Genomic DNA, 52,599 nt, shown 5'->3' with positions numbered 1-52,599 from the left:
GTGGCATTTGCGTCGTCAGCCGCTTGGGCCCGAGGACCCGGGCCTGGAGGCCTGGTTCGACCCCGCGCGCGGCCATGGCCCGGTGCGTTTGCGCCAGGGCGACCCCGAGCGCCGGGGCTTCGAAATATGGCTTGAAAGCCCGTGAACTCCTCCCTAATTCCTGACTCGACTATCGTGCGAACAGCGGGGTGTTCTGCCACTATCTTTCCGACCGAAGTCTTGAATATCGCGGCCCAGAACCGCAGTTGGAGGCCATCATGCAAATGCTCTACAACTCCGATAGCTACATCGTCGTGCAGTTCGACGAACGGAATGCGGACGCCTGGGCTGGCACCAACCTGCAGCGCGGTGGTTTCGAGATCGTCGACAAGTTCGCCCGCAAGGAAATCTTCATCGAGGGGGCGCTTGCTGCATCCTTTGAGCTGGGTGTACAGGCACTTTTTGACGAGGGCCGCTCCAGCGAGGACGAACTCGACGATTTCATCGAAGGTTACGCAGCCATGGGCCAGACCTCGGTACAAATGCATTGACAGCGTCTTGAGCTGAGCCAAGATGGGCCGTCGATAGAGCGCAGGAGTCCCCATGGTTCGACGAGTCCAGGAGTTGAGTGCCGCCGCCCGCGTGAGTGGGCGGGTGCTGGCCTCGCCCGGGCTCGAAAAAGCACCGGTGCTGGACCGCATGTGCTCGCAGTTCGTGCTGACGCTCACCGTCAAGCACGCCGGGCGCTTCAACCTGCGGCGGGACTTCAACGGCCTGCTCTCCTTCACCGGCCGCCACCTCGTGTGGCCCGTGCGCGTGCTGCAGCGCCTGCGGCTTTACCTGCTGCAGCGCTGCGCCAGCAATGAGCTCTGGCGCGGCCAGGAAGTGCTGTCGGACGAGGCCTTCCTCGACCGCTTCGGGCGCTGGAACGGCCCCTTTGCCGAGGGCACGCTGTTCTTCTACCTGGACGAATACGCCAAGGACGCGCCCAAGGACATGATGGCCTTGCTGGCCACCACCTGCGAGCACCTGGACCGCCAGCTCAAGCAGGAGTCCACGCTGATCGAGAAGAACATCGCCCAGCTCGGCACGCTCTTGCAGCTCAACCCCGCCGAGCGCGCCATCCTGCTCTACGGCACCTTGGCCCGCTACCAGCGCGAGCTGCGCGGGGCGCTGGTCGAGTTCAAGGTCAACACCGCCCACGAGGCCTTTGCCGCCATCGCGGCGGTCGCCGGCGTGGACGAGCGCGAAGTGGCCGAGGCCCTGCGCGCCGGCTCGCGGCTGGAACGCATCGGCATGGTCGAGAACCTGATCTCCGAGCACAACATCACCGACCTCGCCGACCTCATGAAGGTCAGCGACCAGATACCGCCCGTGCTGATGCGCGAGTACCAGGGCCCGCACGACCTGATGGCCGTGTTCACACGGCCCGCCACGCGCAGCACCCTGGGCCCGACCGACTTCTCCTTTGTGGCTGACGACCTGGCCTTGCTGCAAGGTTTGCTCAAGACCGCTGTGGCCACGCAGGCCGCCGGCGTGAACGTGCTGCTCTACGGCCCGCCGGGCACCGGCAAGACCGAGCTGGCCAAGGTGGCCGTGGCGGCGGCGGGGCTTGATCTCTACGAAGTCGAAGCCGCCGACCGCGACGGCAACTCCCTTTCCGGCCGTGACCGCTACCGCAGCCTGCAGATCAGCCAGGTCTTCTTGAAGGCCAGCGGCAATGTGGCCCTGCTGTTCGACGAGGTCGAAGACGTCTTCCCGCCACTGTCCAGCGACACCGCCAGCCTCATCGCCCGGCTCGACGCCAGCGGCGAGGGCGCCAGCGGCACCGGCTCCTCGGTCAGCGGCAAGGCCTGGGTCAACCAGATCCTGGAAACCAACCCCGTGCCGGTGATCTGGGTCACCAACCGCATCGAGCAGATCGACCCGGCCTTCCGCCGCCGCTTCCAGTACCACCTGGAGCTGAAGTCACCGCCGCCCGGCGCCCGCCAAGGCCTCGTCGCCCGCGCGCTGGCCGAGGTGCCGGTGAGCGAAGCCTTTGTGGCCAAGCTGGCCGAGCGCCCGGGCCTCACGCCTGCACAGATCCGCACCGCCGCGCGCTTTGCTCAACTGGCCGGCCAGCCCGACCAGGCCGAGCGCCTGATCGAGCGCCAGCTGCAAAACGCCGACAAGGCCCTGGGCCGCAACGACGCCGCCACCACCGCGCGGCCCTGCGTCACCAGCTACGCGCTCGACCTGCTCAATGTCGAGAGCCGCTTCGAGGTGCCCCGCATCGTCGAGGCCCTGCGCCGCAAGGGTGCCGGCCAGATGTGCTTCTACGGCCCCCCGGGCACCGGCAAGACCGCGCTGGCCGAACACATCGCCAGTGAACTCGGCCGCCCCTTGATGGTCCGCCGCGCCAGCGACCTCTCCAGCAAATACGTCGGCGAGACCGAGCAGAACATGGCCCGCATGTTCGAGACCGCCGCCGCTGAAGGCGCCGTGCTGCTGCTCGACGAAGCCGACAGCTTCCTGCGCAGCCGCAAGCACGCCGAGCGCAACTACGAGGTCTCCGAAGTCAACGAGATGCTCGCCGGCATGGAGCGCTACCCCGGCCTCTTCATCTGCACCACCAACCTCTTCGAAGACCTCGACGAAGCCGCGCTGCGCCGCTTCGCGTTCAAGATCCGTTTCAAGCCGCTCAAGCCCGAGCAGCGCGAGCGCATGTTCGAGAACGAAACCGGCACCGCACCCACGCCTGAGCAATGCGAGCGTCTGGCCGTGCTTGACTGCCTCGCCCACGGCGACTTCGCCGCCGTCCGCCAACAGGTCGAGATCCTCGGCGATGCATTTAGCCCCGACGAGTTCTTGGCCCAGCTCGAAGTCGAGCACCGCGCCAAGCCGGGGGTGCGGGAGCGCAAGGGGATGGGGTTTACCTCGCGCTGAGTGCGGGCTTCAGGCCACACTGATCGGAATGCTGCTGCGCCGCTGGCGCGCCGCATCCAAGCCCTCCCGAATCCTCGCCAAAGCCACCGCCTTCTCGTCGCGGTAGAACAGGTTGTAGGCCTCGAAAGGGATCATGCGGCCGTCGGGCTGGGCCATGTGGACGCAGCTCTTCTTGAGCGCGCGGATGTCGAGGGATTGGGCGTCCATGAACTGGACGATGAGCACGCGGAAGACGTCGCGGTAGCTGAGCTGGGGGGCGTCGATGCGGGGCAGGCAGCAGAGCAACTCCGAGAGGCAATTGCTCTGGCTCTCGGGCGAGTGGTTGGTGGAGAAGAGCTTGAAGAGCTGGCTGCGCAAATCCAGGTCACGCTCGAAGCTGATGGTGCTGCGGTCGCCGGCCAGCAGGGTCGCAGGGTCGACAAAACGCGTGAGCGGCACCAAGCCGCCGCCGGGCTTGCGCAGTGCGTAGGCCATCGCGAGCGTGTCGGGGTTGCAGGGCACGGGCAGCACGTCTTGCAGCGTGAAGCTGCCGCTCTGCTCAGCGATGCGGCGGCGCAGTTCGCTGACCGTGAGGCGGTGGCGCGCGGGGTCGTAGCCTTCGACGCGGCCGGCGTCTTGGATGGGCTGCAGGGTCACGCCGCGCACGCAGGCGAAGGACTCGCCGTGGCGAATGATGTCGCCCACCTCGTCGTCGTTGACGCCGCGCTTGACGGTCATCACGAGCGTGGTGGAGATGCCGAGTTCATCGAGGCGCTTGAGCGCCGCCTCGTGCGGGCCGCGCAGGTCGGCGCCGCGCAGGTCCATCAGCGCCTCGCGGCGCAGGGAGTCGAACTGCAGGTAGACCTCGATGCCGGGCGCATAGCTTGCCAGTCGCTCGGCAAAGGCGGCGTCCTGGGCGATGCGCAAGCCGTTGGTGTTGACCATCAGGTGCTTGATGGGCCGCGCGCGTGCGGCGTCGAGGATCTCGAAGAACTGGGGGTGCAGCGTGGGCTCGCCGCCCGAGATCTGCACCACGTCGGCCTCGCCCTCGCTGGCGACGACGGTGTCCAGCATCGCGATCACTTCAGCAAAGCTGCGGTGCGTGGTGCGCTCGGGGCCTGAGCCCGCGTAGCAGGTGGGGCAGCGAAGATTGCAGTGGTCGCTGATCTCGACGATGGACAGGCAGCTGTGCTGCATGTGGTCGGGGCACAGGCCGCAGTCGTAGGGGCAGCCGTACTTCATCGGCGTGGCAAAGCGCGCCGGCATCTCGGGCGGCTTGACGTAGACCTCGCGGCACAGGCGGTAGTAGTCGGCGTCATCGCTGACGAGCACGCGCTCGGTGCCGTGGGCGGGGCACCACTTGTCCATGTAGACCTGGCCGTCCTTGACGAGGATCTTGGCCTCGACGGGGTGCAGGCAGGTGGTGCAGACCGACTGCGTGGTGTCGTAGAAGAGATAGGGGCGGACTTTGCGGGTCATGGGTGCACGAGCGTGGGCCGCGCGTCGCGCCACACGAAGGGGAGGTAGGCCAGCAGGGCGATCAGGCAGGTCCACTGGATGCCCGAGAGGCCGAGCGGGTAGGCGACCGGCACCGGCTTCAGGAACTCGACCAGGAAGCGCCAGCCGAGGTAGCTGGAGAGGAAGAGTTTGAAGGCGAGGCCTGGTGTTGCGGCGAGCTTGGGTCGAAGGTGGTGAAGTGCGGCGCCGAGCAAGCCGAGCACCGCGATCTCATAGAGCTGAGTCGGGTGGCGCGTGAGGCCATCGCCGAAGTCCACGCCCCAGGGCAGCGTGGTGGGCAGGCCGAAGGTGTCGTCATGCAAGCCCGCGATGAAGCAGCCCACGCGGCCGACGCTGATGCCCAGGACCAGCGGCAGCACCATCGCGTCGCCCGTGCTGCGTGTCTGATGGGTGAGCTTCTTAGCAATCTCGACGCCGATCAGCCCACCCAGCAGCCCGCCGACGATGCTCTGCCCCGGCCACAGTGGCTGGCCTTGCAGCAGTGCGTTCAAGACGTCAGGCCGCTCGATCAGGAACACGAGCTTGTTGCCGATGCCGGCGCCCAGCAGCAGGCCCACCAGCACCGCGAAGTTGCCCGGGGCCATCGGCCCCGCTTGGCGCGGCATGCCTCGGCGCCACAGCCACGCGCCCCCCGCCATGCCGGCCCATTCGAAGAGGCTGTGCACCCAGCCGGCGGTGTGCAGGTCCAGGCTCATGGGCGCTGGAAGACCAGGCTGAGCAAGCGCCGCAGCACCTTCCAGGCCGCAATGCCGCAGATGAGCAAGCCCGGCACGGCGATGAGCAAAAACATCCACTCGGCGCTGGGGCGTCGGCTATCGGCCAGCAGGGACAGGCTGACGAAGCCGCCGCAAAAGCTCAGGGCGCCAAAGCCCAGCAACATCACCAGCAGCACGCCGATGAGCAGCAGGCGCGGGGCGCCGTGGAACTTGGGGGCGTCAGGGCGAGGGCTCATCGGGTGTCGTCGTGGCGGCAGAAGCTGGGTTGCGCCACACCTTGAGCAGCAAGCGCACGGCCAACCAGCACAGCCCGCCACCAATCAGGAGACTGGGCACCGCGATGACGAGCGCCGCACCGGCGTAGTTCTCAGCGCCGCCGCGTGTCACGTCGGGCAGGGCCATCAAGGTGAAGGCGGCGCCGCACAGGCTGGCCGCGCCAAAGCCCAGGGAGAGCAGGCACAGCAAGAAAAGCGCTATCCAGCGGCCCATCAGGCGATTCCTTGTTCCAGTTCTTGGGTCACACGCGCCTGCAGCGCTTCAGGCGACACCGACTCAGCGGTCAGGGGTTCGCCCACGCTCAAGCCCACGTGGTTGAACACACCTCGGCGCAGCGGCTGGGACATGGCCTTGCCGCCGGCGTGCGAGAAGAAGCTGCCCCACAAGTTGTGCAGCGCGCAGGGGATGACGGGCAGGCTGGCGCGGTGCTCGTCGGGCAGGTCGGCCAGGATCTTCATGACGCCGCCCTTGAAGGGTTTCATCTGCCCGTCGCGGGTGAGGCCACCTTCGGGGAAGATGAGCAGCAGCTCGCCGTCCAGCAGCACGTCGCGCGCGGCGGCAAAGGCGGCGGCGTAGGCGGCGGGGTCTTCGCCCTTGGGTGCCACAGGGATGGCCTTGACGAGGCGGAAGAACCAGCCGAGCACGGGCGTGGCAAAGATGCGGTGGTCCATGATGAAGCGGATGGGCCGGGGGCTGGCTGCCATCAGCAGCACCGCGTCCACGTAGCTGACGTGGTTGCAGACCAGCAGGGCCGCGCCGCGCGTGGGGATGTGTTCGTCGCCGCGCACCTTGAAGCGATAGACCCAGTGCGTGAGCACGAAGGCGAAGAAGCGCAGCAGGTACTCGGGGACGATGAAGAAGATGTAGCCCGCCACGATGGCGTTGGCGATGCCGAGCACGAGGAAGAGCTCGGGGATGCTGCAACCCGCTGACAGCAGCGCGCCTGCGATGAGCGAGCTGGCGATCATGAACAGCGCGTTGAGGATGTTGTTGGCCGCAATGATGCGGGCGCGGTGGCTGGGCTTGGCGCGCAGCTGGATGAGCGCATACATGGGCACGCTGTAGATGCCGGCGAAGAGGGCGAGCAAGGCCAGGTCTGCCAGCACGCGCCAATGCCGCGCCTCGGCCAGAAAGGCGCTGACGGAGAGCGCGTTGGCCGGCGGCAGCGCGCGCGAGGCGAAGTAGAGGTCAATGGCGAAGACGCTCATGCCGATGGCCCCGAGCGGCACGAGGCCGATCTCGACATGGCGGCGCGACAGGCGCTCGCACAGCAGCGAGCCCACGCCGATGCCGATGGAGAAGGTCATCAAGAGCACCGAGGCCACGTGCTCGTCGCCATGCAGCACCTCTTTGGCAAAGGCCGGGAAGTTGGCGAGGAAGACGGCGCCAAAGAACCACATCCACGAGATGCCGAGTAGCGAGCGGAACACGGCCACCTGCCGGTGCGCGAGCTTCAAGTTGGCCCAGGTCTCGGTGACGGGGTTCCAGTTGATCTTGAGGCCGGGGTCGGTGGAGGGGCTCTCAGGAATCGCCTGCGCCGTGAGCCGGCCCAGCACCGCGAGGCCAAAGGCCGACATCGCCACCGCCTGCGCGCCGACCTGGGGCAGGGCGATCAAGAGGCCACCGGCCAGGTTGCCGAGCAGGATGGCGACGAAGGTGCCCATCTCGACCATGCCATTGCCACCGGTGAGCTCGTGCTCGTCCAGGTGCTGGGGCAGGTAGGCGTATTTGACGGGGCCGAACAGCGTGGAGTGCAGGCCCATCAGGAAGACGCAGGCCAGCAGCGCGGGTACGTGGGATTGCATGAAGCCCCAGGCTGCCAGTGCCATGATGCCGACCTCCAGGCTCTTCACGAGCTGCATCACGCGGGCTTTGTCGTACTTGTCGGCCAGCTGCCCGGCGGTGGCCGAGAACAGCACGAAGGGCAGGATGAAGAGCGCGCCGATCGCCAGCCCCGCGAGGCTGGGCGGCAGCCAGGCCAGCTGCAGGTGGTAGGTCACCAGCACCGTGAAGGCGAACTTGAACAGGTTGTCATTGCCCGCGCCGAGGAATTGCGTCCAGAAGAAGGGCGCAAAGCGGCGCTGGCTGAGCAGGCTGAACTGGTTGGCGGAGTGGCTCATGACGGACGGGCTGTCGGCGTGGCGGGATTCTGCATGGCCGCCGGGCTTCGTGGGGCTGGCGAAACCGCCTGCAATACCACGCGCACCGGCGCACTCGCGCGGCCGCTGCGGGTCAGCCAGTCGAACACGGAGTCCACGGTGACCGTCTCGATGTGGCCGGCAAAGCGGCGGGCCGTGGGGTGGTCGTCAAAGGCGATGTTGGCGCGCGTGAGCCGTGCGCCCAGGCGTTTGGCGGTGTTGATGCGCAGGTCGGTCGGGTGGTAGCCCTGGGCGCGCAGCCAGGCCTGGGCGGCGCGGCGGTCAGGCACAGGCTGCGGCGCGGCGGCGAGGGCCAGGGTCTCCAGCGCCCACTGGTTGCTCTGCTGGTAGGTCTGGCCCCAGGCGTAGGCCACCATGCTGTAGTGCGGCTCGTGCAGGGCCACGGCGGTCGTCGGCTGCGCGAGGGCCGCGAGCAGTTGCTGCTGCAGCGCCGGCTCGGGCACCACGTAGGCGGCCTCGTAGCGGTGTGGCCGGTCGAGGAAGAAATCGCCCAGGCCCTGGCGGTAGATGGCGGCGTCGGCGGTGCCGCAGTCGTTGAGCTTGTGCAGCACGCGCCAGGCGCCGGTGGCTTCGTCGCTCAAGCAAACGAAGGGCCGCTCCCGAGTTGCTTGACCCCCTTGGGGGGCGGGTTGGGCGCAGCCCGGCCCTGGGGGCACACGGTAAGCGATGCCGAAGTGGGACCACTGCAAGCGGTAGGCCGACAGGTCCTGCCCCGCGCGGGCCAGCAGGACGACCTGGGCGCCGCTCGCGTCGAGCTGCTCGGCGGTCTGCTGTGCCAGCGTGAGACCCAATTCCACCTGGCGCGTGGTGAGGGGCTGGTCCTCGCAGGTCTGCCCGGCATGGGCGGCCAGCGAGACCGCCAGCAGCGCCGCCGTCAGCAGGCGTCTCACCGCGACACCTTCTCGTGGTGCAGCAGCGCCTTGCCCACCTCATTCGGCACGAAGGCGATGGCCTGCCCGGCCACCGACAGCACCGTGCCCGCCCCGACCGCAGAGGCGACCACCGCCGTGCCGGCCAGCGTGGTCGACGCGGCCAAGGCGCGGCCGGTGACGCGCAGGCTGATGCGGGCGCCATCGCTGGCGCGCTCCAGCACCCACAGCGTGCCGCCGGCCACCGCCGTCACGCTCACCACCACCAGGGTGCCGCCGGCCACCAAGAGGGCCGAGGGTGCGACCGTGGCGGTGACGGACAGCGCCACGGGCAAAGCCGAGAGGGTGCTGGCGCTGACGGCCGAGGGGTCGCCGTGGGCCTGGCTGGGCGAGCTGGCGAGGCTGAGGCTCAAGGCCGCGCCGAAGGTGAGGGCGAACAAGCGTCGTGAGGCAGGGCGAGGGGACATGGATGGGTCCAGCAGTCGAACACGGGGCCTGATCCTGCGCAGCGGCCGCCGGCTGGCAAGCGCTGGCTGCGCTGGATGCAGGCAGTGCTACCTGCGGTGTCATCCTGCGCTACCGTCCGGGGCATGACGACCACGCACACCCTTGTCGCCCTGCTCAAGTCCGAGCTCAAGTCGCAGGGCCTGAGCTATGCCGATCTGGCGCGGGCCTTGTCGCTGTCGGAGTCGAGCGTGAAGCGCATGTTTGCGCCGGGCGGGGAGATGCCGTTGTCGCGGGTGGACGAGGTCTGCCGCGTGCTGCGTTGCGACTTCGCCGACCTGGCGGCGCGCCTTGTGACCGAGCAGCCGGCGCAGCGCGAACTGACGGTGGCGCAGGAGCGCGCGGTGGTGGCCGACACCAAGCTGCTGCTGGTGGCCATCTGCTGCCTGAGCCAGTGGACGGTGGAGCAGATGCTGGCGGCCTACCGGCTGAGCGAGGCCGAGGTGGTGAAGCTGATGGCGCAGCTGGACCGGCTCGGCATCATCGAGCTGCGGCCGCTCAACCGCTACAAGCTGCGGGTGTCCAAGACCTTCAGGTGGCGGCCGCGCGGGCCGGTGATGCAGTTCTTCCGTGAGCGGGTGGTGCAGGACTTCTTTGACGCGGGCTTTGATGGCGAGGGCGAGCTGCTGATGCTGGTGCACGGCCAGCTCTCGACGGCCGCCGCGCGCGACCTGAACGATCGCCTGCGCCGCGTGGCCGAGGACTTTGCGCGCCAGCACCTGCTGGACCAGAAGCAGCCCGCGGCGGACAAGCGCAGCTACTCGCTGGTGCTGGGCATGCGGTCCTGGCTGTTTGAGGCCTTCAAGGACCTGCAACGACCTCGTTGACAGGCTCTACCAGAACTCCCAGCGCCCCGTCTGAATGACCCAGAGTCCGAGCAGGGCGTTGGTGACCGCATGCGCGACCACGGCGCTGGCCAGGTGGCCGCGCCACCGATACAGCCACGCATAGGCCAGGCCGGCCACGATGGCAGCCAGCCAGAGGGTGTGGGCCAGCATGAAGACGAAGGTGGACAGGACCAGGCCCTTGAACCCGACGCGTGTGGGTTCGACGCGCTCGAACTGCGGGTGCTCGATCCAGCGCATCAGGAAGCTGCGCCAGAACAGCTCCTCCATCAGCGGCACGACGAGCACGGCGCCAAGAAGCCGGATGGCGATCAGCGCTGCGTCGGGGCGGCCCTGGGCGTCCAGCGGCACAAAGGGCGCGGTGGCCGTGCTGAGCTGCATCCAAGGGGCATCGAGATGGATCCAGGCGACGAACACGGCCACACCCACGCCCACGGCCAGCAGCAGCTCGCGCGCATCGGGCCAGTTTTGGCGCGTCAGCTCGCCGTACTCGCGCCGCCACAGCCACAGCAGGGCCAGCGTGGGCAGGGCTTGCAGCGCATAGAGCCAGCGGGTGTCGAGCTGCAGGCTGCTGGCCACGGACTCGGGCAGGTAGCCCCGCAGCGCCAGCATGGCCATGAAGAGCACGAAAGGCAGGCAGCGGGCGACGGCGGCGGGGCTGAAATTGCCGAGGGTAGGTGGAGGCATGCGCGTTGTCAGGCGGCTCGTTGTTCGAGCACGTAGTTAGCGCCGTCGTACTGGCCCAAGGCATCGACCAACACCGGGAGGCAGGCCGCCAGTTCGTCGTGCAAGGTGTAGGGCGGGTTGACGACGAACATGCCGCTGCCCAGCATGCCAAAGCCGCGTTCGTCAGCCTGCGTCACGGTGAGGCGCACGTGCAGCCAGCCCTTCTTGGCGGCGGTGTCGGCGCTGGCCTTGAGGCGCTGCACCAGCTGGCTCGATTCGAGCAACTGCAGCTGCGGGTACCAGATCATGATCACCGTGTCGGCAAAGCGCTGCAGGGCCTCGCGCAGGGCGGCCAGCACGCGGGCGTAGTCGGTCTTGATCTCGTAGGGCGGGTCGATCAGGAGCGCGGCGCGGCGCCCCGGCGGGGGCAGCTCGGCCTTGAGGGATTCGAAGCCATCGCGGTCGCTGACCTGGGTCTGCGGCCGGTCGGCCAGGAAGGACTCGAGGATGCGGTGGTCGGTGGGGTGCAGCTCGTAGGCGCGCAGCCGGTCGGTCGGGCGCAGCAGCAGCGTGGCCAGGCCGGGCGAGCCGGGGTACTGGCGCAGCTGGCCGTCGGGGTTGAAGGCGTGCACCTGGTCCACGTAGTCCTGCAGCGGCGCGGGCAGGTCGGTGGCGTCGTAGAGGCGGCCAATGCCGCTGCCGTACTCGCCATTCTTCTGCGCGTAGCGGCCCTCGATGGAGTAGCCGCCCGCGCCGGCGTGGGTGTCGATCAGGGTGAAGGGCTTGTCCTTCGTGGCCATGTAGCGCAGCACGCGCGTGAGCACGAGGTGCTTGAGCACATCGGCGTGGTTGCCGGCGTGGAAGGCGTGTCGGTAGGCGAGCATGCGCCCGATTGTCTATGCCGATCGTGGCAAGCCTTCGCCCGGCATGGCGCGCAGGCCCAGGCCCAGCAGCATCAGCAGGAAGAACAGGAAGCCGATGCGCGAGGCGTCGATCAGGCTGTCAAAGGCGCCCACCACGGCAAAGCCGATCAGGGCTGCGACAAAAGCTGGCGCCAGCGGGTGGTCGCGCCCACGGCCGACCGAGAGCCGCACCAGCACCAGCACATAGGCCGTGCCCAGCAGTGCCAGGCCCACCAGGCCTTGCTCGAACAGCACATGCAGGGCTGCGTTCTTGAAGTGCCAGGGCAGGTGGTGCTTGTCGCTGGAGAAGAACCAGTGCGCCATCTCGCGGTTGAAGTCGCCATTGACCAGCAGCGGGCGCCCGGTGCCGTCCAGCAGCGCGACGCGGGCGATGTCGATGCGCACGCCCGGCGTGCCCACCGCCATCGAGAAGGTGACGGCGCGGCTAAGCAGGCCGCTGCCGCCGAGGTCGCTGGGGGTTTTCAGCTCAATGTCATAGGGCTGCCACAGGGCCACGGGCTCGCCGCCGTCAGACGGCACGACGGGCTTGACATGCACGCCCCGGTCCGAGCAGTTGCCGATGTAGATCAGGTGGCGCTCGCAGACCTCGAAGCGCAGGTCGCTCTCGACGCCCGAGCGGGCCAGCACGCGCACGCGCATGGTGGGCGTGGTGGGCGCCTCGATGCGCTGGGTGATGCGGAACATCTCGCCATAGCTGAGTGAATGCTTGCCGCCGGTGAGCGCGAGGAAGGACTCGTCGCCTTCGGTGCGCAAGCGGTAGTCGCCGATATGGCTCTGGATGGGGCCTTCGTAGAAGTGCGAGGCCACGAAGCGCCCCGCGCCCTTGCCCAGCAGCCATTGCTCGGGGCCGTGCATCAGCTGCAAGCCCGCCTGCCAGTGGGCGATGCGCAGCCTGCCGTCTTCCTTCCAGGTGGCGGCGCGGTCGCGCAGGTAGGCGCCGCCGCCGAGCAGGGCAACCACGGCCATCACCAGCACCAGGCCAGCCACCAGCAAGGCGCGCTGACGCAGGCCGCGGTAGCCCGTGCTGCGCAGCGGCCAGAAGCGGGCGTCGAGCAACTGCACCGACCACAAGCCCCCCAGCGCCAACAGGGCGGCTACTGAGGTCCAGCGGGCTGGTGTGCCACCCCAGTAGTCGGCCACGATCACCATGCTGGCCAGCAACCAGAACCAGGCCGCGCAGACGGCGGTGACGTAGAAGGGCTGGGCCAGACCCGGCTTGTCGCGCCAGCGCAGCAGGCCACACACCACCAGCGCCACCGCGTAATTGACGTAGGCCGCCTTGGGCACCGCCATCGACAGCGCCCAACTGGCCCCGCCCGCCAGCGCGCCCAGCAGGGCGCCCAGCATCAACGCAGTGACGCGCAGGCCCACCCCTGGCAACCACAGGCTGGCCGGCATGCTCAGCAGCACCAGCATCACGCCGAGCAGGGCGATCAGGCCCCGGTACCCGCCGCCCGTGAAGACCAGCACCGACGCCAGCGCGAACGCGGCCGCCATGGCCAGCGCACCGAGCTTGGCCAGGCGCGGCAGCGGCAAGGCCACCGTGCCCACCCCGGCCTGGGTGCTCTCGGGGTCCACCGCATGGCTGCGGCGGCGCTGAGCGTCGGCCAGCAGCAGCATGGGCACCAAGGCCAGCGGCAGCGCCAGGTAGACGCCGCGCGAGAAGGTCGTCAGGCAGGCATAGGCCGCCAGCAGCACCACCCCCAGCATGCTCACGAAGTAGGCCGGCGAGCGCGTGCGCAGCAGGGTCAGCACGGCAAAGGGCAAGGTCATCACGAGGAAGCCGTCCAGCGCGGCGCCGCCCACGTGCATCTCCCAGAACGAACCCGTGGTGCGGTAGTCGCTGGAGAAGTCCAGCAAGGCGGTGTAGGCCGCACGCTCCCAAAGTGCGGCCAGCGCCGCGGCCACCAGGGCTAGCACCAGGCCGCCTCGCAGCGCACGGGTGAAGCGGCGTGGCTGCATGCGCGCGGCTTCCACCCACAGCGGCAAGAGCGCCAAGGCCAGGAAGATGGCCTTGCTGTTGCGCACCGCGTTCATGGGCTCGTGGTAGCCCTGGAACCAGCCGAACTGCCAGCCCCCAGCGTCCTGCACGCCGCGCCACAACCCGTGCAGCGCGCTGGCGGCCAGGGCCAGCACCAGGGCGGAGGTGGCCGCCGGGTAGGCCAGGCCCTGGCGCCAGGCGGGCGCCCGCTCGCGGGGCCCAAGCCCAAAGGCAAAACCGAGGTTGCCGCCGCTGACCACGGCCGTCACCAGCAGGTCCATCTCCTCGAAGGTGATCCAGCCCGTCAGCGGCGCCAGGCCGCACACCGCCAGCGGTGCCAGCACGAAGAGCGGTGTCTGCACCCAGGCCACGGCCGACATCAGGGCCACGGCCAGCCACAGCGCCACGGCCACCAGCCCCGACAGCGGGTGGTGCCAGGCCAGCTCCAGGCCGACCGTGCCGCACAGCAGGGAGGCCATCAAAGCAATCGCCCCCGAGGGCCATTGCGGCAGTCGGGGGCGAAGCTCGTGCAGCCGAGGCAACAGCCCGGCTGTGGAATCAAAGGTGTTCAGCTGGTTCGACGACGACGCCATGCAACGGTGGCCAGCCCAAGGCCGAGCAGGACTGCGGACGCAGGCTCGGGCACGGCAGAAGTGAAGGCCACATTGTCAACGCCATTGATCTCGGACACGCCGTTGTGCGACTCGATCTTGATCTGGAAGGACGTCACGTTGGACAGCACGGTCGCCAGGTCAGCGCCCCAGGTGAGGGTGTCAAAGCTGGCCGAGTAGGTGTGCCATTTGCCATCGGCGGGCGGATTGTTGCCCGGCACGATGTCGGCGGTCACGGTCTTGCCGCCGCCCGTGATCCAGACACGACCGAAATCACCCCAGTCGGGTGCATCGCCATTGATGTTCTTGACGTCGAAAGACAGGGTGCCGCCCAGCAGGGAGGTCCAGTTGCCCAGGGCCGAGACGGGGGCGTTGAGCAGGAAATCGTCGTCCGAGATGTCGGTCAGTTGCAGGAAGCCGCCGCTGTTGCCGCCGGTGGCGACATGGACCTGGCTGCCGCCGTTGCTGGCGAACCAGCCCTGGTCGTTGGCATCGAACGTGTAGGTCGCGGCCTGGGCGTGGGCGGCGGCGCCGGCCAGGAGGGCGAGCAGCAGAGCGTGGGAGGTGCGCATGGTCTTGGTGCGGTTTCGGATTGCGGTATCCGAATTGTCATAAGGGCACCTCGCCCAGGCACTCCCTAAGACCCCGGCAGATGTAACGAGTTGCCCCCGCAACTGCGGGGTCGGGGCATCAGCCGACGCGTGCGCGCCACCAATCCAGCGCGGCGCTCAAGGCATTGCCCTGGCGGCGGGGGCGCCGGGTGCTGCTGGGTGACGCAGCGGTGACCGGTGCGCGGCGCTGGCCCAGCCAGGCGCGCAGTGCATCGGCCATGGCCTCGGCGCCGACGGGGCGGTTCTCGACGTCATAGGCCGTGGCGGCGCGCAGCAGGGCGTCGAGCCGTATCTGGTGCTCTTCATCCAAGTCCGGCCAGAGGTCGGCCACGCTGCCACGCCGGGGCGACAGGCCCTTGGGGCTGTCCTCCCATCCGCAGACCACGGTGCGCAGCAGGGCCCCGAGGCCGTAGACCTCGCTGGCCAGGCTCGGGGGGGCGCCGGCCCGGCACTCGGGGGCGACGAACTCGGGCGAGGAGCCCAGGCTCTGGCCTCGGTCGAAGGGGTCGGTGGGGTCGGGGATGCGGGTCAGGCCCAGGCCCATCAGCCGCAGCTCGCCGGCCTCGGTGCGCCAGACCATGGCCGGGTCCACCTCGGCCAGCAGCCAGCTGTGCTGGTGGGCCACGCGCAGGGCCTCGCACAGGTCGACCATCAGCTCCAGGCGCTCGCGCAGCAGCAGCTCATGCAACTGCGGCAGCAGCGGCGCGCCGTGGTCGCCTTCAACGATCAGATAGGGGTGGCCGTCGGTGGTGATGCCGCTGTCGGACGGCACGGCGATGAGGGGGTGGTTCAGGCGCGCCAGGTCGCCAGCCTGGTCGGCAAAGCGCAGCATGATGCCGGCCGACTGGTTGCCCCGGTTCAGCACCAGCACGGCGGCGTGCTGCTCGGGGGCCATCGCGTGCTGGGCGTCGTACCACTGGCCGGCGTGGGCTTCTTCACCGTCTGGCAGCGGGGCCCCGAGGCGCCACACGCCGAGCGACTGGCCGCGCGCCAAGGGCATGGCGGGAGCGGGGGGCGGCAGTTGGACGCGGGGCATGCGCATGGGTTCGCATATTAGGCGGCGGGATTCGGGTAATCACCTGTCGGCCCACCCTCAATCTAGGGTTGACGCGCAATCCTTGGCGCTCCGGGATACTGCCGGCATGCAAGCCGTGCTGGCCGTCACCTTCCCCTTCTTCGCCCTGGTGCTGGCGGGCTGGCTGGCGGCGCGCAGCGGGCGCGTGCATGCCAGCACCATCCCGGGCCTGAACAGCTTTGTGCTGTTCTTTGCCCTGCCTTGCATGCTGTTCCGTTTCGGACGTGACACGCCCTTGCAGCAACTGGTCAGCCCCAGCTTGCTCGGCGTCTATGCGCTGGCCGCGCTCGGCCTGGTGGCCCTCGGATGGGGGGCGGCTGTGATGTTGGGCGTGGGGCGCAAGGACGCCGCCTTTGGCGCGCTGGTGGCGGCTTTTCCCAATTCGGGCTTCATGGGCGTGCCCCTGCTGCTGGCTCTGCTGGGCCAGGGCGCGATGGGGCCGGTGATCTGCACCTTGCTGGTGGACCTCTTTCTCACCAGTTCGCTGTGCCTGGCGCTCTCGCAGGCGGGTGAGCCGGGGGCCAATGGCCTGCGCGCCTTTGGCCAGGCGCTGCGGGCGGTGCTGAGCAACCCCATGCCCTGGGGCATTGCGCTCGGTGCGCTGCTGGGGGCCGGTGGTTGGCATTTGCCGGGCCCCGTGGACAAGGTGATCGACCTGCTCGGGCAGGCGGCGTCGCCGGTGGCGCTGTTCACCATTGGGGCGGTGCTGTTTGTGTCGGGCCGGCAGGCTGGCGGTGGGCGGCCCCAGGTGGACGAGTGGCTGATTGCCCTGGCCAAGCTGGCCCTGCACCCGGCCTTGGTCTACGGCCTGGGCTGGTTTGCCGGGGTGGCGCCTGCGCCGCTGGTGGCCCTGACGCTGACCGCCGCCTTGCCCAGCGCCAGCAATGTCGCGCTGCTGACCGAGCGCCACGCCGCCAACACGGGCCGGGTGGCGCGCATCATCATGATCACGACGGCGCTGTCCTTCCTCAGTTTCAGCGGCCTCGCGGCCTGGTTGATGCCATGACAGAACGGAAGATCGAGGTCTATCAAGGCCCGGCCGGCGGCTGGGGTGCATTGAAGAGTTCAGCCCAGCACCTGGGCGAGCAGGGCATCGCCGTCAAAGGTGCCAAGACCCTGCTGCACGCCAACCAGGTGGACGGCTTCGACTGCCCCGGCTGCGCCTGGCCCGACCGTGATCACCGCTCGACCTTCGAGTTCTGCGAGAACGGCGTCAAGGCCGTGGCGGCCGAGGCCACCGCGCGCCGCGCCACGCCCGAGGTGATTGGTTCGCGCACCGTGAGCGAGTGGCTTGAGGCCTCGGACTTTGAGCTCGAAGCCCTGGGCCGCCTGACCGAACCGCTGCGCTACGACCCGGCCTCGGACCGCTACCAGCGCACGACGTGGGACGAGGCCTTCGCCCTCATCGCCCGCGAGCTGCAAGCCCTGCCCGACCCCAACCAGGCGGCTTTCTACACCTCGGGCCGCACCAGCAACGAGGCGGCCTTCCTATACCAACTCTTCGTCCGGCAGTACGGCACCAACAACTTCCCCGACTGCTCCAACATGTGTCACGAGCCCAGTGGCAGCGCCATGCGCCCGACGATTGGCGTGGGCAAGGGCACGGTGACGCTGGACGACTTTGAACTGGCCGACCTGATCTTCGTCTTTGGCCAGAACCCCGGCACCAACCACCCGCGCATGCTGGGCGAGCTGCGCCGGGCGCGGCAGCGTGGCGCGCGCATCGTCAGCGTCAACCCGCTGCGCGAGCGCGGCCTGGAGCGCTTTGCCGACCCGCAGAACGCCGTCGAGATGGCCACCGGCGGCTCGGCCCCCATCAGCTCGCACTATGTGCAGTTGCCGGTCGGGGGCGACCTCGCCTTCTTGAAGTGCCTGTGCAAGCGCGTGATCGAGTTGGGCGCACTGGACCACGACTTCATCGCGGCGCACACCGTGGGTGTGGACGCCCTGGTGAGCGAACTCGCCGCCACGCCCTGGGCCGCCTTGCTGGCCGCCGCTGGCGTGTCTCAAGCGACCGTTGATGAGATCGCGCAGCTCTACGCGCAGAGCCCCGCCACCATTGCCTGCTGGGGCATGGGCATCACCCAGCACCGCGACTCGGTGGCCACCATCCAGATGATCGTCAACCTGCTGCTGCTGCGCGGGCAGATCGGCAAGCCTGGGGCGGGCGTCTGCCCGGTGCGCGGCCACAGCAATGTGCAGGGCGACCGCACCATGGGCATCTGGGAGGCAGCGCCCGACGCCTTCCTGGACCGTCTCGGTAGCGAGTTCGGCTTCGAGCCGCCGCGCGCCCATGGGCTCGACACGGTCGGCACCATCGCCGCGATGTTGGCCGCGCACGTCAAGGTCTTCATCGCCATGGGCGGCAACTTCGCCGCCGCCACGCCCGACACGGCGGCCACCTGGCGCGCGCTGCAGCAGTGCGCGCTGACGGTCCACGTCGCCACCAAGTTCAACCGCAGCCACGTCGTCCATGGGCGCGAGGCCCTGGTGCTGCCCTGCCTGGGGCGCACCGAGATCGATGTCCAGGCCACCGGGCCGCAGAGTGTCACCGTCGAGGATTCGATGAGCATGGTGCATCTGTCAGCCGGCATGAACGCGCCGGCCTCCGAGCACCTGCTGTCCGAGCCCATGATCGTGGCGCGCATGGCCGCCGCCACGTTGCCGCGCAGCACCGTCCCGTGGCTGCAACTGGCGGGCGACTACCGCTTGATCCGCGAGCGCATCGCTGCCGTGCTGCCGGACTTTGCGGGCTTCAACGAGCGCGTGGCCGCGCCCGGCGGCTTCCGGCTGCGCAACACGGCGAGCGAGCGCGTCTGGGTCACTGAGAGTGGCCGCGCCGAGTTCCGCAGCCGGCCACTGCCGGCCGAGACGGCGCAAGCTCAAGCCCAGGCCGCGCGGCGCGATGTGCGCGTGTTCACGCTCACCACCATCCGCTCGCACGACCAGTACAACACCACGGTCTACGGCCACAACGACCGCTACCGCGGCGTGCAGGGCGAGCGCCGCGTGCTCTTCATCCATGCTGATGATTTGCGCGACCAAGGCTTCAAGCCTGGCCAATGGGTGGACCTGGTCAGCTTGCACGTCACGCCCGGTGGCACCGTCGAGGAGCGGCGCGCCGAGCGTTTCTTGACCGTCGCCTACGACATCCCGCGCGGCTGCGTGGCCGCCTACTTCCCCGAGACCAATACGCTGGTGCCCCTGGACAGCCATGCCGAGGTGGCGCGCACGCCCACGTCCAAGTCCATCCCGGTCATGCTGGTGGCGCGTGAGCCTGCCCACGCCTGAGGACGTGCTCGCCATGCTGCGCGAGCTGGATGCCGGTGAGGGCGTGGCTCTGACCCGCCTGGCCAAGCGGCTCGACACCCGCGTCAGCGTGCTATTGCGCCAATGCGCCGACCTCGGCCCCGAGCGCGTGCGCGTGGCGGCCGACGAGCGCGGCCACTGGCGCGCTTGGCTCAGCCCTGAATCACATAGGCCGCGCTGAGCGTCATCGGCCGGCCGGCCGCGATGAAGAGCTGCGCCAGCTCGGCCGTGGGCAGGGTGCTGGGCAGCACCTGCACGCGGCTGCCGGCCACGTCCAGTACCGGGTGCTCGGCCAGCCACTGGCGGGCGGCCTGCAGCGCGGCAAAGCTGGCTTCGTCACCCTGGCTGATCAGCAGGCAATGCAACTCGTCGGGCGGCGGCGCGGGGTGGAGGCTGCCGTCCGGGCTGCGCAGCAGGGGCGCGTTGCGGGCGCTGGCGAGCGGCTGTACGCGCCAGGGCCAGAGCTGCAGCGCGGCTTTGGTGTCGAGCAGCCCGATGCTGACCGCTGACCCGGCTGCGGCGAGTTGATGGGCCAGCACTTGCATGGCGAGGTGGGCGTTGGACATCGCGTTCAGCCGTTGAGGTGCTTGTAGTAGTAGGTGGTGGCACAGGGTGTGCCGTCCGGCATCAGCGCATAGGCCGGGATCTCGCCCACGCGCTGCCAGCTCAGGCGCTCGTACAGCCGCGCGGCGGCGCTGCCGCTCACGGTGTCCAGCACCAGGGTGGTCTTGCCCATGCGCCAGGCGTCTTCCTCCAGGCGGGTGAGCAAGGCCTCGGCCACCCCCTGGCGCCGCGCACGGCGGTGCACCAGCATCTTGGCCACATCGGCCCGGTGGGGTTGGTTGTCGGGCATGGCCGTCAGCAGCGAGACCGTGCCGACGACGGCGCCGCTGGCGTCCAGCGCCACGAAGAGCTGGCGCTCACCGCCCTCCAGCTGCTGCGCCACCTCGCGCCAGAAGCTCTCGGGCCGCCCGGGCGCCAGCGGCAGCATGAAGCCGACCGAGGCGCCCCCTTCCACGCAGTCGCGCAGCACCTCGGACAGCTCGGGCAGGCGGCGCAGCAGTTCGGCGGGAGACCAGCTTTCGATTCTCATGAGGCAGCTCCTGTCAGGGCCACCAGATAGCGCGCGGCCTTCGGACCCGGGTTGTGGAAGTTCAAGGGCGCATCCAGGCGCAGCGCCAGGCAGTCGCCCGCCGCCAGGTGCCAGCGTTGGTGGTCGGGGCCGATCTGCATCTGCCCCTCGATCATCCAGACCAGTTGGTGGATCTGGCTGCCCCGCTCGGCGGTTTCAAAGCGCACCGTCTGCCCGGGCGGGAACACCACGTCCACCAGTTGCAGCGGCGAGACACCCGGCGGCGAGACGTTGCGGCGCCGGTACCCCGAGGCAGGGTCGCTCCAGACCGGCTGGTCAGCCACGCGCAGCAGGGGCGAGGGTGCTTCGGCGCGTGCCGGGCTCTCGAACAGCGAGGCCACGCTCACCCCCAGGGCGGTGGCCAGTTTGTCTAGTACCACGGCCGAGGGGCTGCTGGCACCGCGCTCGATCAGCGAGATGTTGGAGCGGCTGACGCCGCTGCGCTGCGCCAGTGCGTCGAGGGAGAGGCCGCTGCGGCTGCGCAGGTCGCGCAGGCGGGCGGCCAGCAGGTCGGTGACATCCGCAGCCATCTCAAATCCAGTAAAAGGGATATTGCATCCAGTTTACTGGACGATCGCGACTCAAGCCAGTCTGGCCTTGATCCCGCGCAGCTGCGCCACGTCGCCAAGCACCACCTTCAGCGCGTCGCGCTGGTCTTCGGTCAGCTTGGGTGAGTCCAGCAGGCCCAGCTTTTCGATCAGCACCTCCAGCGCCTCTGCCAGGTGGCCAATCTGCTTGCCATAGCTGCCCACCGACGCCAGCGCGGCCTGCTCAATGGCGGGGTTGGACGAAGCCCCCAGATTGACCGTCAGCCCACTGAACTGCCAGCCGGGCAGGATCGGCTGGTAGAGCTGACCCGGCGCGAGCGAGACGCCGGACCAGGGCTGGAAGTGCACATTGGCGACCATGGGCTGCATGACTGCTCCCGTGAGTGACGACATGCGCCCGATCCTAGGTGGTCGCCCAGTCAGTCGGTGTAGCTGTGCCGTTGCTCCGGCGCCTCGCTCAGGTACTGAATGAACTCGGCCTGCACCAGGTCGTCCGGGCTGAAGTAGACGCGGCGGCGGTGCGGGTGGTCGGGCACGCCATGGTCCACGGGGAAGCCGGCCTCCGTGAGCCGGCGCACCACGGCGTCCAGGTCGCTCACCACAAAGCCCAGGTGCTTGACGCCCAGGCGGTGGGTCTGCCAGTCGGGCAGGGCGCCTTCGCCGCCGCCTTGCAAGGCCAGATAGCTGTCATCCGTGCCCACGTGCTGCCAGCGGATGGTCTTGCCAAACCAGTCCATCGTGCCGCCGCCCCGGATGCGCCAGCTGGGCAGTGCGGTGGTGAGGAAGCGCGTGGCGCGGTCGATGTCCTGGACGGTGACGTTGGCGTGTTCGAGGCGGTCGGTGTCGTGTGGCATGGCGAGGCTCTTGATGGGGTTGAGGAGCCTGCATCTTGCAAGTTAAAGTGAACTTGAAGTCAAGCTGCAAAGGACCAAAGATGAGCCAGGCAACTGAAGCCCTCTTGATTGGCGAGCTGGCGCGCCGTGCCGGCGTGGCGGCCAGCGCCTTGCGCTACTACGAGGCCGAGGGCCTGATTGCCGGCGGCCGCAGCAGCGGCGGGCATCGCGTCTACCCGCGCCACGTGCTGCGGCGCGTGGCCTTTGTGCGGGCCGCGCAGGCGGTGGGCCTGAGCCTGCCCGAGATCAAGGCGGCCCTCGCCACCCTGCCCGAGGGGCGCACGCCCACCAAGGCCGACTGGGCGCGCCTCTCGGCCCAGTGGGCGCCCTTGCTGGAGGCGCGCATCGAGTCGCTCACGCGGCTGCGGGACCGGCTGACGGGCTGCATCGGCTGCGGCTGCCTGTCGCTCAAGGCCTGCGCGCTGTTCAACCCCCAGGACGAAGCGGGCCAAAGTGGCCCGGGCGCGCGGCGACTGTGAGCGCGCCTGTGGTGGGGGGGAGGGCGCGTCGTAGCCGGCTACTACCCACCTCAGGCTGGGCACTTTCAGAATCCGCCACCACCCCAATCAGGAGACGCCCCATGTCCGCCAAGAAACTGCTGCTGCTCGCCGGAGACTATGTCGAGGACTACGAAATCATGGTGCCCTTTCAGGCGCTGCAGGCGGTGGGCCACACGGTGCACGCGGTCTGCCCGGGCAAGCTGGCGGGCGACTATGTGCACACGGCCATCCACGACTTTGAGGGCGCCCAGACCTACTCCGAGAAGCCTGGCCACCGCTTCACGCTGAACGCGAGCTTTGTCGAGACCCGGGCCGAGACCTATGACGCCCTGGTCATCCCCGGCGGCCGCGCGCCCGAGTACCTGCGGCTCAACGCCGAGGTGATCGCGCTGGTCAAGCACTTCGCGTCCAGCGGCAAGCCGATTGCCGCCATTTGCCATGGCGCCCAGCTGCTGGCGGCGGCCGGCGTGATCAGCGGGCGGCGCATCTCGGCCTACCCGGCCTGCGCGCCCGAGGTGACGCTGGCCGGCGGGCAGTACGCCGAGATCCCGGTGGACCAGGCGGTGACCGATGGCAAGATCGTGACCGCCCCGGCCTGGCCGGCGCATCCGGCCTGGATCGCGCAGTTCCTGAAGGTCCTGGGCACCACCATCACCCACTGACGAGGCACGGCCATGTGCGAGGTCTTCATCACCGCCAACCCCGAGTCCTACGAGAGCCGCACCCGCTCCGTGCGCCTGCACGGCGTGGTGACCAGCATTCGGCTGGAGAACCTGCACTGGGAGGTGCTGGCCGAGATTGGCGCGCGAGACGGCCTCAGCGTCGTGCAACTGGTTGAAAAGCTCTACGACGAGCTGGTGCAGGCGCGCGGCGCGGTGGGCAACTTCGCGAGCTTCCTGCGCGTCAGCGCGCTGCGCTACATGGCGCTGCAGGCGCGCCAGCGCATCCCGACTGACCTGGCTGTGCCGATTGCCTCGCTCAACGCCGACGCCGTGCTGCAGGACCTGCCCGCCAGCTGGGCGCAGCGAGCGGCGCACTGAGCACCCAATTGGGTGCCGCCCTCACATCCCCTTGAAGAGATGCGTGTAGCTGCGGCTCACTTCGAGCTTCTCTGACAGGCCCCTCACGCCCACCAGCTGGCGGCCGCGGAAGTCGCGGGTGATGCCGTCGATGGCGCGGGCGTTGACCAGGGTGGAGCGGTGGATCTGCCAGAAGAGCTGGGGGTCCAGCTCCTCGACCAGCTCCTTGATGGGCTTGCGGATCAGGGCTTCGAGCTTGGCGGTCTGGACGCGGGTGTACTTCTCGTCGCTGATGAAGAAGAGCACGTCCTCGACCGGGATCATCTGGATGGCCTGGCCCACGCTGGCCTGGATCCACTGCAGGTAGCTCGGTTTGCCGCCCGGGTTGGCCTGGGCCGAGAGCTTGTGCAGCAGCTGCTGCAGCGGCGCCGGGGCGCTGTCGCTGAAGTCGGGGCTGGGCGCGCTGCGCTGAGCCAGGCGCTTCTTGATGCGGGCCACCGTGAGCTGCAGGCGGTCGCGCTCGGCGGGCTTCAGCACATAGTCGGCCACGCCCTGCTCAAAGGCCTCGACCGCGTACTGGTCGTAGGCGGTGATGAAGACGATCTCGGGCACCAGCCAATCGTCGTCTTCAGGCAGCTGGGCAATCTGCTTGGCGGCCTCCACGCCGGTCAGGCCGGGCATGCGGATGTCGAGAAAGACGATGTCGGGCTTGTGCTCGCGCGTCAGCTCCACGGCTTCGAGGCCGTTCTTGCCCTCGGCCACGATGTCCAGCTCGGGCCAGACTTCCTTCAGCCGGCTGCGCAGTTGCTCGCGCATCAGGCGCTCGTCGTCGGCGAGCACAGCTCGAATGGGTGTATTGCTCATGCCTGGACTTTACGGTTTCGGTTGCGCAGCGCGAAGAAGAGGACGAGGCCCAGGATCAAGAGCGGCGAGCTCAGCAGCGCACCCACGCCGACGACGGCGGCAACAGTCCCCGCCAGCAGGGCCGCCATCACGCCGCCCACGATCAGCACCGGCAGGGCCACGCCCAGCAGCAGCACCAGGGGCACGACGACGAGGCAGACCAGGCTGGCAATCACCGCGCCGATGGCGCCGCCGATCCAGTCGCCCAGGTCGCCCGCATGGTCCCAGCCGTCGTTGTCAATGTGGAACTGCCAGTCGTGCGGGCCCACGCCGTGCAGGCCGTGCCAGAACAGCACGCTGCCGGCCACGGTCAGCAGCATCAGCAGCACGAAGCTGACGAAGGCGAGTTTGAACAGGGTCTTCATGGTGGGCCTCTCGGTCTTGCTCAGGCGGCGTCAGCCTCGCGGCTGCGATAGGGCACGGTGATGGTCACGACCGTGCCGCTGGGTTGGTTCTCGGTGACAGTGACGCTGGCCTTGCCGCCGTACAGCAGCTGCAGGCGCTCGCGGATATTGGCCAGGCCCACGCCGGTGCCGCTGGTGGCGGCGCGGCCGAAGCCCAGGCCCGTGTCGGCCACGGTCACGGCCAGCTTGCCGTGCACCACCTCGGCCTTGACGGTCAGGCTGCCGCCCTCGGCCTTGGGCTCCAGGCCGTGCTTGATGGCGTTCTCCACCAGGCCCTGGATCATCATGGGCGGGAACTCGGCGGAGAGCAGGCCCTCGGGCACGTCCACGGCGGTCAGCAGCCGCTCCTCCATGCGCACCTTCAGGATCTCCAGGTAGGGCCGTATCACGGCCAGCTCGCGCCCCAGGTCGCGGGTGCCGCTGGCATTGGCCTCGCGCATGGTGGGCATGCTGGCGCGCAAGAGCGCGATCAGGTTGCGCTGCATCTGGCTGGCGCGCGGTGGGTCGGTCTCGATCAGGTGGTCGATGGAGGCCAGGGTGTTGAACAGGAAGTGCGGCTCCACCTGGGCCTGCATGGCGGCCATGCGGGCTTCGATCACCTGGCGCTTGAGGCTCTCGGCCTCGGCCGTCTCGGTGGCGCGGGCGGCCTTGACCTCGGCCTGCATGCGGCCCTTGTAGAGCGCCTTGATCACGGCCGAGGCCAGCACCCACAGCGAGGCGATGTCCACCAGCAGGTCTCCCAGGCGCACCACGGCCACGCGGCGGCGCTGGGTGGGCGTGGGCGGGGGGTCGTCCTCGGAGCCGGCCTCGGCCAGCGCGGCCAGCTCTTCGGCCGCCTCTTGGCGTGCGCGCTCAGCTTCCTCGGCGGAGTGCTGGGCCTCTGCAGCCTGGCGCTTGAACTCGCTGAGCTGCTCCTTGGCCCGCTCCAGCACCTGCTCGATCTCAGCGCGGCTCGCGTCCTTGGGGAACTCGATGTTGATGGCGGGCGCATCGGACGCAGTGCTGGCCGCACTGGCGGCGCTGCTCGCGGCGCTGGCAGCGGCCGGCGGCTTGACGGGCGCGATCACGATGCCGCGCTCGTCCACCTTGATCTCGTACTGGAGCTTCTTGGCCTCCTGGCGCACCGTGTCGCGGGACTGCTGGCGGGCGGCTTCGCGGGCCTTCTGGCGGGCGGCCTCCCGGGCCTTCTCACGTTCCTTGCGGGCCGCCTCGCGGGAGGCAGTCTCGTCGATGATTTCGAACTCCTCGCTCACCTTCCAGTTGAAGGGCGGCAGGTGCTGCAGGATGTTGGCCCCGATCAGCGTGGCCACCGCGAGCATCACGAAGCGCTTCCAGCTGATGCTGACCAGCCAACTGGCATAGACGTGGAAGACGCGCAGCGCTTCGGCCTTGAGGCGCTGCGTGCGGTCGATCCAGGCCTGCTGCTGGGGGCTGGGGGTGAAGGAGGGGAAGTTCATCGCGGGGTCATCACAAGCTGAGCGCGACTGTACGCAGGCCGGCCGGCGCCCGCCGGCCCGGGGTGACGCGCCGCAGCGCCGGGGCGATGAACTGCATGGGCGCCGGACAGACCGGAGCGCCGGCGGGAGCCCCAAAAGACGACAGCCCGCCGGGTAGGCGGGCTGTCGGGGTCGGCGGCCGGGTAGGCAGCCGGCCCATGAAACTAGGCTGGAAGCCGGGGCTTACTGCTTGATCGCTTCGATCTGGATCAGCACGCGCACGTTCTCCGGGCTGGCCTGGGGGTAGGCGCTGACGCCGAACTGGCTGCGCGGCAGCAGGGTCTCGAAGTCGCCGCCGCAGACTTCCTTCTTCATCATCGGGTGGTCAATGCAGTTGAAGCTGGTCGCCGTCAGCGTCACCGGCAGGGTCTTGCCCTTGAGGGTCAGCTGGCCGGTCACGGCCGTGACCTTGCCGGCGGCGTCGAAGCTGACCTGGTCGCCCACGAAGGTGGTGGTCGGGAACTTGGCGGTGTCGAAGAAGGCCTCGCCCTTGAGGTGGCCGTCAAACATGGTCACGCCGGTGGAGATCGAGTTCATGTCGATGCTCACCTGCACCTTGCCGGTCTTGGCGGCGCGGTCGATGGTGACGCTGCCTTCCTTCTTGTCGAAGCGGCCGCGGATCGTGCTGAGCCCGAAGTGCTTGGCCTCGAAGCTGGCCGAGGTGTGGTTCGGGTCGATCACATAGGTGGCGGGTTCGGCGTGAGCCAGGCCAAAGCCGGCCAGCAGGGCGGCGAGGGTCAGGGTCTTCTTCATGGGCATCCTTATGAAAAGAGAAGGGTGTTGAAAGGGAGAAAGCGGGGCGACAACGCCGGGGTGGACGGTACTCACTGCCCCGGTATTCCGGTAAAGCTGAGCTTGAACTTCACTATTACGTCGTTGGCAACCACCGAGGTGTCGGCCCATTCGCCGTCGCCGATCTTGAAGTCCAGCCGCTTGATGGGCACGGCGCCTGCCGCCACGCCGCCCGCCAGCGTGATGGGCACCACCACGTCGCGAACAGCGCCCTTGATGCTCAGCTTGCCGGCCACGTCGTACTTGCCGGCGCCGGTGGGCTTGATGCTGCTGGAGACAAAGCTGGCCTTGCCATTGCGCTTGGTGTCAAACCACAGCGGATTGCCCAGCTCGGCGTCGTACATCGGGTCGCCCAGCGAGACGCTGGACAGGTCCACCGTGAAGGCGATCTTGCCGGCCTCGGGCTTCTTGGGGTCGAAGTCGAGCTGGGCCTCGAACTTCTTGAAGCTGCCGTCCACGGCCACGCCCATCTGCTTGAAGTTGAAGAGCAGCTCGCTCTTGGCCGGGACGAGCGTGGCCGCCGAAGCCGCCAGGCTCAAGGACAGGCCGAGCGCCGCCAACAAGGGCAATCGAAAACGCATGGGGGAACTCCGGGTGAGGGAAGGGGGTTCAGCGGCCGGGGCGCATGCGGTCCAGCAGCCCGTCCTTGTCGATCAAATGGTGCTTGAGCGCGGCGGCCACGTGGGCCACCACCAGGGCAGCCAGCAGCCAGGCCACCATCTCGTGCAGTTCTTCCAACTGGTGGCCGAGGGCCTTGTCCTTGGGCACCCAGTCCGGCAGCGGCAGCACGCCGAACCAGACGATGGGGAAGCCCTTGGCCGAGCTCATCGCCCAGCCCGTCAGCGGGATGGCAAAGAAGAGCCCGTACATCAGCCAGTGCAGCAGGTGCGACACCTTGGCCTGCCAGGCCGGCATCGGCACGTCCGCCGGCGGCCGGTGCGTCAGGCGCCAGACCAAGCGCAGCACCGACAGGAAGAGGATGGTGATGCCCGCCCACTTGTGCCAGTTCAGCAGCTTGAGCTTGGTCATCGAGAACTGCAGATCGGCGGCATAGAGGCCCACGCCAAAGGTGCCGATGAGGGCCAGGGCCAGCAGCCAGTGCAGGGCGATGGCGGGCAGGGTGTAGCGGTCAGAGGTGGTGCGCATGGGGACTCAGTGTGGCAAGTGAGGCGTAGCGGCAGTTTCACGCCGCTTGTCGCCTCGGTTCAGGAGTTTTGAACGAATCCGTGAGGGCATGTTTTGCTGAATGCAACGGCGGGGCCGTCATGCGCCCGTCACGGGCCGTCTAGATGATCGCGCCGATTTGGCCCCCGGAGCCCCCCATGCCTGACCTTGCCATTGAAGTGGAATCCCTGCACAAGCGCTTTGGCGGCCAGCCGGCGCTGCGCGGCGTGTCGCTGCGCGTGGAGGCGGGTGAGATGGTGGCCCTGCTCGGGGCCTCGGGCTCGGGCAAGTCCACGCTCCTGCGCCACCTCAACGGCCTGCATCGGGCCGATGCAGGCACCACCAGCACCGTGCGCGTGCTGGGCCGCACCGTGCAGCAGCATGGCCGCTTGGCGCGCGACATCCGGCGCCAGCGCGCCGAGGTGGCGGCCATCTTCCAGCAGTTCAACCTGGTGGACCGCCTGCCGGTGATGACCAATGTGATGGCCGGCGCCCTGCACCGCCTGCCGCTGTGGCGGGCGCTGGTGCGCCTCTTCCCGCAGGCGGAGCGTGAGCGGGCCTTTGATGCACTGGCCCGCGTCGGCATTGAGCGCTGCGCCTGGCAGCGTGCGTCCACGCTCTCGGGCGGCCAGCAGCAGCGTGCCGCCATCTCGCGGGCGCTGGTGCAGCAGGCCCGCGTCATCCTGGCCGACGAGCCCGTCGCCTCGCTCGACCCCGCCTCCAGCCAGCGCGTGATGGAGCTGCTGGCCGAGGTCAACCGCGAGCTGGGCGTCACCGTGCTCGTCTCGCTGCACCAGGTGGAGCACGCCTTTGCCTTCTGCCCCCGCACCATCGCGCTGCGCGCCGGCGAGGTGGTGTTTGACGGCCCCACCCACGAACTCAGCCCGGCCCGGCTGCGCGCGCTCTATGGCACGCAGACTGACGAACTCTTTGCCAAGCCCGACGCCAGCCCGGCGCCGGAGGGCCGGCCCGAGCCCTTTGTCTTCCCCCAGGCCCAACTTGCCTGACCAGCCTGACCTCCCTTCCCCCTGCCCACGGACATCCCCGCCATGAACCGCCGCATCGCCCTCCTCCTGGCCACCACGGCCACCAGCTTCGCCCTTGCTCCGGCTGCCCAGGCGCAGACCAAGGAGCTGACCTTCACCTTCATCTCCACCGAGGCCTCCAGCAACCTCAAGACCGCCTGGCAGCCCGTGCTGGAGGATCTCTCCAAGGCCGCCGGCGTGCCCGTCAAGGCCTTCTTTGCGACGGACTACGCCGGCGTCATCGAAGCCCTGCGCTTCAACAAGGCCCAGGTGGCCTGGATGGGCAACAAGTCAGCCATGGAGGCCGTGGACCGCGCCAATGTCGAGGTCTTCGCCAAGGTCGTCGGCAAGGATGGCAACGAGGGCTATTACTCGCTGCTCGTTGTCCACAAGGACAGCCCGCTCAAGACCCTCGACGACGTCATCCGTCAGCGCGCCAGCCTCACCCTCGGCTTTGGCGACCCCAACTCCACCAGCGGCACGGCTGTGCCCGGGCTCTTCGCCTTTGCCGCCCACAAGGTGGACCCGCTCAAGGACTTCAAGCGCACCGTGCGCGCCAATCATGAGACCAATCTGCTCGCCGTCGTCAACAAGCAGGTCGACGTGGCCACCAACAACACCGAGAACACGCACCGCTTCAGCCTCACTCACGCCGACCAAGCCAGCCAGTTCCGCGAGATCTGGCGCTCGCCCATGATCGCCAGCGATCCCATCGTCTGGCGCAAGGACCTGGACGAAGGCCTCAAGGCCCGGGTGCGCAGCTTCATGCTGAACTACGGCAAGACCGAGCGCGAGCAGGTCATCCTGCAGAACATCGGTTACAGCGCCTTCCGCCCGTCCACCAATGCGCAGCTGATCCCCGTGCGCCAGATCGAGATCGCGCGTGAGCGCGCCAAGGTCGAGGCCGATGTGAACCTCGCTGCCGACGAGCGCCAGAAGAAGCTCGCCGAGCTGGACGCGCGCAGCAGCGCGCTGGACCGCGAGGCCAAGTAAGCCGTGGACGCCAGCTTGGCTCCCGCGCAGCGCCAGCCTACCCAGCGCCTGCCCGCCCCGCCCCGGCCCTCGCTCGTCAACCTGGGCTTGCTGGCCCTGCTGCTGGCCCTGCTGGCCGGCAGCTGGACGGGCGCCGACATGCGCCCGCTCGACCTCATCCGCGACGCCGGCAACATGGCCGAGTACGCGCGCGGCTTCTTCCCGCCCGACTTTGGCGACTGGCGGAACTACCTGGCCGAGCTGATCATCACCCTGCAGATCGCGCTCTGGGGCACCGCGCTGGCCGTCCTTTGTTCGGTGCCGCTCTCGCTGCTGGCCGCCAGCAACCTCACGCCCTGGTGGGTGCACCAGCCGGTGCGCCGTGTGCTGGACGCCTGCCGCTCCATCAACGAGATCGTCTTTGCGCTGCTCTTCGTCGTCGCCGTGGGTCTGGGGCCCTTTGCCGGCGTGCTGGCGCTGTGGGTGCACACCACGGGCATCCTGTCCAAGCTCTTCTCCGAGGCCGTCGAGACCATCGACCCCCAACCCGTCGAAGGCATCCGCGCCACCGGCGCCCACCCGCTGGCCGAGATCGTCTTCGGCGTGCTGCCCCAGGTGATGCCGCTGTGGATCTCCTACGGCCTCTACCGCTTCGAGTCCAACGTGCGCTCAGCCTCGGTGGTGGGCATGGTGGGCGCAGGCGGCATCGGCATGGTGCTGTGGGACGTGATCCGCGGCTTCCAGTACGCGCAGACGGCCGCCGTGCTCATCCTCATCGTGGTCAGCGTCTCGCTCATCGACCTCCTCTCGGCCCGGGTGCGCAAGCGCCTGCTTTGACCATGCTTCACGACACCATCGCCCGCATCGAGCAGCTCTTCATGGACCATGGCGAGCAGCCCTACGAGGGCGCGCGACGCGAGTCCGTGTCCGCCACCGCCCATGCCCTGCAATGCGCCCAACTGGCCGAGTGGGCACATGCCGATCACCATCAGGTGGCCGCCGCCTTCCTGCACGACATCGGCCACTTCCTCGCCGCCGAGGCTGTGGCCCGCGATGACCATCTCGACGACGCCCACGAGGCCCTGGCCTTGCCGCTGCTGGCCCGCTGCTTTGGCCCCGCCGTGACCGAGCCCATCCGCCTGCACGTGCAAGCCAAGCGCTACCTGGTCAGCGTCGATGCGGCCTACTTCCTGGGCCTGTCGCCGGCGTCCGTTCACTCCCTGCAACTGCAGGGCGGGCCCATGAGCAAGGCCGAGAGCCAGGCCTTCGAGCGCCTGCCCTTCGCCCGCGAGGCCGTGCAGCTGCGCCGCTGGGACGACCTGGCCAAGGTGCCCGGGCACGCGACCCCGCCGCTGGACTACTACCTCGCTTTGCTGCAGGACCTTGCCACCGAGGCCAGCTCCTCTGAGGGCGCGCCGCTCGCGGCGGCTTGATGGCCGAAGCGGGTTGGCAAAGGCCCGCCCGGGCTGGCTGAGGCGCTCCAGTTGAGGCGGTCGCTGCGCGACTGCCCTGCGGGGCTCAGCTTGCGGGGCTCGCGCCGAACTTCCTTCGCTACGCTCCGGTCGAACAGGCGGCGCGAAGTCAGTTGTTGAAGTTCGCTTCGCTCACGCCCCACAAGCCTCCGCTCCTCGGCGCCCCAAAAGTCCGCGCCCCAGCCAGCCCGGGCGGGCCTTTGTGGTGGCAGCGGGTTTGGGCGGCGAGCAGTTGCCGGGCAATCCGTAGGTTGGGGTGAGCTCGCGAACCCCATCAGCGCCGCCTGCACAACTCGTTGGGGTTCACTGTGGTCACCCCAGCCTATGGGCTTAAGTTCGCGCTTCAACTGCCGAAGTTGCCTAAACACGGGTTTGGGCTACTACTGATCTTCAGTTCAGGGTGGGGTGCGATGCCTACCCCCTCTAGAGGTTCATCATGATTTCCAGCATTTCCCAAGCTTCGACGCCCAGCACGACAACGCTTAGAAAATCTGGCTCTTCGACTGCAATCACAGTCGAACAGATCACGGAAGCCCAAGCGCACGGTGGCGCCACGTTTGAGGATCCGGCGCTGGGTTCGGCAACGATCGTGGATCTGTCAAAAGTCCCGAAGCCGATCGAGCAATTCAGCGAGCTGCGCCGCGCTCAGAACACCGAGGCTGGGCGGAGCATGGAAACCATCAAGAACGAGCTCGGCAAGATCGAGTCCATGATCGCCAAACGTCGCCCAGAGATTGCGGGGAAATGGGACTTTCAGCTCGTGGATGGAAAGCTGAAAGTGACGGGGTTGAATGCGGGAGATGCCAAGTGGCTTGAATCCAAGCTGAACGCGAACACCTCGCTCAAAGCCGCGGCAGAGGCGTTCGTCGCAACAGCGCTGGAGAACTTGCAAGCATCTAGCTCCAACCCGCCACGCAAGGATTTGAACTTGGTGACGCGCAAGATGGAGAACTACACCTTCTACGACGTTAAGGATCAGCTGGCCGAAAAGCTTTCCTTCAAGGCGCTGCTCACGCAGTCCGACCAGGTGTTTGACTCAAACAAGATTTCAATGGAGGCGCATGACCGTGGCATGAGCGGCCTCGCTGTGGTCGCCAACATGTTGACTCCCAGCAATCGGACGATTGAAGGTCGCCCTGGCCCGTTTTACACCCCAACGTACGACCCACTTCAAAGCTGAAGTGATGGCCTGACCCTTAGCACCACTCCCTCAAGCCACCCTCCGCCCCCCCACAAACACCTCCCGCACCACCGGCTGCCCATCCAGCTCGCGCACGCGCAACAGATCTGCCCGCAGACCCGGCTCGATGCGGCCGCGGTCCGTCAGTTGGGCGGCTTCGGCGGGGCCGCGGCTGACGACGTGGACGGACTGGGCCAGGCCAAAGCCGTGGTCGCGGTGCAGGGTCCAGGCGGCTTGCAAGAGGCTGCCGGGCACGTAGTCGGACGAGAGGCCGTCGAGCACACCCTCGCGGGCCAGTTCGGCCGCTGCGACGTTGCCGGAGTGTGAGCCCCCGCGCACCACGTTCGGGGCGCCGGCAATGGTCTTGAGGCCTTTGCTGTGCGCGTGCCGGGCTGCCGCCAGCGTGGTGGGGAACTCGCTCATGCTGGCGCCGAGTTTGAGTGCTTCGTCCACGTGCTCGGGCGTGGTGTCATCGTGTGTGGCCAGGGCGATGCCGTGGCGGTGGGCGTAGTTGGTCATCCAACTGCGGTGGGGGCCGGCGTACTGGGCCTGGCGCAGCGGGGCCAGCTGCATCTCGCGCTCGAACTTGTCGTCGCTCCAGCCCTTTTTGCCGGTGTAGTAGGTGCGGGCGTGGCTCACGTCGGTCCACTGGCGCTGGCCGGGGGTGTGGTCCATCAGCGAGATCAGCTGCACGCGGCGGTGGCCGGCAAAGGGCTCGAAGAGCTGCAGCGCATTTGGGGCCGGCAGCTCGCAGCGGATGTGCACCAGGTGCTGGCTGCGCAGCAGGCCGGCGGCCTCCAGGCTGTCCAGCAAACCCAGCAGGCCGCTTTGGTCCTTGGACCTGAAGCCTTCGTCATACGGGTCGCCCACGCCGATGGCGTCGAACACCGTGGTGATGCCGCAGGCCGCAAGTTCCGCGTCGTGCGACTGCAGCGCGCTGCGCAGCGGGAAGTAGACCTTGGGGCGCGGCATCACGTGGCGCTCCAGGTTGTCGGTGTGGACCTCGACGAGGCCGGGCAGCAGCAGGTCGCCGTCCAGGTCTTGCGCGCCCGGCGCGTGGCTTCGGCGGCTGTCGATCTCGGCGATCAGGCCGTCGCGCACGAGCACGCTGCCGCAGGGCAGCACGGCGTCGCCCAGCACGACGCGGGCGTTGGTGAAGAGGTGTTCAGCCATGACTCAATCGAAATGGACGCAGCGGTCCGCGACCGCGTCGCGCACCTCTTCGTCATGAAAGATGCCCACCACGGCGGCGCCGGCCGCCTTGGCCTCGCGGATCAGGTCGATCACGATGCGGCGGTTGCCGGCATCGAGCGAGGCGGTGGGTTCGTCAAGCAGGAGCAAGCGCGCCGGCTCCACAAAGCCGCGTGCGATGTTGACGCGCTGCTGCTCGCCGCCCGAGAAGGTGGCCGGGGGCAGGCCCCAGAGGCTTTCGGGCAGGTTGAGGCGGGCGAGCAGCAGGCGGGCTGCGTCTCGCGCGGTGTCGAGCGCGGCCAGGTAGGGGCCGTCGTCCAGCGGGTCGGCGCCTTCAATCACTTCGGCTGGGTGCGCCTGCAAGCGGCGTTCGGCCACCACGTCCAGCGCCGCCTGGCGCGGCAGGGCGCGCAGGAACTGGCTCACATAGGCAATCTCACGCCGCCGCATGGCCACCCAGGTCTGCGGCGACGCGGAGGCCAGGTCCAGCCCTTCGCCATCACCGCGCCGCAACCACAGCGCGCCGGCGTTGACGGCATAGCTGCCGTAGAGGCACTTCATGAGCGTGGACTTGCCGCGCCCCGAGGGCCCCACCAGGGCCACGCATTCGCCGCCCGCCACTTGCAGGCTCACTCCGCGCAGCACCGGCAGTTGCAGGCCGCCCCGCAGGTGCAGGGTGAAGTGCTTGTGCACGTCCCGCACGTCGAGCACCAGGTCGAGATCGAGGTCGCGTTTCATGTCAATGCTGAAGCCACGAGGAGCTGTGTGTAGGCGTGCTGCGGGTCATCCAGCACGCGGTCGGTCAGGCCGTGTTCGACGATGCGGCCCTGCTGCATCACCAGCGTGCGCTGGGCCAGCAGCCGCGCCACGCCCAGGTCGTGCGTGACGATGACGACCGACAGCTGCAGCCGGCTCACCAGCAGCCGGATCAGGTCCAGCAGCTTGGCCTGCACCGAGACATCGAGCCCCGAGGTGGGTTCGTCCATCAGCACCAGGCGCGGCCGCGTGACGAGGTTGCGCGCGATCTGCAGGCGCTGGCGCATGCCGCCTGAGAAGTGGCGCGGTAGGTCGTCGATGCGGGCGGTGTCCAGCTCCACGCGCTGCATCCAGCGCTCGGCCGTCTCGCGCAGCACCGCGTAGTGGCGCTCGCCCTGGCCCATCAGGCGCTCACCCACATTGGCCCCGGCGCTCACGCCCATGCGCAGGCCTTCGTGGGCGTGCTGCTCCACAAAGCCCCATTCGGTCCGCGCCAGCTCGCGGCGCAGGCGCTCGGGCGCGGCGTGCACGTCCACGCGCTGGCCGTCGGCCGCCAGGTAGTGCACGCGGCCGGCGGTGGGTGCAATGCGGCCCGCCAAGCAGTTGAGCAAGGTGCTCTTGCCCGAGCCCGATTCGCCCACGATGGCCAGCACCTCGCCGGCGTGGACTTCAAAGCTCGCGTCCCGCACCGCAAAGTGCGTGGCGGCGTCGAAGCGGTGCGAGAGGCCCTCGACCGACAGCAGTGGCGTGTTCATGCCTTGGCCTCCTGCTGCTCACGGCAGTGGTCGGTGTCCGAGCACACCCATTGGGTCCCCTCATCCATGAGCACTTCATCGAGGTAGCTGGTGCTGCAACCGCAGATCACGCAGGCGTGCTTTTGAGGCTCGATGTGGAAGGGGTGGTCGGCAAAGTCCAGGCTCTTGACCGCTGTGTAGGGCGGCACGGCATAGAGCCGCTTCTCGCGCCCGGCGCCAAACAGCTGCAGCGCGGGCATGCGGTCCATCTTGGGGTTGTCGAAGGTGGGGATGGGCGAGGGCGACATCACATAGCGGCCGTTCACGAGCACGGGGTAGTCGTAGGTGGTGTCGATGCGGCCCCACTGAGCGACGTCCTCGTAGAGCTTGACGTTCATCAGCCCGTACTCGCCAAAGGCATGCAGCTTCAGGGTCTCGCGGCGGCGCGGCTCCAGCTTGAACAGGGGCTCGGGCTGGGGCACCTGGTAGACGAGGATCTGGCCTTCGGTCAATGCGCGCTCGGGGATGCGGTGGCGCGTCTGGATGACGGTGGCCTCTGCCGTGCGCTCGGTGGTGCGCACGCCGCTCGTGCGGGCAAAGAAGCGGCGGATGTTGACGGCATTGGTCGTGTCGTCCGAGCCTTGGTCGATGACCTTGAGCACGTCGTCCTGGCCCAGCACGGCGGCCGTGACCTGGATGCCGCCCGTGCCCCAGCCATAGGCCAGCGGCATCTCGCGCGAGCCAAAGGGCACCTGGTGCCCGGGCAGGGCCACGGCCTTGAGCAAGGCGCGGCGCAGCATGCGCTTGGTGCCTTCGTCGAGGTAGGCAAAGTTGTAGGTCGTCATTCCGTGCCCTCCGCAGCCGGCTGCGCGCTGCGCTCGATGGCCGCCAGCGCTTCGTCCCGCGCGGCCTGCAGCGCCCGCACGTGCAGCAGCTCCGACTCAAAGGTCACGTAGTGCGGCAGCTTCAGGTGCTGCACAAAGCCCGAGGCCTCGACGTTGTCGCCGTGCGCGAGCACGAACTCGCTGTCCTGCGCGGGGCTGGTGGCGGGCTCTTCAAACTCGTCGCCGCGCAGCACGCGGTCGGTCAGCGCCATGGCCATGGCCTTGCGCTCGCCATGCCCAAACACCAGGCCCTGGCCGCGTGTGAACTGCGGCGGCCGCGTGGCGCTGCCTGCAAAGTGGGCGATGAGCTGGCAGTCGGTCAGCAGCACCTCGCCGATCTCGATGGCAAAGCCCAGCTCGTCGGGCACGATCTCCACCGGCACTGCGCCCATGCGAATCTCGCCGGCAAAGGGGTGGGTGTAGGCATAGCCGCGCTGGGTGGAGTAGCCCATGCCCAGCACCCAGCCCTCGTCGGCGCGCGCCAGCATCTGCAGCCGGGCGGTGCGCGGGAGCGGGTGGGCGGGAGGCTCGCGGGTGATGTCGGGCGGCACCGGGTCGCCCTTGCTCGGCACGCAGGGCTCCAGCAGGCCTTGGCGGGTCAGCTCGTCGATGGGGCTGGCCAGTGGCTGGTGCCAATCAGCCGGCAGATCGGCCAGCGGCGCGGCCGGCACGGGGTTGTCGTTGCCGGCCAGTTCAAAGTCCAGCAGGCGCTGCGTGTAGTCGTAGGTGGGGCCCAGCAGCTGGCCGCCGGGCAGGTCCTTGAAGATGGCCGAGATGCGGCGCTGCACGCGCATGCGGGCGGTGTCCAGCGGCTCGGCATAGCCCCAGCGCGGCAGCGTGGTGCGCAGCGCGCGCAGCAGGAAGACGGCCTCGATCACATCGCCCCGCGCCTGCTTGAGCGCCAGTGCCGCCAGGTCGGGGTCGTAGAGCGAGGCCTCGGCCATCACGCGGTCTACAGCCAGGCGCAGTTGCTCGCGCACTTGGGCGGCCGATAGCTCGGGCACGGCCGTGTCGCCCCGCCGCGCGGCGGCCAGCAGTTCCAGCGAGGCGGCAATCGCCTGCTCGCCTCCTTTGACGGCGATGTACATGCGCTCAGTCCTTCAGCGTCAAGTGCGTGGTGCGCGGCAGCGCGGCCAGCTGGGTGCCTGCGCACAGCAGCAGGTCCACGCCCAGCGGGAAGTTGCTCTCGGGCCGGGGCCGCGCTTGCCAAAAGGGCGCTGCGTTGGCAGGCGTGAGGCCGGCCACACCCAGCTGGTGTTCATGCTCGATGCCCGGGCCGCGCAGGGCCAGCGGGCCGGTGTCCGACAGCGATTGCGCGTCGAGGAGCAAGGTACCGGCCGACTCGGGCCGCGTGTCGGTGCCGGGGTTGAGCTGCAGCCAGGTGCCGGGCCGCGCAGCGGCGGCGGGCAGGACGACGAAGTCCGCCACCTCGGGCCGCTCCGCCCAGCGCACGCCGGTGTGAAAGCGCAAATACGCCGGCGCCCCCTGCGTGGCCAGCTGCGGGTGCAGCCACAGCGACACCTCGGCATCCAGCAGCGTCAGCAGCAGGGCCGTGAGCGCGGGCGACAAGCCCGGGGGCTCAAGCCCCAGCAGCACGGCCTCGGGCAGGGTCTGGATACGCCCCGGGCGCGACATGGCCTCCAGCACCGCGCGGAAGCTCTGCTGCGCGGCCGGCACGGCCTGCGCAAAGCCCCGGCCCAGCTCGCGGGCTTCCAGGGTGGCGGTGCTCATGAGACCTCCGGCTGCAGGGTGAAGAAGCGCACGCGCGTCGCTTCGGTCTCGGCGCGCTGCTGGCGGCGGGCTTCTTCTTGCTGCGCAGCCAGCGGCGCGACGAGGTCGGCCAGCAAGCCGGCCTGCAGGTCGGGCCGCTGCAAGAGGGCATCCAGCTGCGCCACGCACTGCGCATGCGCGGTGTCGCGGCCCAGCACATGGCCCACGCCCAGCCACACGCGGCCATCGGGGCCGGTGTGGCGCAGCACGCAGCGCGCCAGCGTGGCCTCGCCCAGGTTGAAGCGGTCGCCCGTGTTGCCGATGCGGCCGCGCAGCATCACCAGGCCTTCCTCGGACTCGCGCAGCGGCTCAAAGCCGTGGCCCGCCAGGTGGGGCGCGGCGGCGGCTTGCAGCGCATCGGCTGGCGCCTGGGCCAGCGTGCGCAGCCAGTCAGCGCGCAGGCGCTGTAGGGCAGTGGGATCAGGGCTTGCGTTCATGCCGATGTCATCTAGACGACTCACGATGCGGGTCAGTATCAAGAGAGGGCGTGACAGTTGGATGAAGCCTTGGACCTGATGACGCTGGACCGTGCCGAGCCCGCCGCGCGCTGGCAGCGCATTGCCCAGGCGCTGCGCGAGGACATCACCGCCGGCCGCCTGGCGCCCGGCACCCAGCTGCCCAACGAGACGCAACTGGCCGCGCGCTTTGACGTGCACCGCCACACGCTGCGCCAGGCCGTGCGCCAGTTGGCGCACGAGGGCCATCTGCGTGTGCTGCAGGGGCGCGGCACCTTTGTGCGCGAGCTGGTGCTCGACTACGCGCTGCAGCGCCGCACCCGCCTGACCGAGAACCTCGCCCACGCCGGCGAGCGCGCCACCCGCGAGCTGCTGTCCCATGAGCAGGTCGTCACCGGCCCGTGGCCGCGCGCGTTGCAGCTGCGCGCAGGTGAAGCAGCCGCGCTGCTGCACACGCGCGCCAGCGTGCGCGGCCGGCCCATCGGGCTCTCGCTCTCGGCCTACCCGCAGGCCCTGCTGCCGGGCATGGCCGAGGCCTTTGCCGCCACCGGCTCGGTCACTGCGGCGCTGCGCGCGCTTGGCGTGCAGGACTACCAGCGCGCGCGCAGCACCGTGTCCTGCCGCCTGCCCACTGCTGATGAGGCCGACCTGCTGGCCCGCAGCCATCAAGAGCCTGTGCTCGTCGTCCAGTACCTCAGCCACGACGGCCAGGGCCGTGTGATCGAAGCCGCGCGCACGCTGTTTGCCAGCGATGCCGTGCAGCTGTCGGTGGAGCACGGCTGATGCCTCGCTACGCGCTCTACCTCGTCCCCCCGGCTAGCCACCCGCTCTGGGCCACCGGCAATGCCTGGCTGGGGCGCGACCCCGCCGCGCCGCCCGCCACCTGGGGGCCACCGCCGCCCCTGCGCCGCGAGCCCTGGCGCTACGGCTTCCACGCCACGCTCAAGGCCCCGCTGCGCTTGGCGCCCGGGCACACCGAGGCCAGCTTGCTCGACGCCACCCGCTCCTTGGCCGACGCGCATGCGCCCTTTGACATGCCGCCTTTGGCCGTGTCGTGGCTGGCCGGCTTTCTGTCGCTGCGGCCTCAGCCAGATCCGGCGCCGCATGAGCCCCTGCGCGAGCTGGCCGATGACGCCGTGCGCCGCCTCGACCCCGGCCGTGCTCCCTGGACCGAGGCCGAGCGCGCGCGCTATGTGCGGCCCGACCACAGCCCCCGCCAGCGCGCCCAGGCCGAGCGCTGGGGCTATGCCCACGTGCTGGATGACTGGCGCTGCCACTTCACGCTGAGCGACCCGGTCGCGGGTGGTGATGCCCAGGCGCTGCACGCTGCCGCGCAGGCCCACTTCGCCCCCGCGTTGGCGGTGCCCTTGCGCTGCACCGAGCTGGCTCTCTACCTGGAGCCCGCGCCGGGTGATCCCTTCGCGCTCTGGCAGCGGCTGCCGCTGCATGGGCCGGCCGTCAGCGGCACTTGAACTCCTCCACTTGCATTGCAGTCCCCACCATGTCCACCTCCGCCCACCGCATCCTCGTGACCCAGCCCATCCATGCCGAAGTCCACGCCCGGTTGCGGCGCCTGGGCGAGGTGGACGTCTTCCCCGGCCCCGGCGCGCTAACCCCCGAAGCCCTGGCCGAGCGTCTGCGCCCCTGCACCGCGCTGATGGGCTTCATGACCGACCGCGTAGACGACGCCCTGCTGGCCCAGGCGCCGCAGCTGCGCGTGGTGTCCGCCGCACTCAAGGGCTATGACAGCTACGACGCCGCCGCCTGCGCGCGCCGGGGCATCCACTTCGCCAGCGTGCCAGACCTGCTCACCGCGCCCACCGCCGAGCTGGGCGTGGGCCTGGCCATTGCGCTGGGCCGCCATGTGCTTGCTGGCGACGCCCAGGTGCGCAGCGGCCAGTTCGCCGGCTGGCGCCCGCAGTTCTACGGCCGGGGCCTGGTCAGCGCACAGGTCGCCGTCATCGGCCTCGGCAAACTGGGCCGCGCGCTGTGCCTGCGGCTGCGGCCCTTTGGCTGCCGCAGCATCATGGGCGTGGACCCCAACGCCCCGCCCCCCAGCGGCGTCGTCCGCGTCGGCCTCGACGCCGCGCTCGCCACGGCCGACTTCGTCTTCCTCACCGCCCCGCTTCAGCCCGACACCATCGGCCTCATAGGCGCCGAGCAGATCGCCCGCACCCCGCCCGGCTGCCTCTGGGTCAACATCGGCCGCGGCAGCGTGGTGGACGAAGCGGCCTTGCTCGCCGGCCTGCAATCCGGCCACGTCGGTGGCTACGCGGCCGACGTGTTCGCGTTTGAAGACTGGAGCCTGCCGGACCGTCCTCGGGAGATTGCGCCCGCGCTGCGCGAGCACCCGCGCACCGTGTTCACACCGCACCTCGGGTCAGCGGTGCGCGAGGTGCGGCTGGCCATTGAGCATGCGGCGGTGGATGCGATTGAGAGGGTGTTGGTGGGGGCTGCGTGATTGGCTGATGCGGCGAGCGGGTTGGCAAAGGCCCGCCCGGGCTGGCTGGGGCGCTCCAGTTGGGGCGGTCGCTGTGCGACTGCCCTGCGGTGCTCGGCTTGCGGGGCTCGCGCCGAACTTCCTTCGCTACGCTCCGGTCGAATAGGCGGCGCGAAGTCAGTTGTTGAAGTGCGCTGCGCGCACGCCCCGCAAACCTCCGCTCCTCGGCGCCCCAAAAGTCCGCGCCCCAACCAGCCCGGGCGGGCCTGTTTTGGGTGGCGGTGGGTTGGTGCGGAGGGTGAGCGGCGAACCGGTTGCGCGTAGCCGCGTTCATGGGTGCCATGCGCCGCGAAAACGTTGTTGGCGAGGCCAATTCCTACCGTCAGAATCGTCCTGAACTTCCTTTTTCGAATGATTTGACGAGAGATCGCACATCGCATCGTGGCACCTGGATGCCGTTTGCCGCGTCCCAGTCAGTTCGGTGCGGGGAAGCCTCTTTCGTTCGTTGGACGTCCATGAATCCTTTGCTGCGCTACGCGTGGTTGCTTTGTGTGCCATCGCTCGCAATTGCCGCTGCGCCAGAGCTTGCTTTGAATGAGCACGTGCGACTCACCGCAAAGACCTCCCAAGGCACCATTGCCGTTGTCTCGGGTGCCGGGTTGGACCGTGCGTACCAGTGGAACGATTGTTCGCTCAGTGCAGATATGCATCCGCGCGCCAGCCGATGGTTTGGCAGCCTGGGCATCTACGACCCGGCACCTTCGACACTCCGCTTGCCGCTGAATCGGTGCAACGGCGTTTACCGTACGGTCGTCCAAGAGGGGCAAATTCATTTTGCCGATCCATCTGCCGCGAATGCCTGGCTACTTCGCTACTCAAAGGTTCGGCCAACCATTTGGTCGAATGACGGTCTTGTCGTCCAGTGGGCTGCGTCGCTTCCGCGCGAGCAGTTGAGTGTTGATGTCTGGCAAGTCTGTATCGCCAATCAGTACCCCAAGCAATTGCCCGGTGCTGACGACGCAGCGCTTCAGCTGGCGCGCATCAAAGGCAATGGCCCTGCCAGGCGTCCATGCGCATCCGTCGATGCCGGTGTCGTATTGGCTACTCAGGCAGCTTGGCAACAGCATTGGGAGAGTGTTGATCCAAGTAGGGTGGGTCGATGACCCGCGCAATCGTCGTGCCGGCATCTGAACCCGCCGCCCGATAGGCCTCCCGCCCTCAAGCCCCCAACAACCCCACCAGCACCGGCCCCGCCAGCGCCAGCCATGCGCCGGCCAGCACCACCAGGGCCACAAAGACCGCCGCACTGCCGCAGTCCTTGGCCTTGGCGGCCAGGGGGTGGATGTCGGGGGAGGCCATGTCGACGATGGCTTCGAGGCCGGAGTTGAGCAGCTCGGCCACGAGCACCAGGCCCATCAGGGCGAGCAGCAGGACGGTGTCGATGCGCTGCGCGCACGCCCCGCAAACCTCCACTCCTCGGCGCTCCAAAAGTCCGCGCCCCAGCCAGCCCGGCGGGCCTTTGGGGGTGGCGGTGGGTGTGTGCAGAGAGTGGGTGCGGAGGGTAGTTTTTACGGCTGCCAAACCTGGTCAGGCTGGCATCATTCCCGGCGAGCGGTGCCTTGAAATTGCGCAGGTCAGGGCCCAGCATACGCAGCAGTCAGCCTTCACAAGAGGCGCTGACTGTCTCCCGAGAACACCTTAGGCGGCGTCGATGTCTTCGTTCACTTTCTGGTCACTGTCCATGGCGATCGTCGTTCTCCTGCTCTTTGCGGTGAACGCACTTGTGTATCGCCTCCGCTTTGGCACCTTCCTTCGAAAGTCGGCGCGCCCTCAACGCTCTGCCGCCTTGCCGCCCTCCCAGGTCGTGCTGGGTCTGGCATTCACCTTCGCGCTGCTTGTGGGTCTCGCGACACCGCAACTGTTCCCCGGCTCCCAGCTTGCCCAGTGGCTATCCGAACCGTATGCCAAAGCGGCGTACTACCTCTGGTCCTTTCTCGGCACGGTCCTGGTTGGTGTCGCTATCGCGGTCGTGTCTCGAGGCAAGGTCGATGGTCGTGCGTAGCAGTCCGGCACGTTCCGCCCAACCGGGTAGGCCGCCGTCTAACCCTTCGACGTCTGTCGCCTGCGGGTGAGCTCAAACCTTAGGCCTCATGCAAGTACCACCTGACACCCTAGAGCAGGCGCGTGCCCGATATGCGATCTGGGAGCGCTCGGCAGGTATCACTCTGCTGGTACTTGGCACTTGCTTCCTGGCGAGCTTGGCCGTTCGTGTTCCGGGCATTCCATTCGTAGCTCTCAGCGTCGTGGCCGGGCTTCTCATGTTTGTAGCTTGGCGCCTGAGCTTAGCCAACAAGAGCGCTCCCGCTCTGGCCACCTGCCTCGGTGCGTTGGTAGCGGCGCTCCTGGCGCTTTCGCAAGAACTGCCTGCGCCAGTTGAAGTACTCCTGCCCCAAGGCCTGAGCCTAGTTGCCTTGGCCCTGTTCGCGGGCATCTTCGCGTACCGTCGTCGCCAGACATGATGTGTAGCTCGTAGGTTGGAGTAAGCCTGCGAACCGCAACAGCTCTGCCGGCAAAAGGCGTTGGGGTTCACGGTGTTCACCCCAACCTACGGGCTAACCCTTCGCCGTCTGTCGCCCGCAGGTGAGCTCAAACCTTAGGGCGCACGAACGTGAACATTGAATTCGACGCCTTGTACGCCAGTACCCAGCCCGACCTGGAAGCTGTGTCCGGCCCGCTTTTCGACTTTTCAGCGCTGTGCCTGAAGAAGCGGGGCAACTTCCTTCCACACGGTGCCTTGCTGAAGAAGGATGGACAGCTTGTACTGGTCTCGGCGGCGCCCAACGGAGCCGACGGGCATTCCACATCTGTCGAGGTCCTGCCGCTCCTTCACGATGGTCTCCGACAGCGAGCCAGAGAGCTAGGAGCAAGAGCAATAGGGGTCGCTGAGAACGTCACGGCGACTCGCGAAGGGCAGGCTCCGGCAACCGCAATCAAGGTTCTGTTCGAGCACGAGAACGGCCTGACCGTTGCGCTGTATTTGCCGTTCAAGAAGCGCTTTCTGAGAGCGCCGGAACTGGGCGAGATCTTTGCCGCCTCAGCCGAAGCTGAAGTGCGTGCGTGGGCTTCAAGCGCGGCCTAACCCGTCAGGCTTGGCCGCTCTGACCGGCCCGCCCGCCTCACCCCACCCAGCTCATCCACCCCAGCGCCAGCACCGTGGCCAGCATCACGCCCGTGGCCAGCCAGCCCAGGGCGCGCAGGCGGGGGCCGATGGTGTGGCTGCCCATCACCTTGCGGCTGCTGGCCAGCAGCATCATGGCGGCCATGATGGGGACGGCGGCGACACCGTTGAACACCGCCGACCAGAACAGCTCGCGCACGGGGTCTACGGGCGTGAAGCACAGGGCCACGCCAACGAGGGTGGCCACGGCGATCACGCCGTAGAAGCCGCGGCCCTCGCCGCGCTCCAGCTTGAGGCTGAGGCTGCCTTCCCAGCCGGCCAGTTCGGCCACCGCATAGGCGGCGGAGCCAGCGAGCACGGGCACGGCCAGCAGGCCGGTGCCGATGACACCCAGCGCAAACAGCAGCGCCGCTTGCGGGCCGGCCAGCGGGCGCAGCGCCTCCACGGCCTGGGCCGAGGTCTCGATGTGAGTAATGCCGGCGCGGTGCAGCGTGACGGCGGTGCTGAGCATGATGAAGAAGGCGATGGCGTTGGAGAAGCTCATGCCCACGATGGTGTCGAACTTGATGCGCCGCAGGTGGCGGCGCACCTCGTGGGCCGAATGCGGCTGGCCGGCGCCGGCCGCGCGGTCTTCCACCTCCTGGCCGGCCTGCCAGAAGAAGAGATAAGGGCTGATGGTGGTGCCCAGCACGGCCACCAGGGTCAGCAGCAGGTCGGCGTCCCACTTCAGCTGGGGCAGCAGCGCGTGCAGCAGCACCTCGCCCCAGTCGATGTGCACCATGCAGACCACGCCCAGGTAGGCCAGCAGGGCCAGGGTCAACCACTTGAGCCCGCGCACATAGCTCTGGTAGGGCAGAAAGACCTGCATCACCACGCAGGCGAGCCCGAAGGTGACGGCGTACACATGGGCCGAGCCGCCCACCAGCAGGCGCAGGGCCTCGGCCATGGCGGCGATGTCGGCCGCGATGTTGAGCGTGTTGGCGGTGACGAGCAGGCCCACCAGCAGCAGCAACCAGGGCCGGGGAAAGGCGCGCTTCATATTGGCCGCCAGGCCGTGGCCGGTGACATAGCCGATGCGCGCGCTGACGAGCTGGATGGCCGCCATCAGCGGCAGGGTGATGACCAGGCTCCACAGCATGCGCGTGCCGAATTGGGCACCCGCCTGCGAGTAGGTGGCGATGCCGCTGGGGTCGTCGTCCGCCGCGCCGGTGATGAGGCCGGGGCCGAGCTGGCGGAGGTGGTGGCGCAGGCGCTTGAGCATGGGGGCCTGAGTGTCGGTGGTGGCCTCCCCAGCCGGCCCGCGTGCGCTTGCAGGCGGCTGCACGCCAGCTTGCCCCAGCCTGTTCAGCGCGGCGCGAGCTTCCAGGTGCCGCCGATGGGCAGGGTGCCGAACTGCTCCGCCGTCAGCCCGGCCAGCGGGCGCAGGCGCTCCAGCTCGCGCGGGGGTTCATCCAGGGCTTCGTCGGTGAGCTCGAAGGTGCCCCAATGCACGCCGAGCGAGCGTTTGGCGCCGAGGTCGGCGTGGATGCGCAGGGCCTCTTCCACGTCGACGTGCTGGTCCTTCATGAACCAGCGCGGCGCATAGGCGCCGATGGGGATCAGGGCGATGTCGAAGCCGCCGCCTTGCTGGGGCTGCTGCCGCTCGGCCAAGCGCTCGCGGATGCGAACGAAGTCGCGCGAGTAGCCGGTGTCGCCGGCGTAGAAGAGCTGGCAGTTGGGCGCAAACACGGCAAAGCCGCCCCACAGGGTCTGCATGCGGTCACCCAGGCCGCGCGCGGACCAGTGGTGGGCGGGCAGCAGCATCACATCGACGCCCTGGGCGCCCTGCACGCTGTGGGTTTGCCACCAGTCCAGCTCCACCACGCGCGAGAGGCCTTGTGCCTGGAACCACGTGGCCAGGCCCAGCGGCACGATGAAGAGCGGGCTGCCGCCGCGCTGCGCGGCCAGGGCGCGGCAGCTGGGCAGGTCGAGGTGGTCGTAGTGGTTGTGCGAGACCAGCACCAGGTCGATGTGGGGCAGGTCGGCCAGGGCCACGCCGGGCGGCTGCTCGCGCTTGGGGCCGATGAAGGACAGCGGCGAGGCGCGCTCCGAAAAGATCGGGTCGGTCAGCAGCGAGAGGCCGCCCAACTGGGCCAGCACGCTGGCGTGGCCGATCCAGGTCACGGCCGGCTGCTGGGCTGGGCCGGTGTTGGCCTGGATGAAGCCGAGATCGGGCGCCGTGGTGGGGATGGGCGCGCTGGGCCGGGGCGGCAGGCCCTGGCGCATGGCGTCGAGCCGCCAGCGCAGCACGTCGCCCAGGCTCTTGGGCTCGAAGCCGGCATCGTTGTTCTGGAAGCCGCCGTCGCGGTGGTGGGGTGGGCGCATGGGGTCGGGTGCGGGAGTGAGGCTGCTGCAGGCGGAGAGGGCGGTGCCGAGCGAAGCAAGACCGAGGGCATGCCTCCGCCTCACAGGGTCGCGTCCTTCTGGTGCAGGTCCACCGTCTTGGCAATGTGGCCGCCGTGCATGACCAGGGCCTGGTCGGCCAGCGAGAACACGTCCTCGGGGTCGTGGCTGATGATGACCATGGGGATGCGCCACAGCCGCTGCCACACCTTGAGCTGCTCGCGCAGCTCGCGCCGCAGCAGGGTGTCCAGCGCCGCAAAGGGCTCGTCCAGCAGCAGCAGCTTAGGCTTGGAGGCAATGGCGCGCGCCACCGCCACGCGCTGGCGCTGGCCGCCCGAGAGGTCGGCCGGCCGGGCCTGGGCCACGTCGGCCAGGTCAAAGCGGTCCAGCAGCTCGCCCACGCGGCGGGCATTGCCACCCTTGAGCTGCGGGCGGAACCAACGCGTCAGCGCAAAGCCGATGTTCTGCTGCACCGTCATGTGCGGGAACAGCGCGTAGTCCTGGAACACATAGCCCAGCTCGCGCTCCTGGGGCGGCAGGTTGATGCCGCGTGCGCTGTCAAACAGCGTGCGGCCGCCAATGCGCAGCTGGCCCGAGTCAGGCCGGCGCAGGCCGGCCAGCAGCTGCAGGCTGAGCGTCTTGCCCGAGCCCGAGGCGCCAAACAGCGCCAGCACCGGGCCCTCGGTGTCGAGCTGCAGATGCAGCTCGAAGCGCCGCGCGCCGTCCTGCAGCGTGAGCTTGAGGTTGGCTTCGATCAGGCTCATGGGGGCGTGAAGCCGCGTTGGGCCAGAACGGCCTGCGCCTCGCGCGAGCGCAGATGCAGCAGCAGCGCCGCCGCCAGCGCCGCGCGTGGGCTGCCTTGGGTGGCTTGTGTGACCGCGCCGGGGTAGCGCACGGCCACGTCAAAGCGCTGCACCACGCGCAGCTTGTCGGCCTGAGTGGCGGCATCGCTGAGGTAGACAAAGCCGGCCTGCACCTCGCCGCGCGCCACGTAGTCCAGCGCCTGGCGCACGTTGTCGGCCGGCACCAGGCGGGGCTGCAGCGCGTCCCACAGCCCGGCAGCCTCCAGCACCTCGCGGGCGTAGCGGCCGGCGGGCACGCTGGTGGGCTTGCCGATGGCGATGCGGCGCACAGCCGGCAGGGTCAGGTCGGCCAGTTGCCGCAGCGGGGCGGTGCTCTTGGCAGCCTCGATCAGCACCAGCACATTGCCAGCAAAGTTGATGCGCGTGTCCGGGCGGATCAAGCCCAGGCTCGCGGCCTGGTCCATGCTGGCGAGGTCGGCCGTCAGCAGCAGGTCCACGGGCGCTCCTTGACGCAGCTGCTGCACCAGCAGGCCCGAGGCGCCAAAGTTGAAGCGCAGCGTCACGCCCGGGTGCGCCGCCTCGAACTGCGGGCCAATCTCGCGCAGCGCGTCCGTCAGGCTCGCGGCGGCCGAGACGGTCAGGGTCTCGGCACGGGCCAAGGTGGCGAGCAGCAGAGACAGGGCGATGGCGAGCAGTTTGTTCATGCGCGGGGCTTGAGCCGGTTGGCCGTGAGCAAGATGGTGATGGTGATCGCCGAGGTGGCCAGCACCAGCAGGCCGGCGGTCATGTCGTCACCCGCCTGTACGGCGTCGTAGATGGCCATGGAGGCGGTCTGCGTGTGGCCAGGGATGGAGCCCGCCACCATCAGCGAGGCGCCAAACTCGCCCATCGCCCGCGCAAAGGCCAGCAGCGTGCCCGCCAGGATGCCGGGCCAGGCCAGCGGCAGCACGATGCGGATGAGGATGTCCGCCTCCGGCTGGCCCAGCGTCCGCGCCGCCGCCACCAACTGCCCGTCCACGCCCTCTAGCGCCGTGATCGAGGCCTTGAGCACCAAGGGCAGCGCCACCACCGTGGCGGCAATCACGGCGCCCGGCCAGGTGAAGATCAGTGAGATATCAAACCACCGCAGCAGCGGCCCACCCACCCAGCCGTTGCGTCCCAGCACGTGCAGCAGCGCAAAGCCGATGACCGTGGGCGGCAGCACCAGCGGCAGCATGAAGATCGCCTCCAACAGCGCCGCCCCGGGGAAGCGCTTGCGCGTGAGCAGCAGCGCCAGTGCCAGACCTAGGCCCAGCGCCAGCACCGTCGCCACGCTGGCCACTTTCAGCGACAGCAACAGCGGGTGCCAGGGGAGCTCGGCGAGCGTCATGGCGGGCGAGTCTAGGGCAAGGGGCTGACCGTTTCGCCGCGCTGGGTGCGCGGCGGGGTTGATGCCTTGAGTGGGTTGGCAAAGGCCCGCCCGGGCTGACTGGGGCGCTCCAGTTGAGGCGGTCGCTGCGCGACTGCCCTCCGGTGCTCGGTTTGCGGGGCTCGCGCCGAACTTCCTTCGCTACGCTCCGGTCGAACAGGCGGCGCGAAGTCAGAGGTCGAAGTGCGCTGCGCGCACGCCCCGCAAACCTCCGCTCCTCGGCGCCTCAAAAGTCCGCGCCCCAGCCAGCCCGGGCGGGCCTTTGTGGCGGCGGAGGGCGGGCCCACTTGAAATTGAAGACGCGACCGCGACTCCTTCGAGCCCGAATGCTTGGCACGCGTGCCTCGCCGGCAGCAAAGCCAACCATCGCTCGTGCGGATGGTCAGCGGGCGAGTCCCTCCTCACTGTGACGGCCGCTCGTGCCTGACGCCTTGACAACTCCATAAATGCCGATCAAGCCCAGCAACAGCATCCACGCTTGCTGCGGCTCGGGCACCGCGGGAATCGCATCTTTGAAATTTAAGGTGACGCTTGCGTACGAGCCGTCTGCAAAGGCTACGTTGAACTGGCCGCCTGCAAATAAGGAGGGGGAGAGGGTTGCCGGCAACGCCAAGCTAGAAACTGGGTCAATATATTCCAGGCCGAGATTTAGGTCATAGATGTATGGCGAGTCTTTCATGCCATCAGCATGGAATGGGCCATATTGATTGACGTAGAACCCATCTGGGCTAAATGGTGTGCCGGTGTGGTGATCCACTACCAGATTAATGTAGCTGTAGTCCTTGTGCAGGCTCGAAACCACGCCGGCTTTGGATGTTAGTTCTAAACCGCTTGACGGCGAATAGTCAGTGTAGAACGCAGTATCAATAAAAGGGTGTTCAAGTCTGGGTACCAGCGGGTCATATACAAGCCGCCCCGTAACCACCTCGCCAATAGCATAGGACTTACTCGCGTTGGCACTGCCCAAGGACGAAGTGCCTACGGTGGTTACAACACCCCAAAAGTTGAATTCAGAAATATCTGCTTGGGCGCTTTGAACGGCAGCCAGCAAGCCAACTAGGCCAATCGTCATGGCCTTTAATAATTTGTGCATTGGTTCTCCCTTGGGCCGCACCAGCGGCGCGACGACTGTACTTTGAAGGCAGTCTCGAACGGCGGACTCGGCCCTTCATGCCAGGGGTGCTCTGCGTCCCCTTAAGAGGGGATGGACGGCGGTGGCACTCGCCGGCGTGGAGCAGCGACGTTGCCGCAGTCGTGAAGCAGCCAGGTAGGGTGGGTGCGAGCGCGGCAACCCGACCCTCACCACCGGCAGCCAATCAGCCCTCAGCTATCCGCTTCGCCAAGTGAGCCAGCGCCTCTTCCACCTGATCCACCAGCACCAGGCACAAATCACCCGGTTGAAGGCGGCTCAAGGCGCGGTCGATGGCGATGAACTCGCCGACGATTTCTTCGACGTGGTGGGTGCGCTTGGCACCGCGCAGGCCTTCGCGCAGCAGGGCCACGACCTCGCCGGCTTCGCGGCCGCGTTGGCAGGCGTCTTCGTAGAGGATGGCCTCGTCAAAGGCGTCGCCGAGGATCTCGGTTTGGACGCGCAGGTCTTCGTCGCGGCGGTCGCCGGCGCCGCTGATGACCACGACGCGCTTGCTGGCGGGAATCGCGGCCACGGCGCCGACCAGGGCCTTCATGGCGTCGCCGTTGTGGCCGTAGTCGGCAATCACGGTGGCGCCGCGATAGTCCATGACGTTGAAGCGGCCGGGGGCGTTGTCGGCGTCGTTGGCAAAGCTGGCCACGCCACGGCGGATGGTGTCCCAGTCGAGGCCGGCGCCCCAGGCTGCGGCCACGGCGGCCATGGCGTTCTCGACCTGGAAGCCGATGGCGCCGCCGCGCGTGAGCGGGATGTCGCGCAGCAGGATGCTCTCGCGCCAGGCGCCTTGGGCGGCGACGATGTGCTCGCCGTCGACGAACACGCAGCGCTTGCCTTGGGCGCGCTGCGTGGCCATCAGCGGGTGGTGGCGGTCGATGGCGAAGTAGATGACCTGGCCGGGGCAGACGGCGGCCATGCCGGCGCACAGCGGGTCAGCGGCGTTGAGCACGGCATAGCCGGCCGGGGCCACGTTCTGCACGATCACGCGCTTGACGAGGACCAGGTCCTCGGGCGTGTGCAGGAAGTTCATGCCGAGGTGGTCGCCCGCGCCGATGTTGGTGCAGACGGCGACCTGGCAGCGGTCAAACCCCAGGCCCTCGCGCAGGATGCCGCCGCGCGCGGTTTCCAGCACCGCCGCTTCGACGTCGGGGTGCATCAGCACATTGCGGGCGCTCTTGGGGCCTGAGCAGTCGCCGCTGTCGATCTGGCGGCCATCGACGTAGACACCGTCGGTGTTGGTCATGCCCACGCGCAGGCCGCAGCTGGCGAACAGGTGCGCGATCAGGCGGGTGACGGTGGTCTTGCCATTGGTGCCGGTGACGGCGACGACGGGGATGCGCCCATCGTCCGCCTTGTGGCCGGTGCCGAACAGGTGGTTGACCACGGCCTCGCCCACATTGCGGCCCTTGCCGAAGCTGGGCGACAGGTGCATGCGAAGGCCCGGCGCGGCGTTCACTTCGACGATGCCGCCGTTCTGCTCTTCCAGCGGGCGCAGCACGCCCTCGGCCACCACGTCCACGCCGCAAACGTGCAGGCCCACGATCTGCGCCGCCGCAATCGCGCGGGCGGCCACCTCGGGGTGGACGTCGTCGGTCACATCGGTGGCAGTGCCGCCGGTGGAGAGGTTGGCGTTGTTGCGCAGGACGACGCGCTGGCCCTTCTCGGGCACGGACTTTGGCGTCAGGCCTTGCTGGGTGAGGCGCGCGACGGCGATGTCGTCGAAGCGGATCTTGGTCAGTGAGGTGGCGTGGCCATCGCCGCGGCGCGGGTCGCTGTTGACCTTGTCGACCAGCTCCTTGACGGTGAGCACGCCGTCGCCCACCACGTGGGGCGGGTCGCGCCGCGCGGCGGCCACGAGCTTGTCGCCCACCACCAGCAGGCGGTAGTCGCCACCGGGCAGGAACTTCTCGACCATCACGGGGCCGATGTCCTCGGCGGCCTTGTAGGCGGCGTCGATGCCCTCACGGGTGGTGACGTTGACCGTCACGCCCTTGCCCTGGTTGCCGTCCTGCGGCTTGACGACCACGGGCAGGCCGATCTCCTGGGCCACGGCCCAGGCGTCATCGGGCGAGCTGACCGGCCGGCCGATGGGCACGGGCACGCCGGCCGACTGCAGCAGGCGTTTGCAGAGGTCTTTGTCCTGCGCGATGGACTCGCTGACGGCGCTTGTCGCATCGACCTCGGCCGCCCAGATGCGGCGCTGCTTGGCGCCCCAGCCGAACTGCACCAGGCTGCCTTGGGTGAGGCGGCGGAAGGGCACGCCGCGCGCAGCGGCCGCGTTGACGATGGAGCCGGTGGAGGGGCCAAGGCGCACGTCCTCGTCCAGCTCGCGCAACCTTGCCAGCACCTCGTCGTCATCAAAGCTGCCACCGTTCAGCGCGGCGTTGACGAGCTTGACGGCCTCTTCAAAAGCCAGCTTGCCGACGTCTTCCTCGCTGTACTCGACCACCACCTGGTAGGTGCCGGTCTCGGGCGTGACGTGGGTCTGGCTGAAGGTGACGGGGCAGCCGGCCTGGGCTTGCAGCGTGAGCGTGGCTTGCTCGATGACCTGGGCCAGCGAGGCGTCGGAGCGCAGCTCGCCGATGGTGGGGAAGAGAGCGCGCAGCCGCGCCTCGAAACCCGCCAGGCGCTCCAGCGAGCGTTCGGCCTCGTCACAACGAACGACGGCTTCGATGGCGGTGTGGCGGCTCCAGATATTGGGGCCGCGCAGGGCACGAATGCGAGAGATGTCCATGAATGCTTAAGCCAAGTGCAGGTCAGGCACGAAGGTGTCGAGGCCGGCGGCGATCAGCTCCGGCGAGATCTTGAGTGCCCAGCCGGCGGCGACGGCGGCGAGCAACGTAGCGGCGTCCGTCTTGCCGGGGCCGAAGCGCTTGAGCAGGGCGTCGAGGTTGGCGCCCGAGGTCTCGGCCGGGCCCTCGGCCAGCACGGCGGCACCGCCGCGCAGGAAGACGGCGCGGCCGCCCTTGGCGCGGTGCTTGGTGATGGCGTCGAGGCTGCCGTCTTCG

60 protein-coding genes (2 of these 60 only partly in view) are annotated in these 52,599 nt (G+C 68.7%); 21 read left to right on the top strand and 39 right to left on the bottom strand.

Going from position 1 to position 52,599, the window contains the following annotated elements; translation table 11 throughout:
• From ABDJ85_RS00575 to ABDJ85_RS00565, 3 genes are all read left to right on the top strand, one after another.
• A protein-coding gene (locus ABDJ85_RS00575; protein WP_347702781.1) for a DUF3108 domain-containing protein crosses the window boundary here: on the top strand, positions 1-145 show its 3' portion. The gene continues 737 nt to the left of window position 1, outside the view; the window shows 145 of its 882 coding nt (coding positions 738-882); the start codon falls outside the window, past its left edge; its stop codon occupies positions 143-145.
• A gap of 112 nt (positions 146-257) precedes the next feature.
• Complete coding sequence (locus ABDJ85_RS00570; RefSeq protein ID WP_347702780.1) at positions 258-530, top strand: BTH_I0359 family protein; 273 nt, start codon at positions 258-260, stop codon at positions 528-530.
• Positions 531-582: 52 nt separating this feature from the next.
• On the top strand, positions 583-2,904 hold the full coding sequence (locus ABDJ85_RS00565) for an ATP-binding protein (RefSeq protein ID WP_347702779.1): 2,322 nt from the start codon (positions 583-585) through the stop codon (positions 2,902-2,904).
• Positions 2,905-2,913: 9 nt separating this feature from the next.
• Here the strand turns inward: ABDJ85_RS00565 and ABDJ85_RS00560 are convergent, their stop codons facing one another.
• From ABDJ85_RS00560 to ABDJ85_RS00530, 7 genes are read right to left on the bottom strand one after another with little or no spacing between them, the layout of a single operon-like run.
• Positions 2,914-4,362: a radical SAM protein gene (locus ABDJ85_RS00560; RefSeq protein WP_347702778.1), complete on the bottom strand. Its 1,449-nt coding sequence runs from the start codon at positions 4,360-4,362 to the stop codon at positions 2,914-2,916.
• Positions 4,359-5,096, bottom strand: coding sequence for a prolipoprotein diacylglyceryl transferase (locus ABDJ85_RS00555; protein ID WP_347702777.1), 738 nt, complete (start codon positions 5,094-5,096; stop codon positions 4,359-4,361). Before ABDJ85_RS00555 ends, ABDJ85_RS00560 begins: the two co-directional genes overlap by 4 nt.
• Positions 5,093-5,353: a hypothetical protein gene (locus tag ABDJ85_RS00550; protein ID WP_347702776.1), complete on the bottom strand. Its 261-nt coding sequence runs from the start codon at positions 5,351-5,353 to the stop codon at positions 5,093-5,095. Before ABDJ85_RS00550 ends, ABDJ85_RS00555 begins: the two co-directional genes overlap by 4 nt.
• Positions 5,337-5,606, bottom strand: a complete 270-nt coding sequence (locus ABDJ85_RS00545) for a hypothetical protein (protein ID WP_347702775.1) — start codon at positions 5,604-5,606, stop codon at positions 5,337-5,339. Before ABDJ85_RS00545 ends, ABDJ85_RS00550 begins: the two co-directional genes overlap by 17 nt.
• On the bottom strand, positions 5,606-7,513 hold the full coding sequence (locus ABDJ85_RS00540; protein WP_347702774.1) for an MFS transporter: 1,908 nt from the start codon (positions 7,511-7,513) through the stop codon (positions 5,606-5,608). Before ABDJ85_RS00540 ends, ABDJ85_RS00545 begins: the two co-directional genes overlap by 1 nt.
• Positions 7,510-8,442, bottom strand: a complete 933-nt coding sequence (locus tag ABDJ85_RS00535) for a DUF2145 domain-containing protein (RefSeq protein WP_347702773.1) — start codon at positions 8,440-8,442, stop codon at positions 7,510-7,512. Before ABDJ85_RS00535 ends, ABDJ85_RS00540 begins: the two co-directional genes overlap by 4 nt.
• Complete coding sequence (locus ABDJ85_RS00530; RefSeq protein WP_347702772.1) at positions 8,439-8,888, bottom strand: hypothetical protein; 450 nt, start codon at positions 8,886-8,888, stop codon at positions 8,439-8,441. Before ABDJ85_RS00530 ends, ABDJ85_RS00535 begins: the two co-directional genes overlap by 4 nt.
• A 123-nt stretch (positions 8,889-9,011) precedes the next feature.
• On the opposite strand from ABDJ85_RS00530, the gene ABDJ85_RS00525 reads away from it, so the two are divergent.
• Positions 9,012-9,752, top strand: a complete 741-nt coding sequence (locus ABDJ85_RS00525) for a helix-turn-helix domain-containing protein (protein WP_347702771.1) — start codon at positions 9,012-9,014, stop codon at positions 9,750-9,752.
• A gap of 6 nt (positions 9,753-9,758) precedes the next feature.
• Here ABDJ85_RS00525 and ABDJ85_RS00520 read toward each other — a convergent pair whose 3' ends face one another.
• The 5 genes from ABDJ85_RS00520 to ABDJ85_RS00500 all read right to left on the bottom strand — a co-directional run bounded on the left by ABDJ85_RS00520 (position 9,759) and on the right by ABDJ85_RS00500 (position 15,604).
• Positions 9,759-10,457 carry a CAAX prenyl protease-related protein gene (locus ABDJ85_RS00520; protein WP_347702770.1) on the bottom strand — a complete coding sequence of 233 codons (699 nt, stop codon included), beginning with the start codon at positions 10,455-10,457 and terminating at the stop codon, positions 9,759-9,761.
• 8 nt (positions 10,458-10,465) lie between these two features.
• Positions 10,466-11,320, bottom strand: a complete 855-nt coding sequence (locus tag ABDJ85_RS00515; protein ID WP_347702769.1) for a 23S rRNA (adenine(2030)-N(6))-methyltransferase RlmJ — start codon at positions 11,318-11,320, stop codon at positions 10,466-10,468.
• A 12-nt stretch (positions 11,321-11,332) separates the two neighbouring features.
• Positions 11,333-13,819 carry a hypothetical protein gene (locus ABDJ85_RS00510; protein ID WP_347702768.1) on the bottom strand — a complete coding sequence of 829 codons (2,487 nt, stop codon included), beginning with the start codon at positions 13,817-13,819 and terminating at the stop codon, positions 11,333-11,335.
• An 89-nt stretch (positions 13,820-13,908) separates the two neighbouring features.
• On the bottom strand, positions 13,909-14,523 hold the full coding sequence (locus tag ABDJ85_RS00505) for a laminin B domain-containing protein (RefSeq protein WP_347702767.1): 615 nt from the start codon (positions 14,521-14,523) through the stop codon (positions 13,909-13,911).
• Positions 14,524-14,641: 118 nt separating this feature from the next.
• Entirely contained in the window at positions 14,642-15,604 is a 963-nt protein-coding gene (locus ABDJ85_RS00500; protein WP_347702766.1) for a serine/threonine-protein kinase, read from the bottom strand.
• Positions 15,605-15,704: 100 nt separating this feature from the next.
• Between ABDJ85_RS00500 and ABDJ85_RS00495 the strand changes: the two genes are divergently transcribed.
• The 3 genes from ABDJ85_RS00495 to ABDJ85_RS00485 are packed head-to-tail and all read left to right on the top strand — an operon-like array spanning position 15,705 to position 19,127.
• Positions 15,705-16,643 (top strand): AEC family transporter, encoded by a 939-nt coding sequence (locus ABDJ85_RS00495; RefSeq protein ID WP_347702765.1) that lies wholly within the window; start codon positions 15,705-15,707, stop codon positions 16,641-16,643.
• Positions 16,640-18,928: an FdhF/YdeP family oxidoreductase gene (locus ABDJ85_RS00490; protein WP_347702764.1), complete on the top strand. Its 2,289-nt coding sequence runs from the start codon at positions 16,640-16,642 to the stop codon at positions 18,926-18,928. The genes ABDJ85_RS00495 and ABDJ85_RS00490 overlap by 4 nt, the downstream gene beginning before the upstream one ends.
• Positions 18,909-19,127: a hypothetical protein gene (locus tag ABDJ85_RS00485; RefSeq protein ID WP_347702763.1), complete on the top strand. Its 219-nt coding sequence runs from the start codon at positions 18,909-18,911 to the stop codon at positions 19,125-19,127. Before ABDJ85_RS00490 ends, ABDJ85_RS00485 begins: the two co-directional genes overlap by 20 nt.
• Here the strand turns inward: ABDJ85_RS00485 and ABDJ85_RS00480 are convergent.
• From ABDJ85_RS00480 to ABDJ85_RS00460, 5 genes are read right to left on the bottom strand one after another with little or no spacing between them, the layout of a single operon-like run.
• A complete protein-coding gene (locus ABDJ85_RS00480) occupies positions 19,099-19,512 on the bottom strand; it encodes a Pvc16 family protein (protein ID WP_347702762.1) in 414 nt (137 codons plus the stop codon). The genes ABDJ85_RS00485 and ABDJ85_RS00480 overlap by 29 nt on opposite strands.
• A 5-nt stretch (positions 19,513-19,517) precedes the next feature.
• The gene (locus ABDJ85_RS00475; RefSeq protein WP_347702761.1) at positions 19,518-20,039 is read right to left on the bottom strand and encodes a GNAT family N-acetyltransferase; all 522 of its coding nucleotides are present in this window, start codon (positions 20,037-20,039) and stop codon (positions 19,518-19,520) included.
• Positions 20,036-20,608: a helix-turn-helix domain-containing protein gene (locus ABDJ85_RS00470; RefSeq protein WP_347702760.1), complete on the bottom strand. Its 573-nt coding sequence runs from the start codon at positions 20,606-20,608 to the stop codon at positions 20,036-20,038. The genes ABDJ85_RS00475 and ABDJ85_RS00470 overlap by 4 nt, the downstream gene beginning before the upstream one ends.
• A 51-nt stretch (positions 20,609-20,659) precedes the next feature.
• Positions 20,660-20,995, bottom strand: a complete 336-nt coding sequence (locus tag ABDJ85_RS00465) for a hypothetical protein (RefSeq protein ID WP_347702759.1) — start codon at positions 20,993-20,995, stop codon at positions 20,660-20,662.
• Positions 20,996-21,045: 50 nt separating this feature from the next.
• The gene (locus ABDJ85_RS00460) at positions 21,046-21,480 is read right to left on the bottom strand and encodes a VOC family protein (RefSeq protein WP_347702758.1); all 435 of its coding nucleotides are present in this window, start codon (positions 21,478-21,480) and stop codon (positions 21,046-21,048) included.
• An 80-nt stretch (positions 21,481-21,560) separates the two neighbouring features.
• Between ABDJ85_RS00460 and soxR the strand changes: the two genes are divergently transcribed.
• The 3 genes from soxR to ABDJ85_RS00445 all read left to right on the top strand — a co-directional run bounded on the left by soxR (position 21,561) and on the right by ABDJ85_RS00445 (position 23,059).
• Positions 21,561-21,998 (top strand): redox-sensitive transcriptional activator SoxR, encoded by a 438-nt coding sequence (soxR, locus tag ABDJ85_RS00455; protein ID WP_347702757.1) that lies wholly within the window; start codon positions 21,561-21,563, stop codon positions 21,996-21,998.
• A 101-nt stretch (positions 21,999-22,099) separates the two neighbouring features.
• A complete protein-coding gene (locus ABDJ85_RS00450) occupies positions 22,100-22,681 on the top strand; it encodes a DJ-1/PfpI family protein (RefSeq protein ID WP_347702756.1) in 582 nt (193 codons plus the stop codon).
• Between the two features lie 12 nt (positions 22,682-22,693).
• Positions 22,694-23,059, top strand: a complete 366-nt coding sequence (locus ABDJ85_RS00445) for a ribbon-helix-helix domain-containing protein (RefSeq protein WP_347702755.1) — start codon at positions 22,694-22,696, stop codon at positions 23,057-23,059.
• A gap of 21 nt (positions 23,060-23,080) precedes the next feature.
• Here the strand turns inward: ABDJ85_RS00445 and ABDJ85_RS00440 are convergent, their stop codons facing one another.
• The 6 genes from ABDJ85_RS00440 to ABDJ85_RS00415 all read right to left on the bottom strand — a co-directional run bounded on the left by ABDJ85_RS00440 (position 23,081) and on the right by ABDJ85_RS00415 (position 27,779).
• A complete protein-coding gene (locus ABDJ85_RS00440; RefSeq protein WP_347702754.1) occupies positions 23,081-23,902 on the bottom strand; it encodes a LytR/AlgR family response regulator transcription factor in 822 nt (273 codons plus the stop codon).
• Positions 23,899-24,306, bottom strand: coding sequence for a hypothetical protein (locus ABDJ85_RS00435; RefSeq protein ID WP_347702753.1), 408 nt, complete (start codon positions 24,304-24,306; stop codon positions 23,899-23,901). The genes ABDJ85_RS00440 and ABDJ85_RS00435 overlap by 4 nt, the downstream gene beginning before the upstream one ends.
• A 20-nt stretch (positions 24,307-24,326) precedes the next feature.
• Positions 24,327-25,802 (bottom strand): histidine kinase, encoded by a 1,476-nt coding sequence (locus tag ABDJ85_RS00430; RefSeq protein WP_347702752.1) that lies wholly within the window; start codon positions 25,800-25,802, stop codon positions 24,327-24,329.
• Positions 25,803-26,024: 222 nt separating this feature from the next.
• On the bottom strand, positions 26,025-26,594 hold the full coding sequence (locus ABDJ85_RS00425) for a YceI family protein (RefSeq protein WP_347702751.1): 570 nt from the start codon (positions 26,592-26,594) through the stop codon (positions 26,025-26,027).
• A 71-nt stretch (positions 26,595-26,665) separates the two neighbouring features.
• Positions 26,666-27,214: a YceI family protein gene (locus ABDJ85_RS00420; protein ID WP_347702750.1), complete on the bottom strand. Its 549-nt coding sequence runs from the start codon at positions 27,212-27,214 to the stop codon at positions 26,666-26,668.
• 28 nt (positions 27,215-27,242) lie between these two features.
• Positions 27,243-27,779: a cytochrome b gene (locus tag ABDJ85_RS00415; protein ID WP_347702749.1), complete on the bottom strand. Its 537-nt coding sequence runs from the start codon at positions 27,777-27,779 to the stop codon at positions 27,243-27,245.
• Between the two features lie 176 nt (positions 27,780-27,955).
• Here ABDJ85_RS00415 and phnC point away from each other — a divergent pair, with 176 nt between their 5' ends.
• The 5 genes from phnC (at position 27,956) to ABDJ85_RS00390 (ending at position 32,446) form a co-directional block, all read left to right on the top strand.
• Positions 27,956-28,804 carry a phosphonate ABC transporter ATP-binding protein gene (gene phnC, locus ABDJ85_RS00410; protein ID WP_347702748.1) on the top strand — a complete coding sequence of 283 codons (849 nt, stop codon included), beginning with the start codon at positions 27,956-27,958 and terminating at the stop codon, positions 28,802-28,804.
• Positions 28,805-28,846: 42 nt separating this feature from the next.
• Entirely contained in the window at positions 28,847-29,815 is a 969-nt protein-coding gene (gene phnD / locus ABDJ85_RS00405) for a phosphonate ABC transporter substrate-binding protein (RefSeq protein WP_347702747.1), read from the top strand.
• Positions 29,816-29,818: 3 nt separating this feature from the next.
• Entirely contained in the window at positions 29,819-30,631 is an 813-nt protein-coding gene (gene phnE / locus ABDJ85_RS00400) for a phosphonate ABC transporter, permease protein PhnE (RefSeq protein WP_430765503.1), read from the top strand.
• A 2-nt stretch (positions 30,632-30,633) separates the two neighbouring features.
• Positions 30,634-31,227, top strand: a complete 594-nt coding sequence (locus tag ABDJ85_RS00395) for an HD domain-containing protein (RefSeq protein ID WP_347702746.1) — start codon at positions 30,634-30,636, stop codon at positions 31,225-31,227.
• Positions 31,228-31,702: 475 nt separating this feature from the next.
• The gene (locus tag ABDJ85_RS00390) at positions 31,703-32,446 is read left to right on the top strand and encodes a hypothetical protein (protein ID WP_347702745.1); all 744 of its coding nucleotides are present in this window, start codon (positions 31,703-31,705) and stop codon (positions 32,444-32,446) included.
• 30 nt (positions 32,447-32,476) lie between these two features.
• Here ABDJ85_RS00390 and ABDJ85_RS00385 read toward each other — a convergent pair whose 3' ends face one another.
• Genes ABDJ85_RS00385 through phnG form a run of 7 tightly spaced genes read right to left on the bottom strand, consistent with a single transcriptional unit; the run spans position 32,477 to position 38,218 of the window.
• Positions 32,477-33,619, bottom strand: a complete 1,143-nt coding sequence (locus ABDJ85_RS00385) for an alpha-D-ribose 1-methylphosphonate 5-triphosphate diphosphatase (RefSeq protein ID WP_347702744.1) — start codon at positions 33,617-33,619, stop codon at positions 32,477-32,479.
• Positions 33,620-33,622: 3 nt separating this feature from the next.
• Positions 33,623-34,375 carry a phosphonate C-P lyase system protein PhnL gene (gene phnL / locus ABDJ85_RS00380; RefSeq protein ID WP_347702743.1) on the bottom strand — a complete coding sequence of 251 codons (753 nt, stop codon included), beginning with the start codon at positions 34,373-34,375 and terminating at the stop codon, positions 33,623-33,625.
• Positions 34,372-35,148, bottom strand: coding sequence for a phosphonate C-P lyase system protein PhnK (gene phnK / locus ABDJ85_RS00375; RefSeq protein ID WP_347702742.1), 777 nt, complete (start codon positions 35,146-35,148; stop codon positions 34,372-34,374). Before phnK ends, phnL begins: the two co-directional genes overlap by 4 nt.
• Positions 35,145-35,972, bottom strand: a complete 828-nt coding sequence (locus ABDJ85_RS00370) for an alpha-D-ribose 1-methylphosphonate 5-phosphate C-P-lyase PhnJ (RefSeq protein ID WP_347702741.1) — start codon at positions 35,970-35,972, stop codon at positions 35,145-35,147. Before ABDJ85_RS00370 ends, phnK begins: the two co-directional genes overlap by 4 nt.
• Complete coding sequence (locus ABDJ85_RS00365; RefSeq protein ID WP_347702740.1) at positions 35,969-37,099, bottom strand: carbon-phosphorus lyase complex subunit; 1,131 nt, start codon at positions 37,097-37,099, stop codon at positions 35,969-35,971. The genes ABDJ85_RS00370 and ABDJ85_RS00365 overlap by 4 nt, the downstream gene beginning before the upstream one ends.
• A gap of 4 nt (positions 37,100-37,103) precedes the next feature.
• Entirely contained in the window at positions 37,104-37,742 is a 639-nt protein-coding gene (gene phnH, locus ABDJ85_RS00360; RefSeq protein WP_347702739.1) for a phosphonate C-P lyase system protein PhnH, read from the bottom strand.
• Complete coding sequence (gene phnG / locus ABDJ85_RS00355; RefSeq protein WP_347702738.1) at positions 37,739-38,218, bottom strand: phosphonate C-P lyase system protein PhnG; 480 nt, start codon at positions 38,216-38,218, stop codon at positions 37,739-37,741. Before phnG ends, phnH begins: the two co-directional genes overlap by 4 nt.
• Positions 38,219-38,296: 78 nt before the next feature.
• On the opposite strand from phnG, the gene phnF reads away from it, so the two are divergent.
• The 4 genes from phnF (at position 38,297) to ABDJ85_RS00335 (ending at position 41,839) form a co-directional block, all read left to right on the top strand.
• Positions 38,297-39,019 carry a phosphonate metabolism transcriptional regulator PhnF gene (gene phnF / locus ABDJ85_RS00350; protein ID WP_347703808.1) on the top strand — a complete coding sequence of 241 codons (723 nt, stop codon included), beginning with the start codon at positions 38,297-38,299 and terminating at the stop codon, positions 39,017-39,019.
• Positions 39,019-39,708: a DUF1045 domain-containing protein gene (locus ABDJ85_RS00345; protein ID WP_347702737.1), complete on the top strand. Its 690-nt coding sequence runs from the start codon at positions 39,019-39,021 to the stop codon at positions 39,706-39,708. Before phnF ends, ABDJ85_RS00345 begins: the two co-directional genes overlap by 1 nt.
• Positions 39,709-39,737: 29 nt before the next feature.
• A complete protein-coding gene (locus ABDJ85_RS00340; protein ID WP_347702736.1) occupies positions 39,738-40,697 on the top strand; it encodes an NAD(P)-dependent oxidoreductase in 960 nt (319 codons plus the stop codon).
• 494 nt (positions 40,698-41,191) lie between these two features.
• Entirely contained in the window at positions 41,192-41,839 is a 648-nt protein-coding gene (locus ABDJ85_RS00335; RefSeq protein WP_347702735.1) for a hypothetical protein, read from the top strand.
• A gap of 55 nt (positions 41,840-41,894) precedes the next feature.
• On the opposite strand, the gene ABDJ85_RS00330 is transcribed toward ABDJ85_RS00335, so the two are convergent.
• Positions 41,895-42,149, bottom strand: coding sequence for a diacylglycerol kinase (locus ABDJ85_RS00330; RefSeq protein ID WP_347702734.1), 255 nt, complete (start codon positions 42,147-42,149; stop codon positions 41,895-41,897).
• Between the two features lie 238 nt (positions 42,150-42,387).
• Here ABDJ85_RS00330 and ABDJ85_RS00325 point away from each other — a divergent pair, with 238 nt between their 5' ends.
• Positions 42,388-42,738 carry a hypothetical protein gene (locus tag ABDJ85_RS00325; protein WP_347702733.1) on the top strand — a complete coding sequence of 117 codons (351 nt, stop codon included), beginning with the start codon at positions 42,388-42,390 and terminating at the stop codon, positions 42,736-42,738.
• 606 nt (positions 42,739-43,344) lie between these two features.
• Positions 43,345-43,815, top strand: a complete 471-nt coding sequence (locus ABDJ85_RS00320) for a hypothetical protein (RefSeq protein WP_347702732.1) — start codon at positions 43,345-43,347, stop codon at positions 43,813-43,815.
• A 37-nt stretch (positions 43,816-43,852) separates the two neighbouring features.
• Here the strand turns inward: ABDJ85_RS00320 and ABDJ85_RS00315 are convergent, their stop codons facing one another.
• From ABDJ85_RS00315 to ABDJ85_RS00280, 8 genes are all read right to left on the bottom strand, one after another.
• Complete coding sequence (locus ABDJ85_RS00315; RefSeq protein ID WP_347702731.1) at positions 43,853-45,115, bottom strand: NRAMP family divalent metal transporter; 1,263 nt, start codon at positions 45,113-45,115, stop codon at positions 43,853-43,855.
• Between the two features lie 83 nt (positions 45,116-45,198).
• On the bottom strand, positions 45,199-46,218 hold the full coding sequence (locus ABDJ85_RS00310) for an MBL fold metallo-hydrolase (protein WP_347702730.1): 1,020 nt from the start codon (positions 46,216-46,218) through the stop codon (positions 45,199-45,201).
• A gap of 80 nt (positions 46,219-46,298) precedes the next feature.
• Entirely contained in the window at positions 46,299-47,000 is a 702-nt protein-coding gene (locus tag ABDJ85_RS00305; RefSeq protein ID WP_347702729.1) for a sulfate/molybdate ABC transporter ATP-binding protein, read from the bottom strand.
• Positions 46,997-47,743: a molybdate ABC transporter substrate-binding protein gene (gene modA / locus ABDJ85_RS00300; RefSeq protein ID WP_347702728.1), complete on the bottom strand. Its 747-nt coding sequence runs from the start codon at positions 47,741-47,743 to the stop codon at positions 46,997-46,999. The genes ABDJ85_RS00305 and modA overlap by 4 nt, the downstream gene beginning before the upstream one ends.
• Complete coding sequence (gene modB, locus ABDJ85_RS00295) at positions 47,740-48,408, bottom strand: molybdate ABC transporter permease subunit (protein WP_347702727.1); 669 nt, start codon at positions 48,406-48,408, stop codon at positions 47,740-47,742. Before modB ends, modA begins: the two co-directional genes overlap by 4 nt.
• A gap of 421 nt (positions 48,409-48,829) precedes the next feature.
• Entirely contained in the window at positions 48,830-49,540 is a 711-nt protein-coding gene (locus ABDJ85_RS00290) for a hypothetical protein (RefSeq protein WP_347702726.1), read from the bottom strand.
• Positions 49,541-49,763: 223 nt separating this feature from the next.
• Positions 49,764-52,325, bottom strand: a complete 2,562-nt coding sequence (gene cphA, locus ABDJ85_RS00285; protein WP_347702725.1) for a cyanophycin synthetase — start codon at positions 52,323-52,325, stop codon at positions 49,764-49,766.
• 6 nt (positions 52,326-52,331) lie between these two features.
• Positions 52,332-52,599 carry the 3' portion of a cyanophycin synthetase gene (locus ABDJ85_RS00280; RefSeq protein WP_347702724.1) on the bottom strand. 1,901 nt of this gene lie beyond the right edge of the window, so only the last 268 of its 2,169 coding nucleotides appear in the window; its start codon lies beyond the right edge, outside the window; it ends in the stop codon at positions 52,332-52,334.

Source organism: Roseateles paludis (assembly GCF_039872745.1).
GTDB classification, from domain to species: domain Bacteria; phylum Pseudomonadota; class Gammaproteobacteria; order Burkholderiales; family Burkholderiaceae_C; genus Pelomonas; species Pelomonas paludis.
Note: the sequence above shows the minus strand (reverse complement) of the source record. Positions and strands in the feature narration are given on the sequence as shown.

What these genes read in the sequence shown, in the direction of transcription:
- phnL (WP_347702743.1), bottom strand. Translation starts at nt 34,375, where the DNA reads ATGAAACGCGACCTCGATCTCGACCTGGTGCTCGACGTGCGGGACGTG.
- modB (WP_347702727.1), bottom strand. Translation starts at nt 48,408, where the DNA reads ATGACGCTCGCCGAGCTCCCCTGGCACCCGCTGTTGCTGTCGCTGAAA.
- ABDJ85_RS00385 (WP_347702744.1), bottom strand. Translation starts at nt 33,619, where the DNA reads ATGGCTGAACACCTCTTCACCAACGCCCGCGTCGTGCTGGGCGACGCC.
- ABDJ85_RS00305 (WP_347702729.1), bottom strand. Translation starts at nt 47,000, where the DNA reads ATGAGCCTGATCGAAGCCAACCTCAAGCTCACGCTGCAGGACGGCGCG.
- modA (WP_347702728.1), bottom strand. Translation starts at nt 47,743, where the DNA reads ATGAACAAACTGCTCGCCATCGCCCTGTCTCTGCTGCTCGCCACCTTG.
- ABDJ85_RS00425 (WP_347702751.1), bottom strand. Translation starts at nt 26,594, where the DNA reads ATGAAGAAGACCCTGACCCTCGCCGCCCTGCTGGCCGGCTTTGGCCTG.
- ABDJ85_RS00475 (WP_347702761.1), bottom strand. Translation starts at nt 20,039, where the DNA reads ATGAGAATCGAAAGCTGGTCTCCCGCCGAACTGCTGCGCCGCCTGCCC.
- ABDJ85_RS00430 (WP_347702752.1), bottom strand. Translation starts at nt 25,802, where the DNA reads ATGAACTTCCCCTCCTTCACCCCCAGCCCCCAGCAGCAGGCCTGGATC.
- ABDJ85_RS00470 (WP_347702760.1), bottom strand. Translation starts at nt 20,608, where the DNA reads ATGGCTGCGGATGTCACCGACCTGCTGGCCGCCCGCCTGCGCGACCTG.
- ABDJ85_RS00505 (WP_347702767.1), bottom strand. Translation starts at nt 14,523, where the DNA reads ATGCGCACCTCCCACGCTCTGCTGCTCGCCCTCCTGGCCGGCGCCGCC.
- ABDJ85_RS00500 (WP_347702766.1), bottom strand. Translation starts at nt 15,604, where the DNA reads ATGCGCATGCCCCGCGTCCAACTGCCGCCCCCCGCTCCCGCCATGCCC.
- cphA (WP_347702725.1), bottom strand. Translation starts at nt 52,325, where the DNA reads ATGGACATCTCTCGCATTCGTGCCCTGCGCGGCCCCAATATCTGGAGC.
- ABDJ85_RS00560 (WP_347702778.1), bottom strand. Translation starts at nt 4,362, where the DNA reads ATGACCCGCAAAGTCCGCCCCTATCTCTTCTACGACACCACGCAGTCG.
- ABDJ85_RS00365 (WP_347702740.1), bottom strand. Translation starts at nt 37,099, where the DNA reads ATGTACATCGCCGTCAAAGGAGGCGAGCAGGCGATTGCCGCCTCGCTG.
- phnG (WP_347702738.1), bottom strand. Translation starts at nt 38,218, where the DNA reads ATGAACGCAAGCCCTGATCCCACTGCCCTACAGCGCCTGCGCGCTGAC.
- ABDJ85_RS00315 (WP_347702731.1), bottom strand. Translation starts at nt 45,115, where the DNA reads ATGCTCAAGCGCCTGCGCCACCACCTCCGCCAGCTCGGCCCCGGCCTC.
- ABDJ85_RS00510 (WP_347702768.1), bottom strand. Translation starts at nt 13,819, where the DNA reads ATGGCCTCCCTGCTGTGCGGCACGGTCGGCCTGGAGCTGGCCTGGCAC.
- ABDJ85_RS00525 (WP_347702771.1), top strand. Translation starts at nt 9,012, where the DNA reads ATGACGACCACGCACACCCTTGTCGCCCTGCTCAAGTCCGAGCTCAAG.
- ABDJ85_RS00345 (WP_347702737.1), top strand. Translation starts at nt 39,019, where the DNA reads ATGCCTCGCTACGCGCTCTACCTCGTCCCCCCGGCTAGCCACCCGCTC.
- phnC (WP_347702748.1), top strand. Translation starts at nt 27,956, where the DNA reads ATGCCTGACCTTGCCATTGAAGTGGAATCCCTGCACAAGCGCTTTGGC.
- ABDJ85_RS00420 (WP_347702750.1), bottom strand. Translation starts at nt 27,214, where the DNA reads ATGCGTTTTCGATTGCCCTTGTTGGCGGCGCTCGGCCTGTCCTTGAGC.
- ABDJ85_RS00555 (WP_347702777.1), bottom strand. Translation starts at nt 5,096, where the DNA reads ATGAGCCTGGACCTGCACACCGCCGGCTGGGTGCACAGCCTCTTCGAA.
- ABDJ85_RS00310 (WP_347702730.1), bottom strand. Translation starts at nt 46,218, where the DNA reads ATGCGCCCACCCCACCACCGCGACGGCGGCTTCCAGAACAACGATGCC.
- ABDJ85_RS00325 (WP_347702733.1), top strand. Translation starts at nt 42,388, where the DNA reads ATGTCTTCGTTCACTTTCTGGTCACTGTCCATGGCGATCGTCGTTCTC.
- ABDJ85_RS00515 (WP_347702769.1), bottom strand. Translation starts at nt 11,320, where the DNA reads ATGCTCGCCTACCGACACGCCTTCCACGCCGGCAACCACGCCGATGTG.
- ABDJ85_RS00530 (WP_347702772.1), bottom strand. Translation starts at nt 8,888, where the DNA reads ATGTCCCCTCGCCCTGCCTCACGACGCTTGTTCGCCCTCACCTTCGGC.
- ABDJ85_RS00335 (WP_347702735.1), top strand. Translation starts at nt 41,192, where the DNA reads ATGAATCCTTTGCTGCGCTACGCGTGGTTGCTTTGTGTGCCATCGCTC.
- ABDJ85_RS00550 (WP_347702776.1), bottom strand. Translation starts at nt 5,353, where the DNA reads ATGAGCCCTCGCCCTGACGCCCCCAAGTTCCACGGCGCCCCGCGCCTG.
- ABDJ85_RS00540 (WP_347702774.1), bottom strand. Translation starts at nt 7,513, where the DNA reads ATGAGCCACTCCGCCAACCAGTTCAGCCTGCTCAGCCAGCGCCGCTTT.
- soxR (WP_347702757.1), top strand. Translation starts at nt 21,561, where the DNA reads ATGAGCCAGGCAACTGAAGCCCTCTTGATTGGCGAGCTGGCGCGCCGT.
- ABDJ85_RS00415 (WP_347702749.1), bottom strand. Translation starts at nt 27,779, where the DNA reads ATGCGCACCACCTCTGACCGCTACACCCTGCCCGCCATCGCCCTGCAC.
- ABDJ85_RS00480 (WP_347702762.1), bottom strand. Translation starts at nt 19,512, where the DNA reads ATGTCCAACGCCCACCTCGCCATGCAAGTGCTGGCCCATCAACTCGCC.
- ABDJ85_RS00490 (WP_347702764.1), top strand. Translation starts at nt 16,640, where the DNA reads ATGACAGAACGGAAGATCGAGGTCTATCAAGGCCCGGCCGGCGGCTGG.
- ABDJ85_RS00450 (WP_347702756.1), top strand. Translation starts at nt 22,100, where the DNA reads ATGTCCGCCAAGAAACTGCTGCTGCTCGCCGGAGACTATGTCGAGGAC.
- ABDJ85_RS00545 (WP_347702775.1), bottom strand. Translation starts at nt 5,606, where the DNA reads ATGGGCCGCTGGATAGCGCTTTTCTTGCTGTGCCTGCTCTCCCTGGGC.
- phnD (WP_347702747.1), top strand. Translation starts at nt 28,847, where the DNA reads ATGAACCGCCGCATCGCCCTCCTCCTGGCCACCACGGCCACCAGCTTC.
- ABDJ85_RS00340 (WP_347702736.1), top strand. Translation starts at nt 39,738, where the DNA reads ATGTCCACCTCCGCCCACCGCATCCTCGTGACCCAGCCCATCCATGCC.
- phnH (WP_347702739.1), bottom strand. Translation starts at nt 37,742, where the DNA reads ATGAGCACCGCCACCCTGGAAGCCCGCGAGCTGGGCCGGGGCTTTGCG.
- ABDJ85_RS00435 (WP_347702753.1), bottom strand. Translation starts at nt 24,306, where the DNA reads ATGAAGACCCTGTTCAAACTCGCCTTCGTCAGCTTCGTGCTGCTGATG.
- ABDJ85_RS00495 (WP_347702765.1), top strand. Translation starts at nt 15,705, where the DNA reads ATGCAAGCCGTGCTGGCCGTCACCTTCCCCTTCTTCGCCCTGGTGCTG.
- ABDJ85_RS00440 (WP_347702754.1), bottom strand. Translation starts at nt 23,902, where the DNA reads ATGAGCAATACACCCATTCGAGCTGTGCTCGCCGACGACGAGCGCCTG.
- ABDJ85_RS00445 (WP_347702755.1), top strand. Translation starts at nt 22,694, where the DNA reads ATGTGCGAGGTCTTCATCACCGCCAACCCCGAGTCCTACGAGAGCCGC.
- ABDJ85_RS00460 (WP_347702758.1), bottom strand. Translation starts at nt 21,480, where the DNA reads ATGCCACACGACACCGACCGCCTCGAACACGCCAACGTCACCGTCCAG.
- ABDJ85_RS00390 (WP_347702745.1), top strand. Translation starts at nt 31,703, where the DNA reads ATGATTTCCAGCATTTCCCAAGCTTCGACGCCCAGCACGACAACGCTT.
- ABDJ85_RS00520 (WP_347702770.1), bottom strand. Translation starts at nt 10,457, where the DNA reads ATGCCTCCACCTACCCTCGGCAATTTCAGCCCCGCCGCCGTCGCCCGC.
- ABDJ85_RS00290 (WP_347702726.1), bottom strand. Translation starts at nt 49,540, where the DNA reads ATGCACAAATTATTAAAGGCCATGACGATTGGCCTAGTTGGCTTGCTG.
- phnK (WP_347702742.1), bottom strand. Translation starts at nt 35,148, where the DNA reads ATGAACACGCCACTGCTGTCGGTCGAGGGCCTCTCGCACCGCTTCGAC.
- ABDJ85_RS00565 (WP_347702779.1), top strand. Translation starts at nt 583, where the DNA reads ATGGTTCGACGAGTCCAGGAGTTGAGTGCCGCCGCCCGCGTGAGTGGG.
- ABDJ85_RS00465 (WP_347702759.1), bottom strand. Translation starts at nt 20,995, where the DNA reads ATGCAGCCCATGGTCGCCAATGTGCACTTCCAGCCCTGGTCCGGCGTC.
- ABDJ85_RS00370 (WP_347702741.1), bottom strand. Translation starts at nt 35,972, where the DNA reads ATGACGACCTACAACTTTGCCTACCTCGACGAAGGCACCAAGCGCATG.
- ABDJ85_RS00570 (WP_347702780.1), top strand. Translation starts at nt 258, where the DNA reads ATGCAAATGCTCTACAACTCCGATAGCTACATCGTCGTGCAGTTCGAC.
- ABDJ85_RS00395 (WP_347702746.1), top strand. Translation starts at nt 30,634, where the DNA reads ATGCTTCACGACACCATCGCCCGCATCGAGCAGCTCTTCATGGACCAT.
- phnF (WP_347703808.1), top strand. Translation starts at nt 38,297, where the DNA reads ATGACGCTGGACCGTGCCGAGCCCGCCGCGCGCTGGCAGCGCATTGCC.